A 57,671-nucleotide genomic window follows, 5' to 3' on the forward strand; every position below is an offset into this window, starting at 1 on the left:
GATGCGCACCTCGATTTTATCCCAAGATAAATTCCGCGGCATTCGCATGAACATCTCCCATTGCCTCATCAAATTGGTGGCACACAATCCTGAGCAAGAAGTGGCCGAAGAGGAAGTGGAAGTCAATTATCAAGGCGCTGATTTCATGATCGCCTTTAATGCGGCTTACATCACTGACATCTTCAAAAACATTGAAGGGGATATGGTGCAAATGAGCTTTACAGAAAATAACTCAAGCTGCCTCATTAAAAACCCTGAAGATGACAATGTTGATCACGTTGTGATGCCAATGCGCCTATAACGTGATCATTCAATCCTTAGCCATTACAGGATTTAGAAACCTCACCGCGCAAACCCTCAATTTTCATCCGCGGTGTAATGTGTTTTATGGCGATAATGCCTCTGGTAAAACAAGTTTATTGGAGGCATTGTATTATTTGTCCCATTTGCGCTCGTTTCGCCAACGGGAATTTGCCAAAATCATCCAAGAGGATCAGCCTTTTTTTCGTTTAGTGGCCAAATGTGATGATCACAACTTGCCTCACACCATCGGCATTGAAACGCATCCCAATCAACACATCGTGCGCATTGATGCTGAACCTGTCAAACAGCGCTCAACGTTGGCCAAAATGTTGCCTTGCCTACAGCTTGATCCTGAAACCGGTCAACTCCTCACAGACAGCCCAAAGTTGCGCCGCCAATTTATGGATTGGGGATTGTTCCACACACAAGCAAATTACAATCAGTTGTGGCAATACTATGAGCGCGTCCTTAAGCAGCGCAATACTTTGATCAAGCAGCGCGGCAATCTAAAACTGCTCGACAGTTATGATGAATTGCTGGCCAACTCAGGCGAAGCGATGACCAAAGCACGTACCGAATGGATCGATGTACTGTTTAACGTGGCCGAACCTTTACTCTCTCGCCTTGTGAGCCAACCCTTTACATGGTCCATGGAGTATAAAAAAGGGTTTTCCGGCACTTCTCTACTCACCGACTTACAAACACAGCGCGAGAAAGACCTTATCATGGGGCACACGCGATCAGGCCCGCATCGTGGCGATTTCATCCTCAAAGCCAATGGCCATAATGTGGGCGAATATCTTTCGCGCGGGCAGATCAAATTAGCGAGCATTGCGCTGACCTTAGCGCAAGCTGAACTCTTTCAAACCCACAATGAAACGCAAAACATCATTCTGTTGATGGATGATTTAAGTGCTGAATTAGACAAGACACATCGCGAGATTTTGCTTGAGGCATTTTTGAGCCTCAATGTGCAATTATTCATCACCTGTTTAGAGCCATCGGAGTTTCCTGAGCTTAGAGAAAATCAGAAACTCACGGATTTTGCTAAGTTCAAGATATCTACAGGTTTTGTTCAAAAAATGGTATAATCTCCCGATTGTTTAATGCAACTAATTGCATGTTTCATCTAGAATTAAAAAAGGATATTTGCATGACCTCAACACAAGATAGTCCAAGCATTAAAGTACTGAAAGGATTAGATGCCGTTCGTAAACGCCCAGGCATGTACATTGGTGATACGGATGACGGTACAGGCTTACATCACATGGTGTTTGAGGTTGTTGACAACGCAATCGATGAAGCCTTAGCCGGCTATTGTGATGACATCACTGTCACCATTCACAAAGATGATTCCATCACCGTGACCGATAATGGCCGCGGGATTCCAACAAAAATGCACCCTGAAGAAGGCATTTCTTCTGCTGAAGTTGTCATGACCGTTTTACATGCTGGTGGTAAGTTTGATGACAATGCCATCTCCGGCGGTTTACATGGCGTGGGCGTATCAGTTGTCAACGCCTTATCATCTCACTTACATTTGACCATCAAACAAGATGGCAAACTGTTCGAACAAGAATATGAATTGGGTAATCCAAAATATCCACTGCGTGAAATTGGCACAGTTGACCCTGAAGAAACAGGCACCACCGTTTACTTTAAGCCAAGCAGCGAAATCTTCACCATCACGGTGTTTGATTATCAAATTCTTAAAAAGCGTTTACGCGAACTCTCCTTCCTAAACTCTGGCATTCGCATTCATTTGAAAGATGAGCGCTATGATTTAGAAGACATTTTTGAATTCGAAGGTGGCATTCGTGCATTCGTTGAACACATCAACCGCAAAAAAACGCCCATCAATCCCTCTGTGTTCTACTGCGACAATAAACAAGACAATGTGATCGTGGAAGTGGCATTGCAATGGACGACCGACTACCAAGAAAATGTGTATTGCTTTACCAACAACATCCCACAAAAAGATGGTGGTACGCATTTATTGGGCTTTAGAGCAGCAATCACGCGCACGTTAAACCAATACATGGAACAAAATGATCTTTTGAAAAAATCAAAAGTAAACACTTCCGGTGAAGATGCGCGCGAAGGCTTAACCGCCGTGGTTTCTGTGAAATTGCCTGGGCCAAAATTCTCCTCACAAACCAAAGATAAATTGGTTTCCAGTGAAGTGCGCAGCGCCGTTGAAAGCGTTGTGAGTGCTAAAATTTCTGATTTCTTACAAGAAAACCCAACCGATGCCAAACTCATCACCGGCAAAATCATTGAAGCGGCACGCGCCCGTGAAGCGGCACGCAATGCCCGTGAATTAACGCGCCGTAAAAGCGCCTTAGACATCGCCGGTCTACCCGGTAAACTCACAGATTGCCAAGAAAAAGATCCCGCATTGTCAGAACTTTTCATCGTGGAAGGTGACTCTGCGGGCGGATCTGCAAAGCAAGGTCGTAACCGTAAATTCCAAGCGATTTTGCCCTTAAAAGGTAAGATCCTTAACGTTGAACGCGTGCGCTTTGACCGCATTTTACAATCTGCGGAAATTGGCACACTCATCACAGCGCTTGGCTGCGGCATTGGTCGAGATGAATTTGATCTTGAGAAATTGCGTTATCATCGCATCATCATCATGACGGATGCGGACGTCGATGGCGCGCACATTCGTACATTATTGCTCACCTTCTTCTATCGTCAAATGCGTGAATTGGTGGAAAATGGCCACATCTACATTGCCCAACCGCCACTTTATAAAGTGCAAAAAGGCAAGCAAGAGATCTACATCAAAAATGAAGTCGAACTGGTGCGTTTCTTCTTAAGCAATGCGTTGGACAATAGCCAAGTGTTTGCCAGTAAAGATGCGCCAGCGATGGCAACGTCACAGGTTGAAGAGTTAGCCCGCGCTGTCACAAATGTTGAGCAGCTCATTGATCGCATGAAATATGCGTATCCTGAGAAATTATTGACAGCCTTGACGGAAATTGCACCACTGTCCATTGAAGCATTGAGCTCAAACGACATTCAATCATGGGTGGACGCACTCAATGCGCAATTGGCTAAAGATCCTGAAGTGGGCATCTCTTATCAAGCACAGTTAACGCATGATGCCGAAGACAATGCGCCTTACGTCGCTGTAAAAATGAAGCATTATGACCATGTGATCACATATGATTTAGATGCACGCTTTATTCGCACGGTTGAGTATCAACGCATTGCAGAAGTGGCGAAAAAATTGCATGGCTTGATTGAAGCGGGCGCATATGTCACTTATAAAGAGAAAGCATACGCGATTAAGAGCTTTAAAGAAGGCATCGATTGGTTATTGAATGAAGCGAAAAAAGGCCAAGCGATCTCTCGTTATAAAGGTCTTGGTGAAATGAACGCAGAGCAACTTTGGGAAACCACGATGGATCCTGATGTGCGCAGCTTATTACAAGTGCGCGTGGAAGATGCTCAAAAAGCGGATGAAACCTTCACCATGTTAATGGGCGATGAAGTGGAACCTCGCCGCGAATTCATCGAAGCGAATGCACAGTTGGTGGGGAATTTGGATATTTAGTCCAGTCCTGCTGAATCAAAAAGCCCCAAATGCATCACAGCATTTGGGGCTTTTTATGTTCCATGTTTCACGTGAAACATTTATGATTTTCTACGCCACATCAATAGCAATAGAATCAAAACACATACAACAATAATACCGCCGGCGATCACCCACCAGCCGCTTGCCACAAAAGGTTCTGCTTTGAGGGTTTTAATGTCGCGCTCAGCCAAAGGCACGCCATCATTGTTCCATGCTTCATTGTCCACAATCACATTGGTGATTTGTGTGATCTCTTCATCCGTCAAACGATTGGCATAGGCTGGCATTTCATACGGTAAGCGATCTGCGCGGTGTGCTGTTTGTGCCCCTTCAATCATCACCAATGCCACATTCATGGCATCGCCTTTTGTGCCATAGCCACGGTCACGCAATTCAGGCACCACATTCTTTTCCCCCTGCCCTTGATCACCGTGACACGTTGAGCACAAATCTTGATAAAGGCGCATGCCTTCATCACTTGGTTTCACATGATCAGCACCGCGAAGACGAGTTGGCATCGGCAATTGAATCTCTTTGAGATAAATGATCATGCTCATCAAATCATCATCCGTTAAATGGCGTAAGCTAAACGAGGTCACTTCATTCATTGGACCTGCAAATGCATGTTGCTCATTGCGACCATCTTTTAATAACTTGAGTAATTCACTGGCATCCACCTCACCTAAATGGCGTAAACTTGGTGCATACCAATGCCCCACTTGCCCACCGGCTAAAAATTTTGGGGAAGCTTCCGTCAAGCCTTCCTCCACCAAAGCAATCGAGCGCGGCGTATGACAAGTACCACAATGCCCTAAGCCTTGCACCAAGTAAGCACCACGATTGTACTCGGCACTTTTCGTCTCATCATATTGATACAACTCTGGCGATGTGAATAGCTGATTCCAAAGCGCCATCGGGAAACGTAAATTCAGTGGCCATTCAATGTCATTAGTACGATTGGGGACAGCCACTGGCGCCACTTCATGCATGAAGTAATCATACAGCGCATGCATATCTTCATCATTGATTTTCGCATAGGACACAAATGGCATGGCAGGATACAGCGCCTCACCATTTGGGCGCACGCCATCACGCATCGCTTTGGCAAAATCCTCATATGTATAGTGACCAATGCCATATGTGGTGTCCGGCGAAATGTTCGTCGCATAAATGGTGCCAATCGGGGAAGCTAAACCATGACCACCCCCATAAGGTTGATCAGGATTTTGCGTGTGGCACGCCATGCAGTCACCGGCATGTGCCAAATATTCACCGCGGCTCATGGGACTTGCGTGCGCCATTATGACACTGCTCCACATCAATGTAACACCTAAAACTGTCAGTAATTTTTTCATATTATGCGCGTCCTTGTTTGATTTCATCGACTGTGCGATACGCTGCATCAATGGCAGCATGAGCATATGCACCCCATTCAGAATCAGAATTGGCAATAAAGATATTGCCAAACGGTGCTTTTGATGCCGCCATTAATGCTTCAAATTCTGCTTCATCATCAAATAATGAGTTCGGATAATACGCATAACCATGGGACCAACGATTGACCGTGATGCCCAAAATGTCTGATTGCTCAAAACCATATGGCGAGAACATATTGCCAAGTTGTTCACGGATGATGGCTTCATGATCAGCAAACGTCATGCCCAATAAATGTGCGCGCCCCATCGCCGCTTGGCGCGTGGCTGGCAATCCGCTGCTTGGCATGGTGGGCACATAAATCATGTGCAGCACCACAGGATCAGAAGGTGATTGTGCATGTTTATAGCCACCCATCGATACGGGATAATCCAATTTTACAGTGCTGTATGGCGAGCTTGGGCAATACAGATTGCTTACGCCTGCTTTAACAAAGCAAGACCAATCACGCAATGCCACTTTTGTGTACACCAAAGGCGCCTTCACATTGCGGCGCATGGCCGCCTTCTGGGCTTCCGGCAATGAAGGCACGATGAAAGGAATCATCATGTTATAACATGCCATAATGGTGGCATTCGCTTTCACTTTATGTGCCTTACCATCACGATAATAGACCACTTCTGTGGCTTGTTCATCATTATGTTCCACGTGGATCACTGTCGAATTTAAACGGATGCGCACATTGTGTTCCGGACGATCTAAGGCATCATAATCAAAGCGCGCATTGACCACATCGTGCATGGTTTTGCCTTTGGCCACTGCCGGAATCAAGCGGCGCACAGCCAAACGTGCCAATGATGCATTGCCATCCGGAAAATGGTGAATGTATAAATCATCAATGGCGGCTTGTGCCTCTTCATCTAGCGGCTCTAAATTCATGCCGCCAAAGCCCGGCAACGTACAGGCGCGTGCATCGCTACAGCTGATGGCATCAATGCCCACCGCCATAAAATCATGTGGCACCTGCTGAAAAACCATGATGGCTTGATCAGACAGTTTCACGCGATCACGCAGAAAGTCACGATAACTTGTGTGATCTAAATAGGCATTTTTCTCTTCAAGACTCATCTCAGGCAAATAGTCCGTTTGATCCTCATACAAGGCCAACAGCTGCGCTTGATCACTGCTGCTCATCGGAAAATCCGCCACAAACTCAGCATATGGACGACCATTTTCGCGGCCACGCGGCACATCATCGGCCACATTGTGACTTGGATCCCCAGCCACAATCGCATGGCGACCAAAATGTTTTTGGTCAAAATAGATGCCGCGGCTGAGACCTAAATCAGGATAAAAGTTCACATCAAACTGCGCTTCAAGCTCGGTTAAATCCACGCCAATTTTTTGGATAAAATCGGTGGCCTCAGCACTGTAAACAGAGCGTGGTGATTGCAATGATTCACTGCCGCCATAGGTCAATAACGTACCTTTGTCTGTCACAAACTCATTGCGCTTTGCGTGGCCACCAAAATCATCATGATTGTCTAGAATGAGGATCTTTTGATCCGCCCCAAACACTTCTAAATAACGATGCGCTGCCGCTAATCCGCTGATGCCTGCCCCCACGATGATGAGATCATACGTCTCTTCTACATCGCCTGATAAGTCAAATGTATCAGCCGCGCGCCCTAAACGGTGCGCCACTTCAAAAGAGCCATCGTGGCTGCCGCGCAGTCCGGTGAGTTTTGGAGGATAGTAATCTTCCCCGTTTGCCATTGCAGCAATGTATTCAGAGGCATTCGCTAACTGTTGTAAGGGCGTCAAACCGGTTGCAATGGTGAGTGCAACGCCGTTTAAAAAGTCTCGACGAGTGATGGGCATAAAATTTCATCCTATTGATATAACAACAATCTTTTTAGGGCTTGGCCGAAAAAAGGAGGGCTACTTTATGGCTTTATGCCCATAACATCAAGTTTTTTTGACCAAAAAAATCCCAAGCATGGCTTGGGACATTCATAATCAATGTGTTATCTAAAATTAAAGCGCTCCTGATGAAACGATGCATTCGGTAAATGCTTGGGCAAATCTTTACGTAGACTTTTGGCAAAGGGCTTTGGCCCACAAAACCAGATCGCCTTCGCTTGTGGCGATTGTGCTGCAATCTTCGCCATCGTTAAAAACCCAGCTTCATCACTGATGTGTCGATGAAAGCGCACATTGGGTAAAGTGCGAATCAAAGCTTCTAAATGTGCTGCATAAATGGCATCTTGCGGTGCTTTGACACAATAATACAAATCCACTTCAGGGCGCATGTTCAAATTGTTCACCATGGCTTCTAACCATGCCAAAAATGGCGTAATACCAATGCCACCGGCCACCCAAATTTGAGGTGACTCATCATTGTATTGAAAACAGCCATATGGCCCTTCCACGGTGACAGCATCACCCACGCATAAATTTTGCATCAGTAAATGGGTATAATCCCCCAAATCCTTAATGGAAAAGCGCACTTGCCCATTGCCTTGATCTGCACATGACAACGTAAAGGGATGCGCACCCTCAATGGCACTTGTGCGTAAAAAAGCAAATTGTCCGGCTTGATGATGGAGGCTTTTTGGCAATTGGCACGTCACTTCAATCAACCCATGATGATGTTGAATGCCAATAACTTTACCCTGTTGTGTAACGGCAGCCCCAATTTTGCCAAACATGGCCCATAAAGCGGCAATCGAACCGATGATGGACACCAACACAATCACAATACCAGCCGGCGTTGCCCAATAAGCAAAAGGCATCAACACCAATGAATGAAATGCCAATACAATGAATACTGGCGCCATCAAACGGTGCAAATGTCGCCAAATTTTATAGGAGAATTTTTGCCATAACGTGATCACCAACATCACCATTAAAAAGTACACCAAATATTCCCCAAGATCTTTGGCAATCCCAGAAAAACCTTTGAGCCATCCTTCAAAACCAAACAACTCAGGTTTCGGGCCTTTTGCAGGTCCTGGCCCAAACAGATAGGCAAAAACAGGCTTGCCAAGCTTAATCAGATAATGCAAAGTTGCAAATCCAATGGCAAAAATGCCTGCCCATTTATGTAGGCCATACATTTGATCTAAACCACCAAACCAACGCTCTAAGCGGCGCGGACGCACAGAGAGCACCATGATCAGTCCCATGAACAAAAAGGCAATGATTCCCGATAGATAAATCAATTGCTTACGCAAAACCATCCCCGACCATGTCACAGGATGCAAAAATAAATCAATGCCCCAAACAATCAGGGCAAGCATCAAGATCCCAAGGATCATCAACCGCTGTCTATTCATAGTGAACCTTTATTGTATTAAAGTAGAAATCATCATTATTCGATGCGAAAAAAAACCGCGAAATCTCGCGGCTTTTAGCATTCAAGAGTGAATTACTCTTCGTGCATGATTTGTAATACTAAAGTTTCGATGTCTTCAGCAGGTACGTGTGCGTTAGGTGTCATTGGTACTTCACCCCAAACGCCTGAACCACCTTGAGTCACTTTAGTGATCAAGTATTCAACTGCGCCATCGTCATCTTTATACTTCTCATAAACTTCATCATAAGAAGGACCGATCACTTTTTCGCTTTGTTTGTGGCAAGCTAAACAACCGCTTTGCATTGCTAAATCTTGATCGATTTGTGCAAATGCTTGAGAAGAAACAACACCAAAACCTAATAATGCCAATGTTAAAACATGTTTTTTCATTATGACAACCTCTTGATCAATATCAAAAACAAAAAAAATTTACTACTCGTAACGAAACATTTTACCATCGTTCCGTCAATTATTCCTCATAAATTTACTTCTTCGTGGGTCTGCGCCAATTTTGCACTTGGCGAAGCGTTGCACGTGTTAAGGCTAATGCCCCTTCAGTAATGGTTGAGGAAATAATGCTACCTGCACCAATGGTTGCCCCTTTTTTGATCTCAACCGGTGCCACCAGTGAGCTGTTTGAGCCCACAAAAACATTGTCTTCAATGATGGTTTGATGCTTATTTGCCCCATCGTAATTACACGTGATGGTGCCGGCGCCAATGTTCACATCGCGGCCAATCGTTGCATCACCTAAATAGGTCAAGTGACTCGCTTTTGAGCCTTCCCCTAACGTAACATTTTTAGTTTCCACAAAGTTACCAATTTTGCTGTCCGCCTTTAAAATGCTGTTCGTGCGTAATCTTGCAAATGGGCCAATGGTGACATTTTCATACAATAATGAATGTTCAATCATAGAATATGGCAACACTTTAACGTTGTCGCACAATTTTGCCCCTTGAATCACAGAGCCCTGCCCAATGTGTACATTATTGCCAAGCGATACGACGCCTTCTAACGTCACATTTGGCTCGATGATGATGTCTGTGCCTTTGAGTTTAATTTCCCCGCGAATGGTCACCGTTTCTGGGCTGATTAATGTTACGCCAGATAGCATCAATGCTTTGCGGCGCTCATTTTGATAAATGGCCTCAAGTTCAGAGAGTTGCACGCGATCATTGACACCACGAATCAACGTAAAATCCCCTGAAACGGTGCGAATGCCAATGCCATCTTCACGGGCAAGCGTCACCACATCTGTTAAATAGTATTCTTTTTGCTGATTATTATTCTGCAAACGTGGCAATGTCGCATGCAATACCTTGCTTGAAGCGGCAAACAGTCCGCTGTTGATTTCTGTGATCGCTTTTTGATCCGTGGATGCATCTTTTTCTTCCACAATTGCCATCATATTGCCTGCATCATCGCGCACAATGCGGCCGTAGCCAAACGGCTGATCCGCTTCTACCGTCAGCCAGCACACATGTTGATCATCCACATTCATGAGCATTTTTTCTAAAGTTGCTTGATCAATGAGCGGCGTATCTGCATACAACACCAAGACATTGCTATCTTCAAGGATGCTTGGCAATGCATATTTCATCGCATCGCCCGTGCCTAAGAAGGTTTTTTGTTCAACCCATGTAATGTCTTGTTCATCTTGATAATGGGCTTTGAGCTTTTCCCCTTCGTGACCATAAATCACAATGAGCTGAGTCGGATTCAATGCACGTGCAGTATTGAGCACATGCGTCAACATTGGCTGCCCGCCAATTTCGTGCAACGGTTTAGGTAAGTTTGATTTCATTCTCGTGCCTTTGCCGGCAGCGAGAATCACAACGGATAGAGCTTTCATAATGTCCCTCTTATTGTTTATGCATTGCGGCTGATTTTACACTATTTTAAGAGGGTAAATTAAAATGTGGCTAAAAAGGCTTGAAAATCTGAATTTGAGCAAGATATTATGAAAGAATTACCCATCATTATTTTAAGGAAACATTATGTCCACCCCACTTCATCAACGCCATTTGCTCACCCTCTTGAATCATACGCCAGAAGAGATCCGTTATTTACTCGATTTAGCTCGTGATTTAAAAGCAGCAAAGCGCCGCGGTGAAGAGACACAGCAGCTCAAAGGCAAAAACATTGCGTTGATCTTTGAAAAAACCTCCACGCGTACGCGTTGTGCATTTGAAGTTGCCGCCTACGATCAAGGGGCAAATGTGACCTATTTAGATCCTGTGAGCTCACAAGTAGGACACAAAGAGAGCATTGCAGATACCGCACGCGTACTTGGCCGCTTTTATGATGCCATTGAATTTCGTGGCGCAGCGCACACAATTGTAGAAGATTTAGCAAAATATGCTGGCGTGCCAATTTTCAATGGTTTAACAGATGAATTTCACCCCACGCAATCCTTAGCGGATGTATTAACGATTGAAGAGCACATCAACAAACCGTTGAGCGAGGTTAAAATTGCGTATGTGGGCGACTCTGACAACAACGTTGCCATCTCATTGATGATCATCGCGGCAAAATTGGGCATGACCATTCACTTTGGCGCGCCAAAGAGTTTGATGCCAAACGATGAGATCATGCAAACGTGTCAAGCCATTGCTAAAGAAACAGGTGCCACCATCGAATGCTTTACAGATGCCAAAACTGCCGTGGATGGCGTTGATTTCATCTATACGGATGTGTGGTTATCCATGGGAGAATCTAAAGATAAATGGGCAGAACGCATTACGGAACTCTTCCCGTATCAAGTCAATCAAGCCTTAATTGATGCCAGCCACAATCCGAATGTGAAATTCCTTCACTGCTTGCCTGCCTTCCATGATGATCAAACCGCAGAAGGTAAAAAACTCATGAAGGATTTTCCTGAATTATCTCAAGGGGTTGAAGTGACGCACGAGGTATTTGAAGGCGCCCACTCCATCGTATTTGACCAAGCTGAAAACCGTTTGCACACCATTAAAGCAGTAATGGTCGCATCCTTAGCGTAAAATTGCGATAATCAATACCATTATAGATTCATCCATTGAGAGGATATGTTGTGTTAAAACGTTTATTGACCTTAGCTGGCGCATCTGTGCTCGCTTTCCAAGTGGCTGCGGCCGATGATGCTCAGCCCATTTTTGTGGAAATGATCACCAATAAAGGCAACATCACATTGGCGCTTGAACCTGAAAAAGCACCGAATACTGTCGGCAACTTCATTCAATATGTGGTCGATGGCCATTATGATGATTTAATTTTCCATCGTGTGATTCCAGGTTTTATGATTCAAGGTGGCGGTTGGGACAGCAATTTAGTGCCCAAAGAGACGCGCGCACCGGTGAACATTGAATCCAATAATGGCTTATCAAATGATAAAGGCACCATTGCGATGGCCAGAACCAGTGATCCGAACTCTGCCACCAGCCAATTTTTCATCAATACGGTGGACAATGCCTATTTAAACTATCAAAGTGACAATAATCCAGGTTATACAGTTTTTGGACGCGTTGTTGATGGCATGGATGTGGTGGATGCCATTGAACAAGTGCCCACAAGCAACCGCGGCTTTGGGCGCAGTGATGTTCCCGTTGAGCCTGTGATCATTGAAAAAATGACTTTAATTGAAGCGCCAAAGACAGAAGCTTCGCCTGAAACAATCACCCCAGCGCCTGAGTCTGCACCTGCAGCTTAAGCCTCATCGAATCATTAGGAGACAACATGATCAAATTTCATACCAATCAAGGTTCTTTCACTGTTGAATTAGACCATGAAAATGCGCCAGTGACGGCAGAAAATTTTTTACAATATGCCAAAGATGGCTTTTTTGAAGGCACATTGTTTCACCGTGTGATCCCAGGTTTCATGGTGCAAGGCGGCGGTTTAGAGCCTGGCATGATCGACAAGCGCGATGGCCAACGTGCGCCGATTCAAAACGAAGCGAACAATGGTCTTAAAAATGTGCGCGGTTCTTTAGCCATGGCAAGAACCATGGATCCTCATTCTGCCACCAACCAATTTTTCATCAACACTGTGGACAACGGCTTTTTGAACTTCAAAAGCGAAACGCCACAAGGTTGGGGTTATGCTGTGTTTGGTAAAGTGGTCGATGGTATGGATGTGATTGATGCCATTGAGAAAGTGGAAACCACTTCTCGCCGCGGTCACGGTGATGTGCCTGTTGAAGACATCATCATTGAGCGTGTTGAAATCATTGACTAATCTATTAAAACCGAACGATGATCGCGTGGTGTATTTCATCAGCGATCTTCATTTAAGCGAGCGCCGCACAGATCTATGTGCGGCCTTCTTTGATTTCATCTCGAAAATTGAGGAAGATGCCACAGATCTCTTCATCTTGGGCGACTTTTTCAATTTTTGGGTGGGCGATGACATTGCAACGGATCTAACAGATGCGATTGCCCGCACGTTTAAAACATTGTCAGACAAAGGCATTGCCATTCATTTTCAGCATGGCAATCGTGATTTTGCCGTGGGGGAGCAGTATGCCAATGCTTGTGGCATGTCCATCATCCCTGAGATTTATGCCCTGCCCTTTGCCCCTGACATTGTGGTGCTGCACGGTGATCAATTGTGCCTTGCCGACACGCAATATCAACGTTATCGCAACATCATTCGTCATCCTTGGGTGATGAAACTTTTAAGGGCATTGCCGCGCCGTTGTCGCCTTAAAATTGGCAATAAACTGCGTGAAACCAGCCAAGAATATCAACAACATGTGTGCTGTGAGGAGGGTCCTTGCCGCTGCGATGTGGATGAAGCGGCGATTGAATCCATTTTAGTGCAATATGGTGCATCGATCATGATTCATGGTCACACTCATAAACCGGCTGTACACACACAAATCCATGGCACACGTTGGGTGCTGAGCGATTGGGACACCCGCGGCGATTATCTGCGCTTAGATCAGTCGGGGCTCACGCGCCATACTTTTTCCATTGATCCACTGCATAAATAGGAGTTTTGTATGAATATTTTGGATGTTGTTCAATCCCGTAAAACTTGTAAAGCCTTTGATGCCAGCAAACCATTATCAAAAGCGCAAATTGAAGGCATTAAAACATTATTGCGCTATGCGCCCTCTTCCGTCAACTCTCAACCTTGGCACTTCTTTTTGATCGAAAGTGAGGCTGCAAAAGCACGCATCAAGCCTGCGATGATGGAAGCAAACCAAGCCAAAGTGATGGATGCACCATTAACGGTTGTATTTGCTGTTTCCAACCATTTAGATGATGCTGCTTTGTTGCACATTGCCGATCAAGAGGATCAAGATCAGCGTTATCCAACCCCAGAAAACCGCGCGGTGAATGAACAGGGACGCAAATTTTTTGTGGATTTAAACTCTAAAACCCGCGAAATGCAAAATCATTGGTGCGAGCGCCAAGCCTATATTGCCCTTGGGACATTATTGTTAGGCGCCGAAGCACTTGGCATTAACGCCACGCCAATTGAAGGCTATTTCCCTGAAAAAATGGATGAAGTGTTAAATCTTCAAGAGAAAAATCTACACAGCATTGTTGTGGTGACGCTCGGTTTTTCAAGCAGCGATGACTACAATGCAACACTGCCAAAATCCCGCTTACCGGAAGATGAGATTTTTACAGCGCTCTAATTGAATATTACCCATAAAAAAATCCCTGCTGCGGCAGGGATTTTTTGATCAATGATTCAGTAACAATCGATGAATGTCCGCTTTACGATCTTTAGATTGCGTAATGGCCGAGATCACTGCAATGCCTTCCACTTTTGTGGATAACACAGAAGGTGCATTGTCAACCGTAATGCCGCCAATGGCCACTTTGGGCATCTTTGGATAGGCTTTAATGCGCGCACTTAAACCTTGTATGCCAATTGCGGGCTCGGCATCTAATTTAGATGTCGTTGGAAAAATGGGGCCAACGCCCACATAATCTAAACCCTCAATCTCAGTGGCTGCAGCCAATTGCTCAAGTGTATTGACAGACAATCCCACATCAATGCCATAGGGTTTAACCATCGCGATGGTTTCTGTAATGGCACGATCCGATTGCCCAACATGCACCGCATCGGCTTTGACTTCAATGGCGAGCGCCACATCATCATTGACGATAAAAGGAATGTCTGCACTTTTACACAAGGCTTGCAGCGCTTTTGCCAATTGCACGCGCTCGCTGTGTGCCGTCAATGATCCTTTGCCTTTTTCACGAAATTGATAACATGTGATGCCGCTGATGATGGCAGTTTGTAAAACAGCAGTTAAATTTTCATCGTTGACCATGTCTTGTGTGCCGGCCACAAAATAGAGGCGCAGCGCTTTGTGCCAATTGATCATTTCACTGCTCCTAATTGACGATAGGCGGCATGATTGGTGGGGCCATGACCATGTCCCACATCAATGCCATGGACAATGGCTGCGGTGATGAATGCTTTGGCAATGCCAATGGCATCTTTTAATGAGTGACCTTTGCCCACTTCTGCGGCAATACAAGCAGAGAAAGTGCAGCCTGTGCCATGTGTATCTTTTGTGGCATGACGGCGACTGTCAAACCAAGTGCCTTCGCCCTTTTCTGTCCAAAGAAAATCACGTGCGGATTCTACATTCAAAGAATGACCACCTTTGATGAGCACATTTTTTGCCCCAAGGGCTTGAATATCTTTCGCCGCTTGTGCCATCTCTGTCTCTGTTGTAATGGCACGATTTAAGATGGTTTCGGCCTCCGGAATGTTTGGCGTGATCAAAGTCGCAATCGGCAACATGTGTTCAATCATCGCTTGCGTGGCTTCTGTGGCCATTAAAGATGCACCGCCTTTGGCAATCATGACAGGATCGACAATCAACGGCGCGGTTGAATGTGCTTTGAGATAATCACTGATGGCGATGATGTAATCGCTGTTGAGCAACATGCCCGTTTTGATGGCGCTTAACGAAAAGTCGCTGAACAATGCATCGAGCTGCGCAATGACGCCTTCAATCGGCACAGGATAAACGCCATGCACACCAAGGGTATTTTGTGCCGTAATGGCAATGATCACAGAGGTGCCAAACACATCACGCTCTTGGAAAGTTTTTAAGTCGGCTTGAATGCCCGCGCCACCGCCTGAGTCAGAACCTGCAATGGTACACACCTGAGGAATCATATTGTTCTCCTATTGAGTCATTTTGATGCGTGCTTGATCCATGCCTGATAAAGCATACAACTGATCTAAAAAATGTATTTGAAAGGAACCTGGCAATGGACTGTGTTCAAAAGCTTTATCACCGGCAATACCATACAATGCATGCGCCATGGCAACACTTTCCAATGAATTATCCACACTTAAAAAGGCGGCGCACACAGCTGTCAATAAGCAGCCCATACCGGTGACTTGCGTCATTAAGGCTTGTCCATTATTCACGCCAATGACCGTTTGGCCATCGCTGATCCAATCTGTTTGCCCGCTGATGGCAATCAAGCAGTTAAAACGCTGAGCAGCCTCCATCGCCAACTGTTTTAAATCATAATGACCATCACCGCTGTCCACACCTTTAGCAGACCATTGAATGCCGCACAATGTGGCGATTTCACCGGCATTGCCACGAATCAATGTCATGTGCGTGGTGGACAATAAGCGTAAAATGCTTTTCTGACGATATTCACTCGCGCCAACGCCCACAGGATCTAACACCAACGGATGCCCGTGCTCATTAGCAGAGCGGCCGGCCAATAACATTGAATGGAAAACGGGGGATGTGAGTGTGCCAATGTTTAACACCGTGGCATGACAAATGGCAGTGATTTCAGCGGCTTCTTCTTCCGCATATGCCATGATGGGCGAAGCACCAAGGGCTAATAACCCATTGGCCACAAAGTTTGCCACCACTTGATTGGTCATATTGTGCACCAAAGGTGCGGCGGCTCTTAATGAACGTAAATACGCATCAGCATCCATAATGGACTCCTCATAGCGCCAACGTTGGGATGCGATCCCACATTCCCTACGCTGGCATTAACCAGATCAGGTACAAGGGTTAGGCGTTAGCCTTCTCAGCAAAATGCACCCCTAGTGGACAATAAAGATGACGGGCTATTTGACCATAGCGCGCAGTTTTTCCATCTCCAATAATTTGATTTCACGATGATTCACTTGAATCAAGCCTTGCTCTTGTAAGCGTTTTAACAAACGGCTGACGGTTTCCACCGCTAAGCCTAAAAAGCTACCAATGTCCGAACGGGACATGCTGAGCACAAACTCAGTGGCCGAATAACCACGGCGTGCAAAACGAGAAGAGAGGCTTAAAAAGAGGGCCACTAAACGCGCTTCTGCCGACTGTGAACCCACCATCATCAACAATTGTTCTTCAGAATGGAGCTCTTGACTCATGATGCGTAGCAATTGCTTAGACACACCTGGAATCACCGCCGATAAATCTTCTAATCGATCATAAGGCAATTCACACAAGCTCGTGGTTTCAAGCGTACGCGCGCCACAAGGATGCACACCCGTTGCCACAGCATCTAATCCGATGATTTCACCGGGCAGATAAAAACCTGTGACATACTCTGTGCCATCTGAGGCCACATTATACGTTTTCACAGAACCGGAACGAATTGCATACAACGATGTGAATCGATCCTCGGGAAGATATATATGCTTGCCACGTGGTAATGGTCGGCTATGACCTACAATTGACTCCAACTTAGTGAAATCATCCCCTTCTAACCCAACGGGAATACACAGCTGTTGCAAGCTACAATTGTTACATGCAATTTTTAGATTTCTCAATACAGACATATATTAACTTCACTTATTTATTAAATATTCAGACCTATAACCATTATTCTGATATTACCACAGAAATCATTCATTCCATGTTTCCCATCAGACTTAACTCAAATAACTGAGCCCACTCACGCCTAAAATGATCAAAAAGAGCCCCAAAGCCTTCTTGCCGGTGAGCGGTTCTCTAAAAATCAAAACGCCAGACAATGAGACCATCAAGGTCGACAATCCCGACCAAACGGCATAACCGATGCTCACATCTAAACGTTTAAATATTATATTAATTAATACAAAAAAAATACTGTACCCGATGATGACGCCAATGATTGGCTTTTTCTTCTCAAAGCCATCGGATAACTTCAAACAGATGGTGCCTACAGTACTAAACAAAATCGCAATTACCAGCATCAACCAAGGATTAAAACTTTCGATGAATTGAATAAAACCAGTAATGTATTGTGCCATATTTATTTAGAACCCAATATTAAGACGCCAAGAACAATCAGCGCTAGACAAATTGCAATGGGGATGGTGATCACTTCTTTATAGAAAAATAGACCGATCAAGAAGATCAATACCGCACCCGATGCTGACCAAATCGCATAGGTGACTGCAACCTCCATTTTACGCAAACAAAATGTAAAGCATAAAAATGAGACACCAAAAAACACCAACATCAAAACCACAGCCCACCATACGGTTAACCCATGGGCTTCTTTCATCATGACAATCCCAAGCGCTTCAAAAATAATGGCACCAGCTAAGAGTAGTTTTGCAGGCATGTTCTTCTTTATATGTATTCAAAAGATTGTCATTCTAGCATTAAATCATTCAATGTGTGACTTAATCGCATTTTCAAAAATAGATAAATTTTATGCGTTGCCCATTTAATTTTATGGCTAAAGAATCTACAAATGTAGCCGAAAATCATCTACACTTGTAGCCCAAACCCCTGATTTTTACTTGCGTCAAGCCTTGTTGCTTTATTAAGACAAAAGCAAAATTTATGCTTATAATCACCCCATTTATGAACGATTAAATAATGGGAGCAATCTATGGAATTAATCATCACAGCCTTTTTATTGGGGCTTTATGGCTCAGGCCATTGTATTTCGATGTGTGGCCCTGTTGTGGGGATCATTGGCATCAATACACAAAAAAATCATGTGTCCTCAGCATTTTTAACCAACCTTGGGCGCATCACAACCTATTCAATTTTAGGCGTCATCGCAGCCATTTTAAGCATTGCCATCAATGATTTAAAACCCTTACAAATGGTGATGCGTTATTTAGCTGCTGTTTTGATGATCTTTGTGGCACTGCAATTTTTTGGTTTTCCTAAATTTTTGGGCTTTATTGAAAAACCCCTCAAAAGCTTAGCCGCGCCGATCACTCGGTTATCCCAAAAATTCTTCCCCATCACAACGCCATTGCGCGCTTATCTCTCTGGCATGGTGTGGGGATTATTCCCATGCGGCATGGTGTATGCAGCGTTTGCCATCAGCTTAAACGCATCAACCTTCATTGAAGCGCCACTCATCATGTTCAGCTTTGGGCTTGGCACATTCGCAGTGATGGTCTCTCTCTCCATTTTTGGTAACTATGCTGGCAAATGGCTCACATCTCCAAAATTGCGCGCTGCGGCCGGCGTTTTGATTTTAGTGATGACGCTCTTTTACATCGTGCCGATGTTGATGGCAGATTTAGGCCTCAAAGAAGATGCTCATGCCCATCACGGTGGTCATGGTGACCACGGCATGATGATGGATCATGGTGCAATGGACCATAGCAACATGGATCACAACCAAATGAACCACGACACAATGGACCATAGCAATATGGATCACAGCCAAATGCATCATTAATGCTGAAACTTAGCCATCACTCATCAAATGGTGCAATAATGGAAATCATCTGTTATTGCACTTTTTTTTGAAACTTTAATGAGGAAAATACGATGTCTTATCGCATTGATACAGAACTGTTTGGACCTTACGAAAACTTTAGCCACATCCTCATTGATGAGGCCACACAAAAAGCCGTGGTGATTGATCCGGCATGGGATGCAGACTACATCATCAAACGCCTTGAGCGCTTAGGCGTCACATTAGATGCCATTTGGCTCACGCATGGCCATCATGATCACACCAATGCCGTCGATGCCCTACGCGCAAAATTACCTGTGCCCATTTATGCATCCCAAATTGAGATTGATTTCATCAAAAATGAGCCCGCTGCCCTCGCTAGCAAAGTCTTTTTACCGCTGCCTGAGGATGTGCAAGGCTTTCATGATGGAGATCAATTATCTGTCGGAGAAACCCATGTTAAAATCATCCACACACCCGGCCACAGCAGTGGTTCGGTCTGCTTTGAATTGACAGATGACTTAATCACAGGCGATACTATTTTCATCAATGGATGCGGGCGCGCAGACTTACCGGGCTCAAATCCTGGTGACTTATATGAGTCCTTAAGAAAGATTGTTAAAACCGTGCCCCATCATGTGACACTTCACACAGGACACGCTTATGGACCGAGTGATACTGCAACATTAGCTTCACAAATTGAACACAATCCCTATTTAAAACGAGCGAATCGTCAAGAATTTTTGGCCTATCGTATGAATCATTAGGTGGATCAACATTAAGGAGCCTATTATGAACAGTGTATTCATCACCCTCAGCAATCTGGCCGTCTTTGCGGCACTGTTGTATCTTCTCTTTTGGATGCAAAAGAAATATTTTTCATTCGCTAAACGCGTTTTTACCGCCCTTGGCTTAGGTGTTCTCTATGGCCTTGCGATGCACTTTTTGTACACCAAAGGTGCACCGAGCTTAACCAACACCGTCGCCTACATCGACATTGTGGGCACAGGCTACGTCAAGCTCTTACAAATGATCATCATGCCGCTCATTATGGTGTCATTGATCTCAGCCATCATCCGTTTAAAAGAGGGCTCATCTCTTGGTAAGATCAGTGCACTTTCCATCGGTATGCTCGTCATCACCACGATGATTGCAGCCTTTGTGGGCATTGTGGTGGCGCATCTCTTTGGCTTAACAGCTGAAGGCATGGTGGCAGGATCGGCTGAAGCGGCGCGCGGCTCTTATTTAGAAGCCACACAAAGCAATTTAGGCAATCTCTCTTTTGCCCAAATGATCATTGACTTCATTCCGGCCAACCCATTTTTAGACATGACCGGCGCACGCAAAACCTCCACCATCGCAGTTGTGATCTTCTCTGTATTCATCGGGATTGCAGCGATGGGTGTTGCTAAGAAAAAACCCGATCTTTTCAAATCCTTTGAACATTTTATGCAAGTGGCGCATGCCATTGTGATGCGTTTGGTGACCATCATTTTACGTTTAACCCCATATGGCGTTTTAGCGTTGATGGCAAAAATGGTGACCATCTCTGAATTTGCAGAAATTGTTAAACTCATCAGCTTTGTGGCGGCATCTTACGTTGCGTTAATTGCGATGTTCATCATTCATTTGATCATCATCACCGCAACCGGTTTAAACCCCATTCAATATGTGAAAAAAATCATCCCTGTATTGATTTTTGCCTTCACATCACGCAGCAGCGCAGCGTCCATTCCTTTTAACATTCGCACACAAACCCAAGGTTTAGGGATCTCTGAGGGCGTGGCTAACTTCTCAGCCTCCTTTGGCGCCACCATTGGTCAAAATGGTTGCGGCGGTATCTATCCTGCCATGCTTGCCTTTATGATTGCCCCCACAATGGGTGTTGATCCTTGGACACTCAGCTTCATCTTGCCGTTATTGGTGATCATTGCCATCAGCTCTTTTGGTGTCGCTGGCGTTGGTGGCGGCGCAACATTTGCCGCCCTCATTGTGCTTTCTGCCATTGATTTCCCTGTGGCGCTTGCAGGTTTACTCATCTCCATTGAGCCTTTGATTGACATGGGTCGCACCGCATTAAACGTTTCTGGCTCCATCACCGCAGGCACCGTCACTGCACGTGTTTTGGGTGAAATTGACACGGAAACTTTCAACAGCAATGAGCAAGTGCAATTAGACTCAGATGCCAGCACAAATGAGTTGAACTAAGGAGGCGCGTATGAAAATCGTCATCATTGGGGCACAAGCGGCGGGCATGAGCGTTGCCGCAAAGGCCAAACGCATGGATAAAACAGCGGACATTGTGGTGTATGAAGCAAGTGACATCACCTCCTTTGGCGCCTGTGGATTGCCCTATTATGTGGGCGGTGAGTTTGATGATCCACAATATATGTCTGAATTGACGCCTGAGGATTTTGCCAAAAAAGGCATCACGGTTAAAACACTGCACACAGTTGAGTCCATTGATCCTGCTGCAAAAACCCTCAAGGTCAACCATAACGGTGACACATTTGAGGATCAGTATGATCGATTGATGATCGCAACGGGCGGCAGTGCCATTTTGCCACCGATTGAAAACATCACGCTGAACAATGTCTTTACCCTTAAAACCATGGCCGATGGTTTGGCGCTGCGTGAAATTGTGCGCACCGATGCCATCAAAACCGTGACCGTGATCGGTGCAGGCTTCATCGGGCTTGAACTTGTGGAAGCATTGGTTCACCTTGGGAAAACCGTGCATCTTTTTGAGCGTGAAAATCGCCTCATGCCAGAAGCCTTTGAGCCTGAATTTTCAGATCTATTGCTAAAAACATTGCATGCACAAAATAATGTGCATGTACATCTGAACGAGTCAGTCACCAAAATTGAGGGCAATGATACGGTCACTGGCGTCATCAGCGCACAAGGTCATTATCCTTCTGATTTAGTGGTGGTTTGCACCGGCGTTCGTCCAAATACCGCATTTTTAAAAGAGAGTGGTTTAGCCATGTTGCCAAATGGTGCCATCCGCACCAATCAATATGGCCAAACGAATGTGGAGCACATTTATGCTGCAGGTGATTGCGCCACCGTTTGGCATGCACAGCTGCAAACAGATGTGTATTCGCCGCTGGCAACGGGGGCCAATAAACTTGGACGCATCATTGGGGAAAACATTGTGGGCGGCCAAAAAGCCTTTAAAGGGCTCCTCAATGCCGCTGCTGTTCAACTGTTGTCTGTGGAAGCAGGCCGCGTTGGGTTATCGAGCAAAGAGCTCGCAGCCCATAACATTCCTCATCAAAAAGTCATGTTGACGGATAAAAACCATGCCAACTATTGCAAAGGGCAAGCGATGCTCGCCATTTTGCTCTTTTATCATCCTGAGACCAAAGTCATTTTAGGCGCGCAAGTCTTTGGTGAAAATGGTGGCGCCGTCCATCGCATGCATGCATTAAGCGTCGCGATCATGACAAAGCTCACCACTGATGATTTGGCCTTTTTAGACTTTGCTTATGCACCGCCCTTTGCGCGCGTGTGGGATGCTTTGAACATCGCTGGTAGCATTGCTAAATAATCGATGCCATAAAAAACCGCAGCTTGCTGCGGTTTTTTTTATCTATGGTTTTGCTTCAATGCGATAACGCCCTTTGGTCACCATAATGTTTCGAAGCTCAGGGATGTACATGTCCTCTAGCAATGTGATGGGCACCTGATAATTGCCAGGCACTTGTGCCTCTAACACATACGCAAAGCGATATGTTTCCCCTGCTTTAAGGTCAAACGCCGCCACATAACGATCAAAACGATACTCTTCATGGGTGAGCACATTGCGCGTTAAATTCGTCGCATTGTACTGCTCATAAAATTCATCGACATTGTCCGTCACCAAATTTGGATTGACGAGTACAAAACCTGTGGGCACAAAATCAGCGAGCAATGCATTCGGTAGATTCTTTTCAGATTTGAGCGTGACATACACCACAAAGCGCTCACCGACTGACAATGCTTGAGCATCGCCTGTCACATAATCTTTTGCAAAATCCACATTAAAATTGCGTGCATCTAAAGCCTTTGAAGGATAGCCTGAGATTTCATACTCTAAAAAGAGTGGCTCTTGTGCCGTTAATTTGGCAATGTGATTGGCATTGATGGGCTCATCAGGCGTCACTTCATCGGCTTGCCCATTGATCAATACAGATAACGGCACTGTATCCTCAATCGTATCAATGCCCACTTTAATGAGCGCATAGCGCTCTTGCGTACTGAAATATTGTTTTTGATTCAATGCATTATTGAGATCAACATTCAGCTGCTGAGTTTTGGCTACATCTGTAAACAAACCTTTCACCGTCAATTCATTGAGCACATTGATCGCATTTGCTAAAGCCGAAACACGCGTTTGATAAGCCCCAAAATCACGCTGCCAACCCATAAAATCTAAATGATTGAGATAATGGCGGGCAGCCGTTGGGTGACTTAGCATTAAGTTTGCCCCCGCTAAATAAACGCGACTCAAAGGACTCAATGTGGCTGTATAAGACTCTAAAAATGCAATATCCGCACTGAAGATTTTACCTTCACGTGCCAATAACCATACGCCATAACTTAAATGATTGAGCTCCGCTTCACCTAATAGATAAGCACCTTCATTGTTCGATGCTTGATACGTTTCAGTTAAGCGCTGCTTCACATAACGCAATCCTTGATCCACCACCGTTGGGGAGACCAAACTTGGATCCTGCTTCGCCAATTGCGTTAAAAAGTCTAACGCATACACAGAGGTTGGGAAATAACTCTCCCCTACTGTCCAAAATGAGAAACCACCATCCTCACGCTGACGATCAACCAACTGTTTCACCACATCGCGCAGCATCTCTTTTTCCCATGCGGCATACTCTAAGCGCGGACCATTCGCAGCTTGATGGCTCGCTTCATAATTGCGATACACCTGCTCTTTTTGCCCATCTAACAAAGGATTGCTTTTAAACAACCACGGGAAAGCTGCACTGGTTGTTTGCTCAGTACAACCATATGGATAACTGAATAAACCATCCGTATAAGAGAGCACATTCACTTGTGGGTGGCGCGATAATGTCAAACGCTCCTGATAGTTGCGATCAAATGGATCTGTGAGCGCCGCATTTCTCACCCATGTTTGACCTTTAGGCAACAATTCACGTTGATATTGTGTGGTGCGCTCTGTGATGGGATCCGTCCCTAAGCGATAATTGCGCTCTGCTTGATAACTTTTTGCATCAATTGACAATGCAATGTCCGCACCTTGTGTATATTCATGCAATGAAATCGGAATCAAATGCTGACGACTTTCGCCATCTTTTAACGTGACCCTTTCAGTAAAATCCAATGCCAATTCAGGGCTTGTGACATGAATATTCACATCATCTTTTTCACCGCTTAAATTATGCAAAGACAAAGATACATTGCTCTCATCGCCCACGCGAATGAAGCGCGGCGTTACGATGTCCGCCACAATGGGCGCGCGAATGATCATTTTTTCTTGTTGCTCACCCATGCGATTGTTTGAAAAGACTTTCACCTCAACTTGCGCTTCGCCATTAAAATCAGGCAACAATAATGTCACTTCACCTTGTCCATTGTCATCTAAGGCAATGAGCTCACTCATCAGGGAAACGGTTTTCATCTCGGTCATATTGTCAATGCTTAAACCATCTTCAGCAGATGCTTGACCATCTCCCCCGAATTTTGGCACCAATAATGCATAGGCACCACGTTTAAAGAGGCGATTGTAATAGTCGATGATGTCCACGCCATATTTTTGATGGGCAAAAAAGGCATCAAAAATGCTCATGGCGCGTTCAGGAATCATGTTTAAAATGCCTTGATCCGTAATGCTTACAGTGGCATACAGTGACTCTTGATCTGCATTTGGGACAGAAATCTTAATGGTGGTTGGGCGATCCGGCAATGCCACTGTGGTTGCACTGACTTTTGGCGACAATAAACGATCCGCACGATTCAAATGAATGGGAATTAAGCCAAGTGAACGCACCACTTCTTTCTGCTTGGTGGTGGAGAGCAATAAACCCGATAAATAAAGATCATGACGATTCCAATCTGCATTTAATGGCACTTTAACTGTGGTTTTACCCTTTTTCACATTGAGATTTTGGGTATACAACAGTTGCCCGCCCTCTAATATCAACGTGAGATTACCATCTAAAGGCGCATCAATCGTCAGGGTAATGGTTTCACCCGTTTGATATGCCGCTTTATCGGTGGAAAGCGCCAAAGCATTGGGCTTCACCGCTGGCAATTGCCCAGATGATGTGCTTGACCATTCAGCACTGAATGGATATTGCGTCACCATGCGGGAAGATAAATCCTCCACCTCTAAAATATAATTGCCCCAACTGTTGGGATTGACTTGATAAGTGATGGGTTTGCCGGCTGCTGTCACCACTTTTTGTTCACGAATTTGATAATTGTAATTCTCATGGCAATCCCAGCCGCTGTTTGGGTTATAAACCCATGTGCAGGCGCTGTCCTTATACTTTAAGGTGAGCTTTAGATCACCTGTGCCATATTGCTGATTTTGCTTGGCAATGAAAATCTCAAATGTCGCTTCTGCTCCATAGCCGAGCTCATTTTTTCCAAAGAGCGGACGAATCACGGGCACCACATTCGTCGGCCAAAAGTCTGTTTTAAAGCTACGTGTGATGCCACTGGTTTGACCATCTAACACCGTCACATTTGCCGCTAAACCCAAAACAGCAGAAACCGCAGGCAAACCTGATTCCATACCTAAAGATAGGCGCTGCTCGCCTTTACCTTCAGCATTTAATGTACTGTCATAAGCGATTTGATCGGTCACAGCACTGAATGGAAAATCGAGCGTGCCCACATACCAATCGGAATGTCCTTTAAACGGTGTACGATTGACGTGTAAATCCCCTTGAATCTTCACGCCATTGTGACTGGCAGGCGCACCAAAAAGATAGTGGCTATCCATGCCAAGCATCACATCATCACGCAGATCATATTGATCTTTCACGCCAGACAATGTCAGTGCCATGCGCTCTGGCATGAATTCTTCAATGAATAAATTTAACGCACCATTGGGTTTTTCACTGGCGGCATCTGTGCGCACTTCCACGCGATAACGCCCTGTTTTATCCGCAGCACTTGTGGATAAATGGGTTTGATAAAAACCTGCTTCAATGGATTCAACCGTATTGTCATACACCACTTTATGTTCAGGATTAATCAAACGGATGTTGATGGGCTGCTTTGGCAACATTTGCCCATCTTGATTGCGCAGTAAAATGTTCATGGGCATCACCTCACCGGGGCGATAAAGCTCACGGTTACTGTAAACATACGCCACCTGATCACTGTATGGCGCACCATCTACGGCATAATCATTGAGATCAAGGGCAATTTCTTTCAATGGCAAAATGGAAACATCCGAGCCCTTTTTAGCCACCACAATGTCATCACGCGTTAATTTTTGTGGAATGCGACACACGCCTTCCTTAAACCAACAAAGATCTTCAGTAATGGCAACTTTGCCTTGATCATTGCGCCACACTTCAACCGTTGCACCATCAATCGGTGCTCCTGTGGAAAATTGATTGCCCACAATCACTGTTTCATTCGGATACAAACGAGCATGCAACCCCATATCCGTAATGAATAAAATGCGCGTATCTAAATTGCGGCTGATTTCACCAGCAGCATTGACCGTAACAATGTATGCACCGGATGTAATGTTTTGATCCACCGGAATGTTATGCAGTGTTTTTTTCGTAGTATCAATGTGACTTGGGGCACGATAGCGGAAAATGCCCGCAGGTGTCATGTCTTTCACATAGCGGCTCAAATCCCATTGACTGATGTTAGAGCCAATGTAAAAGCGCTCTAAAAATTGTGGTAAATGATCCAGCTTAAAAAACTCAATGTCCACCTCTTCCGTGCCCATCATCTCAATACTGAGCGCACCTTGGGCGATCGGCATCACAGGACCTCTGCCCATGATTTTGACGGAGGAAGACGCTTCACCCACATATACATATTCACGATATTCATTGCCGCCGTGATCCTTAAATGATCCCGACTTCACTAAGTAATCGCCCGCGCCAATTGGATAATATGACAAGCGATAACCATCTTTACTCAAATGCCATTGGCCCTTGGTGTCGGGTTTTCGCGTCCAATCTTCATAATCATATTTTTCAACCACAAAGAGCTTTTGCAATTGATCTTGTTTAAAAACTTGTGGATCATCAAAAAAAACCGTGACGGTTTCTTGATCATCGAATTTGGCTAAATTGATGGAAGCCACTTGAGCTTGTGCAAAAATGGGCACAGCGGCTAAAGCTGTCATAAGGAGCGAGCGTTTCAGGGGGATCATAAAGTATCCTTGATATGGTTAAGTGCTCAAAATTATCTCAAATATTTTCGGCAAATACTATGTTATCCACAGGGAATATTTACTGGATGATATAACGGAAAAATCTTGTTTATCAGCATCATAAAGATTATTAATATAGAGATATCTGCCCCAGATCACACTTTTTACACAAAAAGTTACCCACATTTCCATATCACATAAATATTTGATATGGTTATTAATATATAAAAATTGCTGTATTTATGCACAAAGTTATCCACAGGCTGTGCAGACTCATAAATTTCCCTTATGAGACTGCAAGATTCTCTTAATTAGCCTTTATGTTGTGTGATCGTTAGGATGACTCTATAGATCAATCATCTGAATAACCAATAGAGGAGCTTCATATGTCAGAAAAATATTTAACCAGTGCCAACGGCGCCCCGATTGCCGATAACCAAAACTCCATCACCGCTGGCCGCCGTGGTCCTGTGAGTTTAGAAGATTACCATTTAGTTGAAAAATTGGCGCACTTTAACCGTGAAAACATCCCTGAGCGTCGCGTACATGCCAAAGGTGGCGGTGCACATGGTTTATTTACCGTAACCCATGACATCACGCAATACAGCCATGCAGATTTATTCTCACAAGTGGGCAAAGAAACACCTGTATTCATGCGCTTTTCGACCGTTGGCGGTGAACGCGGTTCAGCCGATACAGCGCGCGATCCACGTGGTTTTGCCGTGAAATTTTATACACAAGAAGGCAACCTTGACGTTGTTGGCAATAATACGCCTGTTTTCTTCATCCGTGATGCCATCAAATTCCCAGATTTCATCCACACCCAAAAACGTGATCCACGCACCAACTTAAAATCACCGCGCGCCATGTGGGATTTCTGGTCTTTATCACCTGAATCTTTGCACCAAGTGACCATTTTATTCTCTGATCGTGGGATTCCAGATGGTTTCCGCCACATGCACGGTTATGGTAGCCATACTTATAGCTTAGTCAATAAAGATGGCGTGCGCACATGGATCAAATGGCATTTTAGAACCAAACAAGGCATCAAAAACATTCATCCAAAAGATGCAGAAGTTTTAGGGGGCACCAACCCAGATTATGCGCAAGAAGATTTATATCATGCCATCGAGAGCGGCAATTACCCTAAATGGGGCGTATATATCCAAGTGATGAGCGAAGAGGAAGCAGCCAATCGTGAAGAGAATCCTTTTGACGTAACAAAAGTGTGGTCACACAAAGAACATCCTTTAATTGAAGTGGGTGAAATTGTGTTAAATCGCAATCCTGACAACTACTTTGCAGAAGTGGAACAAGTGGCCATGGCGCCAAGCAACGTGGTTCCGGGCACAGGTTTATCACCCGATAGAATGCTACAAGGTCGTATTTTTGCATATGCAGATGCGCAGCGTTATCGCATTGGCACCAATTATCAACAGTTGCCTGTGAATGCACCAAAATGCCCATACCACAATTATCAACGTGATGGCGCCATGCGTTTTGATGGCAACCAAGGCAGTGCACCTAACTATGAACCCAACAGCTTCAGCGATGCGCCAAAGCAAACGGATCATAAAAATCCAGCCTACAATGTTGGGCAAGATGGTGCCGTTTACCAATATGATCATCGTGAAGATACGGATTATTACAGCCAAGCGGGTAACTTATTCCGTTTAATGAACGATGAGCAAAAGCAATTGTTGATCGATAACTTAGTGGATTCTATGCGCACCGTTGATGAATACATTCAACGCCGTCAGATCGCGCATTTCCTAAAAGCGGATCAAGCTTACGGTGAAGGCGTCGCTAAAGGCCTTAACATCAAATTGTAATTGTCAGTACTCCCCCACTGACATTGAGTTTTGCCACATGCTTGCATGTGGCTTTTTTGATGGGAAATCCGCTACAATTAACTTCCTCTTCTCATTGATGCCTTTTATGCGTGCATTTATCCTTCGGCTCATCACCCTTCTTTGCGCCTCATTTGTGGGCTTAGTGCTGCTCTTAATTACGGCATTCATGCTCTTTAATCACTTTTATCCCTTGTCGATTCCGAAAATTAAACCTTCGGTTGTTGTGGTGGATCAAAAAGGTGAAGTGCTCAGGCAATTTGCCGATTCAGAAGGCATTTTCCGCCATTGGGTGACACTGGATGATGTGAATCCGAATTATCTCAATGCATTGATTCACTATGAAGATCGCTATTTTTATCACCATTTTGGCATCAACCCATTAGCCACATTGCGCGCCTTTGGGCAATGGGTGGGACAGCGTAAAATCATCTCAGGCAGCTCAACCTTAACCATGCAAGTGGCGCGTCTACTCTATCCGCATGAACGCACTTTTATGGGTAAGATCGAACAGATGTTTCGAGCCATTCAGCTTGAACAACAGCTGACGAAAGCGGAAATTTTAACCCTGTACATCAACATTGCACCGATGGGCGGCAACATCGAAGGGGTGCAGGCTGCCAGTTGGCGTTACTTTGGTAAAGATGCTGCGAGCCTTAACATCGCAGAAAGTGCATTATTGGTGGCATTACCGCAGCGCCCGAGCGTGTATCGTCCGGATCATTCATTGACCAAAGCCCTGTACGCACGCAATAAAGTCTTGGCACGCTTGGCAGATTTTGGCGAAATTTCTCCCACAGATGCCCTTCGCTATCAACAAGAACCCATCAATTATACGCCCTCAAGCACGCAATTTTCCGCACCTTTATTGGCGGAAAATTTAAAGCAACAATCCGATCAACATGTGATCCACACAACGCTGGATGGTCAATTACAACGCAAAATTGAATCCCTCCTTCACTCACAGAGTAAAACATGGCCTGCAAAAGCCTCAGGTGCTGTGTTGGTGGTGAATAATCACACTCATTCAATTGCTGCTTATGTGGGATCGGCTGACCTTTTTAATGCAGAGCGCTTTGGTTATGTGGACATGGTGACGGCGATTCGCTCGCCAGGCTCAACATTAAAGCCCTTTGCTTATGGCATGGCGATGGATTATGGCATCATCCATGAGGCGAGCCTCCTCACGGATGTGCGCCGCGGCTTTGATGGCTATTATCCCAAAAACTTTGACAATGAATTTAGGGGCGCTGTGCCAATGTTTCGTGCACTTCAGCTCTCTTTAAATGTGCCAGTTGTGCAAGTGTTTCAACATTTAACGCCCCATTATTTCACCCAAAAATTGCGCCAAAGTGGCATTGAGCTCTCTATTGATTACCCAACCCTCAGCATGATTTTAGGCGGCGTTGGCATTTCGCTGTGGGAGCAAGTGCGCTTATTTTCAAGTTTATCCACAGACGGACAAATTTATCCGATGACAGTTACGCCAAAAACTGTCACCAGTACAGGGCAAATTTTATCGCCAGAAGCCGCTTGGATCACCCATAAAATCCTCAGCCAAACACGACCTGCCAACCGTTTTAATCCCCGTAAAATTGCATGGAAAACGGGCACAAGTTATGGTTATCGTGATGGCTGGGCACTGGGGACAACTGCTGATTGGACAGTAGGCGTGTGGGTTGGGCGCCCAGATGGCGTACCGAATGTGGGTGCACTCGCCAATCGCTATGCAACGCCGCTCCTGTTTGATGTCTTTAATCTATTACCTAAAGATCAAACAACCCTCACAAAGCCGCGCGGCATTACGACAGAAACCATTTGTTGGCCAAGTGGCCGTAACATTACAGATGTACCGATTGAAGCCTGTGAACAGCAATACACCATCGATGCCATCAATGGACAAACGCCGCCTACGCTCTATGATTCCCCGGGAGAAATGCCCCATTTTGGTTGGCCGCAATTGCTCACGGATGCGCCTTTACTGCTGCAATCGGCAGAGATTTTAACGCTACAAAATCAGAGCATCATTTATAAAAGCCCCTATTCGATTGCCCTAACGGCACGCGGTAATCCGCCGTTTCGTTGGTACTTAGATGGTCAATTGCTTGAGCACAATGAGCTGGATGTTCCAAACTTAGCGCTTGGGCAACACACTTTAAGCGTACAGGATCACGCACAAAAAGTGCATCGCATTGTGTTTGAAGTGCGCGAGTGATAAATGCCGTATAATGATTCTTTAATGACGCATGAGGGCCACTATGAAAGATAAACTCTCGGCGATGATTCGCGAAGCCATCGCCGTCAATGAACGTTCATTCCCATGGGAGCGCGCCATCGGCGCAGGCATTGCCATGACGCTGCCCATTTTTCTAGGCTTATGGCTGAACCAATTGCCTTACGGATTAATGGCAGGGCTTGGCGGTTTTACCTACCTCTATGCATTTAGGCTGCCATATGCCCATCTCTCTAAGCGCCTATTATTTGTGGGCATTGCCATGGTCATGGCCTCTTTATTAGGCTCAATCACAGCCCCTTATCCCATTGCCGTTGCTGTCGTGATGGGTTTAATTGCTGCCGTTACGCTCTTTATTTTCAATGCGCTTAAATTCATTGGGCCTTCAGCCATCTTTTTTGTCCTAATTTTTGCCCTCACGGCGGACATGCCACATGTGGATTTAACCGGTGCCTTGATGCGCGCCGGTTTAGTGAGTTTAGGCGCCGCGCTCTCTTGGCTCATTGCCATGAGCGGCTTTTTGATTCATCCTCATCGCCCAGAGATTCAATCCCTACAAAAAGCGTATCAGCAACTCATTCAATTAACAGAAAAAGCCGGCACCGATGCATTTCATGGTGAAAAGTATAAAGCAATGGCAGCGTTTAAAGAGGCTCATGAAACCTTAATGGCAGGACGTTTGCCGTGGTCACCTTCTGAAACCTATCGCCGATTGTTACATTTAGCGGTTGCGGGCAATGAATACTTAATTGAGCTCTCTAACCGTGAAGAGCAGACACCCTGCCCCATGCCAACAGAAGCAAGCGCCTATTTAACGGAAATTTTACGCAACCTCACATCTTTTAAACAGACATCTACATTGCCTAAACCACCGGCGGATGTCCCACTTGTGGATAACTTTATCGCCATGCATGCTGCCTTAACGGCGCCGATGACATCGCTCCCTGCCCTAACGGCTGATGATCAAGTGAGCATTCGCATGATTTTAGCCCAAGCCCTCGATCGTAACTCCTTGGTCTTTTTAACTGCGGTGCGCTTTGGCATCATCACCACCATTGCTTCCCTCATTGCGCATGGCTTTGATTTTACCCGCTCTTATTGGATTCCCTTATCGTGTGTGGCTGTCATGTCCGGTGCATCGATGGTGGCGACACTTCACCGCGCCCTGCAACGCGCCCTTGGCACGATGATCGGGATCATCATCGCAAGTTTAATCCTCTATTTTGAACCCACTGGCTACCCAATTGCCCTCTGTATTTTGCTTTTGACCATCATGACGGAGCTTTGCATCGTCAAAAATTATGGCTTAGCGGTGATCTTCATCACGCCCAATGCATTGCTATTGGCAGAAACCATTTCTGCAGGCGACTTCTCATTTTTCCACTTTGCAGGCGCACGCATGTTAGATGTGGCCATTGGCAGCATCATCGGGATCATTGGCGTAATGATCATGGGTAAACGCTCAGCCTCAATGCGCATGCCGCGAATTTTAATGCGCACCCTTCGCAGTCAATCACAAATGTTATTGCTATTGTTTGGCCCACACAATAAAGAGAGCGAAGCTCAACTTAAAATCCGCAGCCTAAAAATGCAAACCAATCTTGCCAATCTCACCGCGCTCTATACAGCAGCCATTGGGGAGATCCCAAAAAACAAAGCATTAATTGAATATTATTGGCCCATCATCTATTCCCTTGATAAGCTCTCGGTACTCCTTGAGCGAGCGGCACACATGCAAAATCGCCCCACATTGAGCCCGGAAGCGCTGGCCCATTTACTCTATTTATTTGAAACATTGGCCAATCATACCCAATCTTCCATTTCATATGAGCCTTTGTCGATTCCGGCGCTTCCGGGCTTTTCGAGCATCGCAAAGGAAATTGATGTGTTACAATCCGCCTTTAAGTCAGAGACAACCGCAATATGATCGAACAACCGCATTTTGAAATACGCTTAACCCGCAATGATGATTGCGAACATTTGCCAGAAGTGGAGCGCTCAGCTGCTGCGCGTTTTGCGAGCATTCCAGAATTGGCATGGATTGCCACGGCAGATGTCCACTCTGTGGAAGATCATCAACGCTTTGTCACTCAAAAAAACAGTTGGGTGGCCATCCATGATGATCAACCGATTGGTTTTATCAGTGGCGTGCAAATGCAAGATGCCTTTCATATTTGTGAGTTTTCCGTGCGCGAAGAGTGGCAAAGTCAAGGCGTTGGCAAAGCGCTGATGCAAGCTTTAGAGGCGGACATGCAAGATAAAAATGTCACCAACATTACACTCACCACCTTTAGAAAAGTGGAGTGGAATGGCCCGATGTATGAGCATTTAGGCTTTGTGGAAATTCCAGACACCGAGCTCTCCCTCTTTTTATTAGATGTGCTTGGCGAAGAGACTGAGGCGGGTTTTTTACCAGATCAGCGCTGCGCAATGCGCAAAAACCTCACTTAAGGTTGTGTGTCTTTTAAGCCATGTTTGCCATGTGATGAGATGATGTATTCACCATTTGAGGCTTCATAACGATACAATCGCCCCCAAGGATCGACAATCAAACGCTCAGCAATATAAGGCCCATGCCAATTGACCACTTGAGGATTCATGATCAAGCTTTGTAAGCCCTGCTCTGTCGTCGGATAATGGCCCACATCTTTATAATAAAGATTGAGCGCCCCTTCAATGGAGCGAATGTTTTGCTTCACTGACACCCATTTACTGTCATCATCAAAGCCCAAAAACTTTTGCCCCAAGATGGTGACCACAATGGCGATGATCACCGAAATGATCATCAACTCCACTAAAGACAATGAGCGCTTATAAAACGCCCCAAGTGCATGATTGACCATGAATCAACGCACCAATGCTTTAAATTCAGTAAAGTATGTGGGGAAGGTTTTATTGACGCACGCTGGATCCTCGATGATCACAGGCACTAAAAAGCTGCACAATGAAAAACACATCGCCATGCGGTGATCATCATAAGTGCCAATGGAGACATTTTCATTGAGCTGATCAACGGGTGTAATCACTAAATAATCTTCGCCTTCTTCAACAATCGCCCCCAATTTTGTGAGCTCTGTGGCCATGGCATGAATGCGATCGGTCTCTTTAACGCGCCAACTGCCAATATTGCGAAGGGTTGTGGTGCCCTTTGCAAAGAGTGCAAGCACAGCCAATGTCATGGCTGCATCGGGAATGTGATTGCAATCTAAATCAATGGCGCGCAATCCTGATGCAGGCCTTGTCACCACGACATGATTGCGATGCCACTCAACTTCTGCCCCCATCATTTCAAGGGCGCGCAAAAACTCCACATCGCCTTGGATGGTCTGTGTGCTGATGCCTTGCAACGTAATCTCACCGCCAATGGCGCCAAGGGCTGCAAAATAAGAAGCACTTGATGCATCACCCTCAACATCATAATGCGCCACCGCTTGATAAGTTTGCCCTGCCGGAATGTAAAACGATTGCCAATTGCGATTTTCCACCACAATGCCAAAGTCTTTGAGCATCGCTAAAGTGATGGTGATGTAAGGTTTTGAGATCAATTCGCCATCAATGTGAATGGTCATCGCCTTTTGTGTCATCGGAATGGTCAAAAGGAGCGCCGTTAAAAATTGGCTAGACACCGAGCCTTTGACTGACACTTCTGCATGCATCACCTCTGCATCAAAAATCTCAAGGGGCGGATAACCTTCGTTGTCTAAATAGTGGATCATTAACCCCATCGATTGCAAGGCTTCCACCAAATCTTTGATCGGACGTTCATGCATGCGCGGGATGCCACGCAATACATAATGACCTTGGTTGAGAGCAAGCGCTGCTGTTAATGAGCGAAATGCCGTGCCTGCATTGCCTAAAAAGAGTTCTGCCTCTTTAGTCGGTAGATGACCTTGATTGCCTTCAATGATGCATTCTGTCGGGCTGATGCGTTCAATTTGAATGCCAAGCGTGAGTAAAGCTTCAGTCATATAGCGCACATCATCACTGTCTAATAAACCCTTCAAATGGGTTTTACCATCGGCCAATGCGGCTAATAATAGCGCACGATTTGAAATACTTTTTGAGCCGGGTACGGTCATTGTCCCTGCTGCGTGTGTCACTTTAGAAAGCGCTAATGTTTCCATACATCACCCATTTGATCATCATTGAATTAGAAATATACAACATATCATACAAAAAGTGCCCTAAAGTTTAACACTGAAGGGCACTTGTGACTATGGTCTGATGTGTGGATCAACACGCATCGATCATTGGGCTCTCTGCAGGCGTTAAGTTCAAACGCTCAAAGAGTGCATTGTCCACATCTTCATCTGCATTGGGGCTGGTTAATAATTTAGCGCCATAGAAAATGGAGTTAGCACCTGCCATAAAGCATAACGCTTGCAATTCAGAACTCATGCTTTCACGGCCAGCCGATAAACGCACCATGGATTTTGGCATCATGATGCGCGCCACAGCAATCGTGCGTACAAAGTCAAAATCATCCACAGGATCATTGCCACCTAATGGCGTGCCTTGAATCGGGATCAAGCGGTTAATTGGCACACTTTCTGGCGGTGTGAGCATGTTCGCTAATTGCACCAAAAGGGATGCGCGATCCTTTTGTGATTCGCCTAAACCGATGATGCCGCCTGAACAAATCTTCATGCCAGAGTTACGCACATGATCTAATGTATCTAAGCGGTTTTGATAATTATGCGTGGTGACAATTTCACCATAGAATTCAGGGGAAGTGTCTAAGTTATGGTTGTAGTAATCTAAACCCGTATTTGCCAACTCATTTGCTTGCTCTGCTGTGAGTTGGCCAAGCGTCATACAAGTTTCCATGCCAAGGCCTTTGACCTCTTCAATCATTTTTTTGATGTAAGGCATGTCACGCGGTTTCGGGTTACGCCAAGCCGCGCCCATACAAAAACGGCTCGCGCCATCTTCTTTCGCTTTTTTTGCAGCCTCGATGACTTTTTGCACTTCCATCAATTTTTCTGCTTCTAAACCTGTGTCATGATGCACACTTTGCGAGCAATATTTACAGTCTTCAGAGCAGCGACCTGTTTTAATGGATAACAAACGGCTCACTTGAATTTTGGTTGGGTCAAAATGCTGACGATGCACCTGCTGGGCTTCGAACAATAATTCAAACAGTGGTTTTTTAAAGAGCGCATCGGCTTCTTCAATGGTCCAAACTTTTTTACTCATACGATTCTCAGATTAATAATAATGGTAACGCCCCATATCATAGAGGAAAGTTGGGCTGAATGTAAACCAGAATTAAATTCATATGATTTACATAACTCAGCCTCATCAAAATACCAATTGTGTTAAATTGTGATCATAAAAACCCATGAACAACAATCAAAATGAGGATGCTATGAATTATCTAAAAGTATTAGAAAAACAATTTAAAGAAAAAAATGACAGCTTGCCGGCAGAAGTTCAACACCGCATTTATCGCACATTGAGTTGGCTCAACAGTGCCGAGCGTTTACGTACGCCCGTGCCGCATCCAAGCAAACCGAATAAACATAAATTACCCGACACATTAGACATGCAATTTATGAATCTATGGGTGGCATTTAATGCCATTTATGCCTGCCAAGGGTTTCAGGATGACAAAGAGCGCTTTAAAGACTTCATCCACATCATGGTGCAAAAAGAGGGCGATAAATTAGAGAAGATTTTATGGGATCTATTCTCTTCTCAAATTCATATGTTCTTGAAAAATCACTACGCATTTCGCCCGTTTTGGGATTATCACAATCAAGAAACCGATCAACCTGAAAGTTATTGGCGCGCTCGCTTTGAAGATGAAAACATCAAAGCAAATCAATCTCTTAAAAATCATGACACCAAAACATTGCTCCTCATTTTGTTTGAGCGCATTTATACCCTTCGCAATCAAATTTTTCATGGGGGTTCTAGCTTTGGCAGCCGTTTAAACCGCAAACAATTACAACAAGCCTGCGGTTTACTCAGCCATTTAGTGCCAGTGTTTGCCATTGTGGTGCTCAATAATCCTGAAGATCCCATTTGGGGTCGCCCATTTTATCCGGTGATTCATGATTAATAATGCGAAAATGGGCATAAAAAAACCTCGGCAGTGCCGAGGTTTTTTGTATCACTTATTCGTGATGTTTCACGTGAAACGATAAATCATCGCCAATGAGCACATGATCTTTTGGCTTAAATTCACCATTTAAGAAGGATTTCGCCAATGGATTTTCTAGATGAATCTGAATCGCACGTTTCAATGGACGCGCACCAAAGACAGGATCATAACCCACTTCGCCCAACTCATCTAATGCACCATCTGTGATGGCCAACTCAATCTCTTGATCCGCTAAACGTTTGATCACGCGATCCACTTGTAATTTTGCGATCGAACGAATGTTCTCTTTATTGAGCGGATGGAAGACCACAATGTCATCAATACGGTTGATGAATTCAGGTCTAAAATGTTGCCCAACCACATCCATCACAGAGGCTTTAATCGCTTCGTACTGATCTTTCTCATCCATGTTCGAAAGCGCATGGGTTTGCTCTTGAATGATGCCGGAACCTAAGTTGGATGTCATCACAATCACCGTATTTTTAAAGTCCACGGTGCGGCCTTGGCCATCGGTTAAGCGACCATCATCAAGCACTTGCAAGAGAATGTTAAACACATCCGGATGCGCTTTTTCCACTTCATCCAACAAAATCACAGAATATGGACGGCGACGCACTGCTTCAGTTAAATAACCACCTTCCTCATAACCCACATAGCCTGGAGGCGCACCAATTAAACGTGCCACGGAATGTTTCTCCATGAACTCGGACATATCAATGCGGATCATTGCGGCTTCTGAGTCAAACAAGAAGTTTGCCAATGCTTTGGTCAATTCTGTTTTACCAACACCCGTTGGCCCTAAAAATAGGAAGGAACCAATCGGACGATTAGGATCAGATAAGCCCGCACGGGAACGGCGCACGGCATCAGACACCGCAGAGATCGCCTCTTTTTGCCCAATCACTTGGTTCGCTAAGAAGCTTTCCATGTGCAAGAGTTTTTCGCGTTCACCTTCTAGCATGCGCGTGACCGGAATGCCTGTCCATTTAGAGACAATTTCTGCAATCTCTTCGGACGTCACATTCGTGCGCACGAGCTGATTTTTACGTTCAACATCCCCTTCATTTGCCTGCGCTTCTTTAAGCTGTGCTTCTAATTCAGGAATGCGACCATATTGCAACTCACTCATTTTCGCTAAATCCCCAGAGCGACGAGCCGCCTCCATTTCATTGCGCGCTTTTTCTAAGTCTTCCTTAATGGAAGTTGCGCCTTGCATCACGCTTTTCTCTTTTTTCCAAACCTCTTCAAGGTCTGAATACTCTTTTGATAAGTCTTCAATCTCTTGCTCTAAGATTTCTAAGCGTTTTTTAGAGGCATCATCTTTCTCTTTTTTGATGGCTTCGCGCTCGATTTTCAATTGAATCAAACGGCGATCTAATTTATCCATCTCTTCAGGTTTAGAGTCGATTTCCATGCGCACCAAACTTGCCGCTTCATCGATAAGATCAATCGCTTTATCGGGCAATTGGCGATCCGTGATGTAACGGTTTGATAAAGTTGCCGCAGCAACAATCGCAGGATCCGTAATTTCCACACCATGGTGGATCTCATAGCGCTCTTTTAAACCACGCAAAATGGCAATGGTGTCTTCAACGGTCGGTTCATCCACCAATACACGTTGGAAGCGGCGCTCAAGTGCTGGATCTTTCTCAATGTATTGACGATATTCATCAAGCGTTGTCGCACCAATACAGTGCAATTCACCACGTGACAATGCAGGTTTTAACATGTTACCTGCATCCATTGCACCATCGCCTTTACCGGCACCCACCATCGTATGAATTTCATCAATGAATAAAATGATGCGGCCATCTTGTTTGCCAAGCTCATTGAGCACAGCTTTTAAACGTTCTTCAAACTCACCGCGGAATTTTGCCCCTGCGATCAATGCGCCCATGTCTAAGGATAAAACGGATTTGTTCTTTAAGCCTTCTGGCACTTCGCCATTGACAATACGCTGCGCTAAACCTTCAATGATGGCGGTTTTACCCACACCCGGTTCACCAATCAACACAGGGTTATTTTTTGTGCGGCGCGACAAGACCTGAATGCAGCGACGAATCTCATCATCACGGCCAATCACAGGATCGAGTTTGCCCTCTTCAGCACGCTTTGTTAAATCCACCGTATATTTAGAGAGCGCCTGACGGTTCTCTTCAGAATTTGCATCATTCACCGATTCACCTCCGCGTAAATTGTCAATCACGGTTGATAATGTCTCTTTTTTCAAACCAGCATCTTTTAAAAGGTCAGTAAGCGCCCCTTTCTCTTCTAAAATGCCAAGCAAAAAGATCTCTGAGGAGATGTATTGATCCCCACGCGCATTCGCTGCTTTTTCCGCGGCAATCAATGTACGCTGAAATGCTTTACTCACTTGAAAATCATTGGTGCCCTCAACTTGTGGCATTTTTTTAACCAATGCTTCGACATCATCTGTCAAACGATTCACATTAACGCGACATTGACGCAAAATTGGCAACACTGAGCCATCTTTTTGCTTGAGCATGGCAAGCAATACATGGGCAGGTTCTAAAAATTGGTTGTGATGCTCAATGGCAATGCTTTGAGCCTCTGATAATGCTGATGTTAAGGTTGTTGTAAATTTTTCTGAACTCATCGTTGGTTCTCCTTATCAGTAATTTTTATTAATCTTTGCTGATTAACATAATGGGACTGAAATTAAAAAAAACAAGAGCGATTCACAAAGTTATCCACAGCTTTTTTGAGGTGCAAAAAAACCCCGATCAGAACCGGGGTTTAATTCAATAGAAAGATACGTTTTAATACTTATATTCACTCTCAGTTGAGAACAATATCTTAAAACACATTTTCTTATTATATATCAGTGTAATAGAGTCTATTAAAGACCACGACAAACAGTAGTTTGTAAACCTTTGTCGCCTTCTTTAGCTTCGAATTCTACCTTCTGACCTTCCGCTAAAGTACGGAAGCCATCACCTTGAATCGTTGAAAAGTGAACGAATACATCTGGTGAACCATCTTCAGGAGTGATGAAACCAAAACCTTTAGACTCATTGAACCATTTTACAGTTCCGATACGCATATTTAACCTCAAACAAAGAGTGACTATATTCATAGTCGTTTTCAAACCACTTACCCAAATGGATAAGCCTCACCACAAATCTAATAGTGATGGACATTACATTACGTGTTATTTGTATGCTTTGCAACAAAAATGATCAAATAAATGAAATATTAATCAAAATACCCAAAACTTGCCTAAGCTACGATGTATCATAAAATATATAACCCATTGATATTATAAGCAGGAGTTGCATGCAATAAAAAAGCGTATATGATGAGCTTTTGATCACTTTCCCCTGCCCTTTATTATGCATGCATTATCAAACACCTACATTGCCTTAGGCTCAAACTTAGACCAACCGCTTGAACACTTAAAAACAGCGCTCACTGAGATCGAAGCGCTGCCTGAAACAACATTAACGGCGTGCTCACAATTTTATCGCACAAAACCCATTGGCCCAGCGCAACCTGACATCATCAATGCCGTCATTGCACTGCAAACTGGTTTAGCGCCTTATGATCTTTTGCATGCCCTACAAGCGATTGAGCTCAAGCATGGCCGCACGCGCACCGTACGATTTGGCGCGCGCACATTGGATTTAGACATCTTGCTGTATGATGATTGGGTCAATGATGATCCTAAACTGATTGTGCCCCATCCGCGGATGCATGAGCGCAATTTTGTCTTGATTCCACTGAGTGACATCGCCCCTGATTTAAGCTTGCCACAAGGAACCATTGCAGAGCTGATTGCCCGCAATGATCCTGACGATTATGTGATTCCCTTAGCGCATTAAAGGCTAAAGCGCTTGGCCATCCATCCTAAGGCAACGCCAAGCACACATAGGAAAATCAGATAATGGGTCACAAAATTTTGATTCCATTGTTGGGCAATCACCGGCACTAAAAATGTGGTGAGCCCACCAAACAGCGCATTACCGATGTTATAGGAAAATCCCATGCCTGATAAACGCACGCGCGGCTCATACAAGCGCACAATGAAGATCGGTACACATGCAACCAAACCCAAAAAGAGTGAGCTGCCCATATACAACCATGCAATCATGGTGTGATCGCCGCCGTGCCCAAGCACATTGAAGAAAATACTGCTGCTGATGCCAAGCATCGCTGCAAATAGAATCATGGTGCGTGGCAAACCGATGCGATCCACCAATAAACCGGCCACCACGCTGCCAATGATGTTCATCGCGGTTGCCAATAACGCAATTTTATTGACAAATTCAGCAGGCAATCCGTAGAGTTCTGACTTCATTAAATTCGGAATGAGCAACACCATAATGACGCCCGTCATCAATAACCATGTGCTCATCACGCCCCAAAAACTCTCTTTTAAATATTTGTGCAAGACCGTTTTCATGGGGAATTCGCTGCTTTTTTGGCGTTCTGCTTTAAATTGTAAAAAAACGGGCGTTTCTTGTAATGAACGGCGCAAATAGAGTGCCAACAATCCCAAACCACCGCCAATAATGAAAGGAAAACGCCATGCATACGCTTGGATTTGCGCTTCAGTGAAAAGCACATTCAATGATGTTGAAATGGCATAACCAATGAAGACACCAAAGGTGAGCCCTGCGGCAATCAAACTATTGGCAAGCCCCATGTGATGGGCTTTGACATGCTCTGTGACAAACACATGTGCACTTGGCACTTCGCCCCCTAACGCGATCCCTTGTAATAAGCGCATACACAACAATAAAATCGGTGCCCATACGCCAATGTCATCATACGTTGGCAATAAACCAATGGCTAACGTTGGCACAGCCATTAAAAAGAGCGAGATCATAAACATGCGTTTACGCCCCACAACATCACCAAAGGGGGCCAAAATCATGCCACTGAGCGGACGCACAAAATAAGCCACCGCATAAATGCCATAAATCATCATTAAAGAATCAAGTCCCGATTGCTCAGGGAAAAAATGCTGTTTTAAAATGGGAATAAAGGTCAAAAAGACAATGAAATCATAAAACTCCAACGCGCCGCCTAATGAGGAGAGCGAAAGCGTTTTAATGTCTGACCGAGTCAATGCTTGTTTCATATCCATCCTAGAGTTGATCGCAAAATTCGCATCTTACTCCAAATGGATCGATTTTGCCCTGTGAGGGGACAGAAAAAAACCTCGTGATTACACGAGGCTTATCTCAGGATCAATTAAAAAGAATCTACAGGATCGTTTCATCAGTGTGCCAACATCTCTTCAACCACTTCTGCATTGGTCAATGCATCGGGATAATACGTCGGCCAGTTGCTTAACTCATCAAACAATGCTTCTTGGGAATCATTGCCCATGTATAAATGGAAATGATCTGCCGGGCGAGGTTCAATGATGTGATCGCTAAACTGGATGAATAACGGCGCGCCGGAATCCTTTTGTTGGCACTCAAACAGATAACGCACACCGCGATTGCCTTTTGGATACGTTAAAATTTTGTGGCCGGCCGGTGCATATTCACAAAATGTGGATTGATCTTTCGCATGAAAAGCGATCACGTTGCCATCGATCACAATGTTTTCCACATCAGTGGCATAACCTTTTGTGTAATATGTTTTGTACTCATCAGCGGTTTTATCACCTTTATCCGCTGCTTTTTTTGCCATCACTTCATCGAGCTCACCACTTAAAATGAGCGGATAAACTGAACGCCACGCGCCTTGCCAATCACTCAATTGACGCGCTTTAACATCCTGATCCTCAAAATAGCCTTTGCTGGCTTGACGCTGCTTTTCGGTCATCGGTGCATGATGATGCTCATGATGGTGATGACTGTGATCGTGATCATGATCATGTGAACCATGTGCCCATGCGCCAGAGATTGATAAACCCATCGCCATCGATAGGGCCAATAACAACTGCTTGTGTTGCATGTTACTCTCCTAAAAGTTAAAGGGATCAATGTTATAGCACAGGATTTTCTGTATTGACTGAACATTTTTCATGCAAACAAGAATCATTCTCATAATTGTTTCGATCCTGCAGGAATTTGCATCATTTTGCAGAATTTTTCTGTATAATTTGCGCCATTCAAAACGTTTCACGTGAAACATTAACAACAATAATGAGGATCATATGCACACATCACGTTGGCTCATTGCATCGGCTGCCCTGTTGACTTTAACGGCTTGTAAAGGTTTGTCTCTAGAAGATACGCTCTCTCTAGGCATGCAAAGCGCGCAGATCATGTCATTATCTGACAATGACATCAAACAATTGACACAAAAGTCCTGCCAAGAAATGGATGCTAAAAATAAGGTGGCACCTGCAAACAGCGCCTATGCTCAGCGCCTCAATCGCATTGCCAATGCCCTTGGCCACAATGTCAACGGCACGCCTGTCAATTATAAAGTTTACATGACCAATGATGTGAATGCATGGGCGATGGCCAACGGCTGCGTGCGTGTGTACAGCGGTTTGATGGACAAAATGACAGACAATGAAATCCAAGGCGTACTGGGCCATGAACTTGGCCATGTGGCATTGGGTCACAGTAAAAAGAGCGTCCAAGTGGCTTATGCCACCGAACTTGCACGCAACACCATTGTGAAAACTGCCAACAGCTCCATTGCCGATCTAACCAGTTCACAGCTTGGCGACTTGGCACAAAAATTGGTGAATGCTCAATTCTCTCAATCCCAAGAATTGGCGGCGGACAACTTCTCGTATGATTATTTAAAAAAACGCAATCTTAATCCTGCAGGCATTGCCTCAGCCTTTGATAAATTAGGCGGCGGCAGTTCTCTACTCAGCACACATCCTGCCTCAACAAAACGATCAAACAACATTCGTCAACGCATGCTTGCAGATCAAAAATAATCTTCATGAAAAAAGCCATCCTATTTGATGGATGGCTTTGATTGAAAATCATGCAATCAAAATTATGGCATCAAAATCATCGCATCCCCATAACTGAAGAAACGATATTGATCATTCACCGCATGTTGATAAATCTTTTGAATGCGATCATAGCCCATAAATGTGGACACAAGCACCATCAAAGTGGATTTTGGCAAGTGAAAATTGGTGATCAAGGCATCAATCACATGAAATTCAAAGCCCGGCTTGATGAAGATATTCGTATCCCCTTCAAAGGCTTTGAGTGTGCCATCTAGTGCCGCCGTTTCTAATGAGCGACACACCGTTGTGCCCACTGCAATCACACGTTTACCGGCAGCTTTGGTGGCCAAAATGCGATCAACGGCCGATTGCGGCACAGAGATCCATTCTTTGTGCATCACATGTTGGTCAAGCGCCTCTTCACGCACAGGTTTAAATGTACCAGCGCCCACATGAAGGGTCACTTCCACAAAAGAAGCACCTTTCTCTTCAATGGCTTGCATCAATTCTTTTGTAAAATGCAAACCGGCTGTTGGCGCAGCGACCGCACCTTTTTCTTTACTGAAAACCGTTTGATAACGCTCTTTATCAAAATCACTGTCATCGCGCACAATGTAAGGCGGCAATGGCATGTGTCCCATTTTCTCTAAAATGGGGAACACAGCGCTGCCATCGACAGTTTCAAAAATAAAGAAGCTGTCATCTCTGGCCACCATTTTAAAAACAGGCTGATCCTCAACATAAATGATCTGCCCTTCTTTAGGCGATTTACTGGCACGGGTTTGCGCTAAAAATGAGGTGTCACTCAATAAGCGCTCCACTAAAATCTCAACTGCACCGCCTGTTTCTTTATGGGCAAACACACGCGCAGGCAATACGCGTGTATTGTTGATGACCAATAAATCCCCCGGTTCAATGTAATCGATGATGTCTTTGAAGATTTTATCTTCAATCTCATCACCTTTTGCCACCAATAAACGCGAGGACTCACGGTCCTCTTTTGGAAACTGCGCGATCAACGATTCAGGTAAATGGTAATCGTAATCGGAAATTTTATCTTTCATCAAAACTCACTACTTTTTCATTGGCAAATAGATCTTCTAAGCGCTCGCGCTCACGAATCAAGTAAGCCTGATCTTGATCAATGAGGATTTCGGCGGCGCGTCCTCGTGTATTATAGTTCGAACTCATCACAAAACCATATGCACCCGCTTGTTTGACCACTAAAATGTCACCTGCCGACAATGCCAAATCACGATTTTTACCCAAAAAGTCGCCCGTTTCGCACACAGGGCCCACAATGTCATAGTTATGCACAGGTGCATCACTTTCTTTTGCCGTTTCAATACGCATCCAAGATTCATAGAGCGCTGGGCGAATCAAATCATTCATGGCAGCATCCACCACTGCAAAGTGTTTGCCTTCATTCTCTTTTGTTAAAATCACTTCTGTTAATAAGTAACCTGAATCCCCCACAATCGAGCGCCCTGGCTCCATGGCCATGGTTAAATCACGATCACCCAATTTTTCATAAATCATGTCCACCAAGGTTTGTGGCGTGATCAAAGTTTCTCCTTGGTAATCAATACCAAGACCACCGCCCATGTCAAAATGTTCAAGCACAATGCCTTTCTCTGTCAATGCATCGATGAGTTTAAGCATGCGATCGACCGCATCACAATAAGGCGATAAATCTGTCAATTGTGAACCAATGTGGCAATCAATCCCTTTGATGGCAATGTTCGGCAACTGTTGCGCCGCTTCATATAAACGCACCGCCTGATCATATGGAATGCCAAATTTGTTTTCACGAAGGCCTGTGGAAATATAAGGATGCGTTTTTGCATCCACGTCAGGATTGACACGAAATGAGATCGGTGCTGTTAATCCTAAATGCCCAGCTTCTTCATTGAGCATGTAAAGCTCAGCTTCTGACTCCACATTAAAACAGTGAATGCCAGTTTCTAACGCAAAGCGTAAATCTGCACGCGTTTTACCAACGCCTGAGAAAATGACTTTTTTAGGATCACCGCCCGCCTTTAACACTCGCAAAAGTTCACCGCGTGACACAATGTCAAAACCTGCCCCTAAATCTGCAAGCAAACGAATGACGGATAAATTACTGTTCGCCTTGACCGCATAACAGATCAAATGCTTTCGCGCGCCAAAGGCATCTTGATAACGCTTAAAGGCTTCTGTGATGCTCGCTTTTGAATAGACATAAAGTGGGGTGCCGTAAGTTTTGACCAAATCTTCAATGGCCACTTGTTCAATGTGAGATGTCAATTGGGACATTTATCGCTCCGATGATGATTGTTGTTCTGTTGAATGATCCGGTAAGTACAACGGCCCTTTTTGACCACAAGCGTGCAAAAAGAAACTCAAACCCACCACACATAAAATTTTTTTCATAACTTAATCTCTTGATTCCAATCAGGGAAAAATTATAACGAATTGTCACAGCCTGCGCCATGCGCTAATAATTGCAAAATCAACCAAATGCGTGCTTTCGCAGGATGGCCATAAGGCGCGTGTAATAAACCATATTGATCATTGACCACTTTCCCTGCTCGCACGCGTGTTGTCAATACTACTGGACAAGATGCATTCATTAATGTTGGCAATAAATTTTTATGCACGGTGCCATTGCCTGTACCAACGACAATCAAACCATCAACATTGGCCTCTAAAAGTGATGTGAGCATGCGTGGATTGGCTGAAACATCACTATAGATGATTTCCACCCAAGGATAGTCATCATCTTGCGTTGGTAAAGCCTCAAGATTAAGTTTCATTTTATCATCCACTTTAACATTCCTATAAAACTCTACTTTGCCATTCAAAATGTGCCCCATTGCCCCGCCATTATCTGCACAAAATCCATCCACTTTTAACGTGTGAGATTTCACGATTTCATGCCCCACATAAATGGTGTTATTAACCACAGCCCATAAACCTGCATTGCCATAAGCGGCCACCTGTAAGCTGTCCAATAAATTCAGTGGCCCATCGGCACTGATCGCGGTCGAAGGACGCATTGCGGCTGTTAACACCACAGGTTTATTAAAATGAAGTGTCCATTCTAAAAAAACCGCGCTCTCTTCTAACGTATCTGTGCCATGCGTGATGACAACGCCATCCACATCATCACGTTGCAACTGTGCATCCACACATGCGGCCAGCGCTCTTAAAATGGAAAAAGACATGTCTTTACTATCAATCTGACAAAGCTCTATCGTTTCAATGCTCAATGATGCTGGCACTGGCAAACCACACAATAATTCAGCGGCTTTTTTTTCACCGGCCGCATAATTAACCAACTCTTGATCACTTTTTGCATTGCCCGCAATCGTGCCGCCAGTGCCAATGATGACTATTTTTTTAGCATCCATGTATTTTTTCCTCTTTTATATCAAAAAATTTCGCTCTAGTATGCCGCAATTTCCTAAAATTTTATACAAGATATCTTATTGATATATCAATTATTTTAAAATTTATACAGATTTTTTAATTTTTTTTGCAAAAAAAGTTTGACGTTTATGAATATTTGCCTATAATAGCAAACCTCTTCCGGGTCATTAGCTCAGTCGGTAGAGCAGTTGGCTTTTAACCAATTGGTCGAAGGTTCGAATCCTTCATGACCCACCAAATTCTAAAGCATCTAGTTTCTAGGTGCTTTTCTTTTTCCGTTAGAGACAATTAACGGGTCATTAGCTCAGTCGGTAGAGCAGTTGGCTTTTAACCAATTGGTCGAAGGTTCGAATCCTTCATGACCCACCAAATTCCAAAAGCTTCTAGTCATTGACTAGAGGCTTTTTTGTTATCTGGAGAGCGGTATGCGTAGATTGTGGGTGATTCAGGCACATCAAACCGAGCAATTGTCAAAGCTGATCTTTGCATGGCAATCACTGTGTGCGCAGCTTGTGGTGCTCTCAGATGATGCATTGCCTTATGCGCGCCCATTAAAACATGCCAAAGGCCTACTTGGCCAAACATTACCCGCCATCATCTTTGATGCCAGAGATGGTTTTGCCTTGGACTATTTTCTCTGCGCAGCACACACCATCGAAGATCAAGGTGCACTGGCCATCATCGCACCACATTTTGAAGGCAATGATCTACAAAGTATGCGTTTTCATCATACGCCAATCCCGACGCCACATTTTCAGCAGCATCTCAATGATTGCTTAATGCGCCATGCTCAACCGTTTGACATCCGTAATATTCAGTACAATCTCGCTGTCACCCAAAAAGTGATCCTAAATGATGAACAAAAATACATCATCGAGCAATTGAATCACTTTTCCACAGGCGTTCTGACACTTTTTGCACCGCGTGGCACGGGAAAATCAACGGTCATTGCCCATTTTTTACAATCTGTGGATAACTTTGTGCTCACCGCCCCAAATCAACAGGCACTCAAACGTTATGCACAGCATGTGGATAACTTTAAGGCACCGGATGATCTTTTTTTGCATCATGCGCCCAATAGTTTTGAGTGGCTCATCATCGAAGAGGCTGCACAAATGCCCATCGCACACTTGGAAAAATTGAGTGCTTTGGCGCATAAAGTTATCCTCATCTCCTCTGTGGATAACTATGAAGGTACAGGGCAAGGCCTTGCGCAAAAGTTGCACGCAATCCTCCCGATTGAGCAAGCCCTCACTTTAACAAAAAGCCAGCGCTTTGATGCAAAAGATCCTTTAGCGCGCTTTTGCCAAGCCATCGCGCTACAAGAATCCTGTACAGAAAGTTTGCCAGAAGGCTTAAATCTCTATGATCATGATGGATTGACCGCGCTGCAAAGCCAGAGCGAGTACATTCAGGCACTCTATCAATTTCTCAACGTGCACCATTATCAAACCAATGCCCAAGATGTGCGCCGCCTATTTGATGGGCACAATCAACTTTTTATCACAGATGTGCAGAATTCAACACTTCGCGGTGCCATTTGGGCGCTGAAAGAAGGCGAGTTATCCACAGATTTGGCTGTGGATATCTTTAATGGCCATCGTCGCCCAAAAGGTAATTTAGTGGTGCAAACATTGGGTGCCCACAGTTATTATCCTGAATTAATGACCAAAAAAAGCTTACGTGTATCACGCATTGCCGTTAATCATGCTCATCGCCACCAAGGCATTGCCAGTCAAATGCTGCGACACTTAATCGAGTATGCCAAAGCGCATCAATATGATTTTCTCTCAACCAGTTTTGGGCTCACAGAAGATTTACTCAACTTCTGGCAACAAGCGGGTTTTACATGGGTTCATATGGGCACTCATCGCGATAAATCCACTGGCCTACACGCCGCCATTTTGTTGTATCCTTTAACCGAAGAGATGCACCCCTTTGTGGAAAAAATGGCCAATAAATGGCGGGCTGATGCACATCATTTATTAACCGCACCTTTTGTGTATGAATCTGTTCATCAGTGCTTACAAGCCATTGGCCAACCCGCCCCATTTGATGAATTAGATGCCAAAATTTTAATGGCTCATCAGCAACATAAAAAACCCAAAGAAGCGGTATTTTCTGCATTGCAGCGCCAAATCCTGAAAGATGCGTAATAATTGTGCAATTTTTCCACATAAAGAGATTTGACAAACGAAAGCCTTCTCCCTATAATGCAAACCTCTTCAAGAGACAACGCCGGTATAGCTCAGCTGGTAGAGCAACTGACTTGTAATCAGTAGGTCCTCAGTTCGATTCCGAGTGCCGGCACCATATTTAAAAACCCTGCTTAACGCAGGGTTTTTTTATGCCTGTGTGCTAAGATAAAATCATGATAATTATTTTATGTGATGCCATGTTTAAATCCATACTCAATAAAATTCGCCACAAATACAGCCACTTTAAGGTCAATCACGTCAATATCTATGGCATTAAGAGTCCATACCATTTTGATCGCCAGCGCGAGCAATACTGCATTGATGAGCCGGATGACCACACGCTTAATCACACAGAAATTGTGCTTTACTCATGGAATATTTATAAACAGAAATTAAATGCCGCCATCGATGAGCTCTCTTACATGCTCAACAAAGCAGACATCGTCATGCTGCAAGAGGCCAGAGAGAGCGAAACATTGATGTCGCTCATCAGCAGTCACACATTTAAAGCCATTCACGTGGTGGCATTTAAAGATGGCCATTATGCCAATGGCGTGATGACCATCAGCAAAACAGCGCCCATTTGCTACAGTGCACAAAAATATTCAGAACCATGGATTCGCTTTCCAAAGTCAGGACTCATTGCCACATATCCATTATCAAATGGGCAAGAATTGATGGTGGCCAATTTTCATGCGGTGAATTTTTCTTTGGGTTTAAAGGATTTTATGCAGCAATTGCGCACCATTTTTGACATTTTACAGCAACATACAGGCCCAATTGTTTTAGGCGGTGATTTTAATACGTGGCGCAAATCCCGTTATTTATATGTCAAAAGACTCATTCGCGAGCTCAATTTAAAAGAGATTCAATATCCCATCGATCAACGCACAAAAGTGATGGGGAAAATTTTAGATCATATTTTTGTGCGCGGCTTACATGTTAAAGAGGCCAAAACGTATAACATTTCGGCCTCTGATCACAATCCTATTCGATTGAAGTTGTCGTGCGAAGAATGAATTTAAGCTGCTCTTTCATGTGCGCGAGTGCTTTTGCACGATGGGAGATTTGATTTTTTTCCGCCAATTCAAGTTCAGCCATGCTTTTACCTAACCCTTCAATGAAAAATAACGGATCATACCCAAAGCCGCCATTGCCCATGGGTTCATGCAAAATGCGCCCATAAATGCGCCCTTCTGCAATGAGTGGCGTTGGATCTTCTGCATAACGAACAAAGGCAAGCACTGAGATAAAAAATGCGGCACGATCTTTATCTTCAACACCCGTTAAATTCTTTAATAACAAACGATTATTCGCATCATCCTCTTTAATGGGACTGTAACGCGCCGAGTGAATGCCAGGTGCACCTTTTAAGTAAGGCACAACGATGCCAGAGTCATCTGCAATGGCAGGTAAGCCACTCTCTTTTGCGGCATGACGTGCCTTAATAATTGCATTTTCAATGAAACTTAGGCCACATTCATCGGCATCTTCGATGTTAAAATCACTTTGTGGTCGAACAACAATGTCCAATGAAGAGAACAATTCATTGAACTCCCGAATCTTGCCTACATTATTACTCGCTAAAACGATTTCCATTATTCTGCACCATAAACGTCAATTGAGAAGTATTGATCTGCCACTTTTTGATAGCTGCCATCTTTACGAGATTCAAGGATCGCTTCGTTGAATTTTTCCATCAATGCATCATCGCCTTTACGCAAACCAATGCCGATGCCATCGCCAAATACCTCAGGATCATTATAATCAGGACCCACAAATTCTAACGATTTATCGTAACCTTTACGCAAATATCCATCGTCTAATGGCACGCTGTCTGCAAAGACTAAATCAATGCGACCTGAATCTAAATCAAAAATGGCTTCATCTAAATTTCGGTAGCTGTGAACGTCTGCTAACTTGGCAAATTTCTCATTTGCGTAAATTTCATGAATGGTTCCACTTTGAACACCAATGGATTTACCCTTTAACACATCATCTGTGATTTCTTTGTATTCGCCAATGGGCGCCACAAATTTTGCAGGTGTTTGGTAGTACTTATTTGTGAAGTTAATGGCTTGTTTTCGTTGGTCTGTGATGGACATGGATGCCAAAATTGCATCGATTTTTTTCGTATTGAGTGATGGAATGAGAGCATCAAACTCCACTTGCACAATCTCACATTTCAAATTTGCCTTTTCACAGAATAAGTTAGCTAAATCTGGTTCAAAGCCACCAAGACTACGATCAGGATTCATATAACTAAATGGAGGATAAGATCCTTCGATGCCAATTTTGACAGGCTCATTTGCGAGCGCTAAAGAACTTGTGAGTGCTAAACCGAGCAATAGTTTTTTAATCATTGTGTATAACTCCTTTTATATTGATTAACCCTTTATATATATAGGATGATGATGAGTTTGACAAGTTATCCACAGCTTTTCATTTTATTCCAATAAATTCAAATGGATAAATAAGATTTTGATTGTTAATAACTTATGTATAACTCTATGGATAAATTGTTTATAAATTTCCTCTGATTTTATCCACAAATTATTCATAGGCTTATACACAGAGTTATCCACATCTTTATGCACAGATGTGATCAAAGCTGTGGATAACTGATCGACACTTGTGGATAAATCCTCAAAGTTATGCACAGCGTCATCACATCATTGTGGATAACATTTTTCTGTGTGTAATTTTTTAATTTGTAAAATAATTAATTGAAATTATTTAAAGAATCTCTGTTTAAGATTTAAACAATTGTCTATGAATTTCTGGGGTTAATTCTCTTTTATTCTTCTATTTTTTTATTAAGCTATATATATATTATAAATGATGATAAGGATTGCGAGTTATCCACAGGCTTGTTAATAAGTCAATGAAATTAAAAATAAAAAAACCAAAAAAGCATGTGGATAACTATGTGTAAAACCCTATGGATTACTTTGGGATAACTTTTGGAAAAACTTACCCACATTTCATTCACAGGCTTATCCGCAGAGTTATTCACAAAGTTATCCACAGGCTAAAAAACACAATGATTAAGAAATGTAAATGGTAAAGATAAGTAAGTCTTAGAGGGGTTTGATAAATCAAACACAACAATTGGCTAATTGATTGATCTTTCGAATGGATTCTTTTTGTCTTTCTCACAAAAACTGAGGTAAAATACCCGCTTTAAGTCAATTGAAAATTGAATTATGAGCTCAAAAATTCCGACCGAATTGCTTGAAAAGTATCGTCAATCCTTTGGTGAAAAGGCCGAACAGTTAACATCATTGCTCGAGACGTTCAGCCATCAAGCGGCCAATGAGGGTGAACAAAGGGGTGAAAGCATTAAAGAACTTCACCATTTTGTTTACCAGCTAAGCAGTTCAGCCACAACGTATGAGTGTAAGGCGCTTGCGGATAAAACTCGCGAGTTTTTGAAAGTGGTGGAACAAGGCGATCTGAATGTACAGGCCACATTAACCTGTGGACATGCGCTTGTTCATCTTCTTCAACATCCCTAATGATGAGGTAAATCATGGATCAACTCCAAATTTTGCAACCATTTTCCGACTGGGTTTCTGATGTTCTTGTGGACATTCCAGATGAAACCGTCGCTTATGTCTTTAATATTTATGAGGAAAATGACGCCTATTTGGTGGATATTACGGGCACCTCAACGTTTGATGCAAGTTCTGAAGATTGGACCGATGACATCAATTGGGATTCTGGCAATGAGATGTTCATCATTCCGAAAGAGAATTTTGAAGGCGAATGGGAAGAGATTCATGATGCGATTGCAGAAGCCTTAGAGGCATTGATCGATGCCGACGGTGAATTGGCCGATGCTTTGTGTGATTCTGACGCTGTGGCGGTGGGTTTTATCGACGGTGAATTAGAAATCATATGGCAGGAAGAATGATCAAACCCCGCACTTTATCGAAAACCATCAGTGCATGCATTGCACTGATGATGCCAGTGCAATTGGGTCACGCTTTGAGCATCAGTTATGATCAAGTCAATCATGCAGCGATGCCACAAACGGTGTTGTATCCTTTTGCGTATCAAGGATTGGTATCGATTCGAGAGAATCATTTTGCTGATCGATTGAGTCGCTTGCCAAATGAGATTCCGGAATATTGGGATGTGGTGGCCGTTGGCCGCGATATTTTAGAACAAGAGTGTGGTGATCAAGGCCGTTTGGCTGAGTTTGATTACAGTTATTTGCCGCATAAAGAGCTATTAACGCCAGGGGCCATTCAAAAATGTGGTGTGGGCTTTGGTGTGCAGGGCATGACCCTCAACTATGCTTTGATCCACAAATATGGCGTGCCGCCCACGTATTGGTCTGATTTATTTGATTTCAATCGTTACCCTGGCAAGCGTGCATTGCCAAAGCAAGCCCGTTATGTGTTTGAGATTGTGCTCTTAGCCGATGGTGTGAAGCCGAGTTATTTATATCCCCTATTGGCCACCAAAGAGGGACAGGATCGCGCTTTGGCGAAACTTGATCAGATTTATGATGAAGTGATTTGGTGGAACGATGTGAATCGTCTCAAAGAGTGGTTAGATCAAGGTTTGGTGGTGATGTCTGTGGCGCCAGATGGTGCAATGCTCAGCAATGATGTGGACAACATCGGTGTTTCTCGTCATCAAGTGCTCTATGAGATGCGTTATTATGCATTGTTAAAATCTTCAAAAGAGCCTGAGGTGAGTTATGCTTTCATCTCCTATGCAACGCAGCCTGATCAACAATTGAAATTGGCAGCCACGCAGTATTATGGCCCCACCATTCAGCAAGCTTGGCGTTTGTTGCCACAGGATGCCGTTGAATATGTCACCAATTATCCTCAGAACTTACAGGGTGGCATTTTACTCAACTATAAATTTTATGCTGAGCATGGCCAAGCGTTAGAAGAGCGTTTCAATGCATGGTTATCCACCAAAGAAGCGCCAGTGAAGCGTGTTTCATTGGCATCTGAGTTGGAAACAACGGCGAAAGATGCACAAAATTTGGCACAAGATTCAGAAGTGGATGCCATTATGTTAAATACAGAGATGGAATTTATTGGCCCTGAAGTGATTGATTTTGTTGGTCCAAAGCAAGAGGCTTAATAAAATTTGTGATAAAGATTTGCATTTTTAAGAAATTGCTGTATAGTTATGAACTTCACAGACGCGGGATGGAGCAGTCTGGTAGCTCGTCGGGCTCATAACCCGAAGGTCGTTGGTTCAAATCCGGCTCCCGCAACCAATTATAACGAAGCCCACTTGAAAAAAGTGGGCTTTTTCGTTGCTGAATCATTTTGGAGGTGTTGTTATGCGCAAGGATCCATTCGGACTCACAGAGTTACTCGAACCATCCATTACAGCGATGGGTTTCATTTTATGGGGCGTAGAATTTCATGCGAACTCCAAAAATGCACTATTACGCGTATATATTGACAAAGAAAATGGCGTGACTGTGGATGACTGCGCGCAAGTGAGTCATCAAATTGAAGGCCTATTAGACGTGAATGACCCAATCAGCACGCCCTATACGTTAGAAGTCTCTTCCCCTGGCTTAGATCGTGCATTTTTCTCTTTAGAGCAAATGGCCGATTATTTAGGTTCAGAAGTGGAAGTGCAACTGATCAGCGTTGTGGAGAATCGTCGTCGTTTCAAAGGCATCATTGAAAGCATTGATGGCGACAACATCACCTTTGCCATTCCAAAAACCACGGGTAAAAAAGGTAAAGCAAAGCGTGCAGAAAACATTGAGAGCGATACTTTGACAGTCAATTATAGCTTGCTAGACAAAGTAAACCTTTCACCAACTTTTATCAAAAATTGATTGATTTAAAGAGAACAGAGCTATGAATAATAAAGAAGTGATGACAGTTGCAGAAACAGTATCCAATGAAAAAGGCGTTTCTCGCACAATTATTTTTGAAGCATTGGAATTGGCATTGGCAGCTGCGGCAAAGCGTTCTTACCCTGTTGAAGTAGACTTACGAATTGAAATTGACCAACGCACCGGTCATTATAAAACTTTCCGTCAATGGAAAGTGGTGCCTGATGATTTGCCAGCTGAAGAACAAATGGCAACCAAACAAATTTCATTGGCAGCGGCACAATTGGATAATCCTGATGTGCAAGTTGGGGACATCGTTGAAGAGGAAGTGGATAACATTCCATTTGCGCGCATCGGTGCTCAAACGGCCAAACAGATCATTTATCAAAAAGTGCGCGAAGCAGAACGTCGCCAAATGGCTGAATTATATAGCCAAAAATTGGGTCAATTGGTGCGTGGTACCGTTAAAAAAGTTGAGCGCGGCAGTGTGTATGTTGATTTAGGTGACAACGTAGAGGCGTATTTGCCAAAAGAAAACATGATTCCACGCGAAATGCTCAAAATGGGTGATCAAGTGCGTGCGATTTTAGAAGACATCGTACAAGATGTGCGCGGTCCACAAATCGTATTGTCTCGCACGACACCAAAATTGATCAAAGCATTGTTTGAAATTGAAGTGCCAGAAATCAGCCAAGGCAGCATTGAAATCTTAAATGCTAGCCGTGATCCTGGTAGCCGTGCGAAAATTGCGGTTAAATCTTTTGACCAACGCATCGATCCTGTGGGTGCATGTGTTGGTATGCGCGGATCTCGTGTGCAAAACATCACTAAAGAGTTAAATGGTGAGCGTGTTGACATCATTTTATGGGATGATAATCCCATTCAATTTGTGATCAATGCCATGAGCCCTGCGGAAGTGGTTTCCATTGTGGTGGATGAAGATCGTCACATGATGGACATCGCAGTTGATCAAGACAAATTGTCCCAAGCAATTGGTCGCAATGGTCAAAACGTGCGTTTAGCATCTGAATTAACGGGCTGGGAACTGAATGTGATGAGCGCCGAAGAAGCAGAAAATAAACAGCAAAAAGAGACTTCACGCATCAGTCAATTGTTTGTAGATGAGCTTGAAGTGGATGAAGAAGTGGCAGAAATCTTGGTTCGTGAAGGTTTCTCGTCCTTAGAAGAAGTGGCGTATGTGCCAATTGCAGAAATGCTTGAAATTGAAGAGTTTGACGAAGAGATCGTTGAAGCCCTTCGTGAAGCTGCGAAAAATGCATTGGAATCTTACGCATCGTTGAAAAAAGAGTTAGGCGATAAAGCACCAAGTGCTGATTTGATTCAATTGTTGGAAGGTGATCATATTCTCGCCTATAAACTTGCTAAGAAAGGTGTCAGCACACCTGATGATCTAGCAGAATTGGCTTCAGATGAGTTGGCAGAAATGGCAGCGATTGATGAAGAAACTGCCAGTCAATATATCATGACAGCAAGACAGAGTTGGTTTGTATAGGGAGTGACATATGACAGAAAAAACAGA

The 57,671-nt window shown here is 44.2% G+C and carries 51 protein-coding genes, 4 tRNA genes, 1 pseudogene and 1 riboswitch (2 of these 57 cut by a window edge); of the genes and pseudogenes, 31 read left to right on the forward strand and 25 right to left on the reverse strand.

The features are described 5' to 3' along the window. The 3 genes from dnaN to gyrB form a co-directional block, all read left to right on the forward strand. Positions 1-301 carry the final stretch of a DNA polymerase III subunit beta gene (dnaN, locus tag B9T20_RS07525; protein ID WP_094490487.1) on the forward strand. Its footprint begins 800 nt before the window's first position, so only the last 301 of its 1,101 coding nucleotides appear in the window; its start codon lies off the left edge, out of view; its stop codon occupies positions 299-301. Position 302: 1 nt separating this feature from the next. Beyond that, complete coding sequence (gene recF, locus B9T20_RS07530) at positions 303-1,394, forward strand: DNA replication/repair protein RecF (RefSeq protein ID WP_094490488.1); 1,092 nt, start codon at positions 303-305, stop codon at positions 1,392-1,394. Between the two features lie 62 nt (positions 1,395-1,456). Further along, a complete protein-coding gene (gene gyrB, locus B9T20_RS07535; RefSeq protein ID WP_094490489.1) occupies positions 1,457-3,865 on the forward strand; it encodes a DNA topoisomerase (ATP-hydrolyzing) subunit B in 2,409 nt (802 codons plus the stop codon). An 80-nt stretch (positions 3,866-3,945) separates the two neighbouring features. Here the strand turns inward: gyrB and B9T20_RS07540 are convergent, their stop codons facing one another. The 5 genes from B9T20_RS07540 to glmU form a co-directional block, all read right to left on the reverse strand. Continuing rightward, the gene (locus B9T20_RS07540) at positions 3,946-5,187 is read right to left on the reverse strand and encodes a cytochrome c (RefSeq protein ID WP_233491637.1); all 1,242 of its coding nucleotides are present in this window, start codon (positions 5,185-5,187) and stop codon (positions 3,946-3,948) included. 55 nt (positions 5,188-5,242) lie between these two features. Next, entirely contained in the window at positions 5,243-7,141 is a 1,899-nt protein-coding gene (locus B9T20_RS07545) for an NAD(P)/FAD-dependent oxidoreductase (protein WP_094490491.1), read from the reverse strand. Between the two features lie 146 nt (positions 7,142-7,287). Continuing rightward, positions 7,288-8,598 carry a ferric reductase-like transmembrane domain-containing protein gene (locus B9T20_RS07550; protein ID WP_094490492.1) on the reverse strand — a complete coding sequence of 437 codons (1,311 nt, stop codon included), beginning with the start codon at positions 8,596-8,598 and terminating at the stop codon, positions 7,288-7,290. A 92-nt stretch (positions 8,599-8,690) separates the two neighbouring features. Further along, entirely contained in the window at positions 8,691-9,008 is a 318-nt protein-coding gene (locus B9T20_RS07555; protein WP_094490493.1) for a cytochrome C-551, read from the reverse strand. A 94-nt stretch (positions 9,009-9,102) separates the two neighbouring features. Continuing rightward, positions 9,103-10,470, reverse strand: coding sequence for a bifunctional UDP-N-acetylglucosamine diphosphorylase/glucosamine-1-phosphate N-acetyltransferase GlmU (glmU, locus tag B9T20_RS07560; RefSeq protein WP_094490494.1), 1,368 nt, complete (start codon positions 10,468-10,470; stop codon positions 9,103-9,105). Between the two features lie 145 nt (positions 10,471-10,615). Between glmU and argF the strand changes: the two genes are divergently transcribed. The 5 genes from argF to nfsB are packed head-to-tail and all read left to right on the forward strand — an operon-like array spanning position 10,616 to position 14,244. Continuing rightward, positions 10,616-11,620 (forward strand): ornithine carbamoyltransferase, encoded by a 1,005-nt coding sequence (argF, locus tag B9T20_RS07565; protein WP_094490495.1) that lies wholly within the window; start codon positions 10,616-10,618, stop codon positions 11,618-11,620. Between the two features lie 50 nt (positions 11,621-11,670). Then, the gene (locus tag B9T20_RS07570) at positions 11,671-12,306 is read left to right on the forward strand and encodes a peptidylprolyl isomerase (protein WP_094490496.1); all 636 of its coding nucleotides are present in this window, start codon (positions 11,671-11,673) and stop codon (positions 12,304-12,306) included. 26 nt (positions 12,307-12,332) lie between these two features. Further along, positions 12,333-12,833 carry a peptidylprolyl isomerase gene (locus B9T20_RS07575; RefSeq protein ID WP_008316042.1) on the forward strand — a complete coding sequence of 167 codons (501 nt, stop codon included), beginning with the start codon at positions 12,333-12,335 and terminating at the stop codon, positions 12,831-12,833. Continuing rightward, on the forward strand, positions 12,814-13,590 hold the full coding sequence (locus tag B9T20_RS07580) for a UDP-2,3-diacylglucosamine diphosphatase (RefSeq protein WP_233491642.1): 777 nt from the start codon (positions 12,814-12,816) through the stop codon (positions 13,588-13,590). Before B9T20_RS07575 ends, B9T20_RS07580 begins: the two co-directional genes overlap by 20 nt. Positions 13,591-13,599: 9 nt before the next feature. After that, entirely contained in the window at positions 13,600-14,244 is a 645-nt protein-coding gene (gene nfsB / locus B9T20_RS07585) for an oxygen-insensitive NAD(P)H nitroreductase (RefSeq protein WP_094490498.1), read from the forward strand. Between the two features lie 48 nt (positions 14,245-14,292). Here nfsB and thiE read toward each other — a convergent pair whose 3' ends face one another. The 6 genes from thiE to B9T20_RS07615 form a co-directional block, all read right to left on the reverse strand. Beyond that, positions 14,293-14,943, reverse strand: a complete 651-nt coding sequence (thiE, locus tag B9T20_RS07590; RefSeq protein ID WP_094490499.1) for a thiamine phosphate synthase — start codon at positions 14,941-14,943, stop codon at positions 14,293-14,295. After that, positions 14,940-15,749 (reverse strand): bifunctional hydroxymethylpyrimidine kinase/phosphomethylpyrimidine kinase, encoded by an 810-nt coding sequence (thiD, locus tag B9T20_RS07595; protein WP_094490500.1) that lies wholly within the window; start codon positions 15,747-15,749, stop codon positions 14,940-14,942. Before thiD ends, thiE begins: the two co-directional genes overlap by 4 nt. A gap of 9 nt (positions 15,750-15,758) precedes the next feature. After that, positions 15,759-16,541 (reverse strand): hydroxyethylthiazole kinase, encoded by a 783-nt coding sequence (gene thiM, locus B9T20_RS07600; RefSeq protein WP_094490501.1) that lies wholly within the window; start codon positions 16,539-16,541, stop codon positions 15,759-15,761. Between the two features lie 25 nt (positions 16,542-16,566). Beyond that, positions 16,567-16,664: riboswitch (TPP riboswitch) on the reverse strand. Between the two features lie 12 nt (positions 16,665-16,676). Continuing rightward, complete coding sequence (fnr, locus tag B9T20_RS07605; protein ID WP_051028017.1) at positions 16,677-17,384, reverse strand: fumarate/nitrate reduction transcriptional regulator Fnr; 708 nt, start codon at positions 17,382-17,384, stop codon at positions 16,677-16,679. Between the two features lie 93 nt (positions 17,385-17,477). Beyond that, a complete protein-coding gene (locus B9T20_RS07610; protein WP_094490502.1) occupies positions 17,478-17,837 on the reverse strand; it encodes a multidrug efflux SMR transporter in 360 nt (119 codons plus the stop codon). A gap of 2 nt (positions 17,838-17,839) precedes the next feature. Beyond that, the gene (locus tag B9T20_RS07615) at positions 17,840-18,154 is read right to left on the reverse strand and encodes a multidrug efflux SMR transporter (RefSeq protein ID WP_008316030.1); all 315 of its coding nucleotides are present in this window, start codon (positions 18,152-18,154) and stop codon (positions 17,840-17,842) included. 273 nt (positions 18,155-18,427) lie between these two features. Between B9T20_RS07615 and B9T20_RS07620 the strand changes: the two genes are divergently transcribed. The 4 genes from B9T20_RS07620 to B9T20_RS07635 all read left to right on the forward strand — a co-directional run bounded on the left by B9T20_RS07620 (position 18,428) and on the right by B9T20_RS07635 (position 22,790). Beyond that, positions 18,428-19,237: a sulfite exporter TauE/SafE family protein gene (locus tag B9T20_RS07620; protein ID WP_094490503.1), complete on the forward strand. Its 810-nt coding sequence runs from the start codon at positions 18,428-18,430 to the stop codon at positions 19,235-19,237. Positions 19,238-19,329: 92 nt separating this feature from the next. After that, complete coding sequence (locus B9T20_RS07625) at positions 19,330-20,004, forward strand: MBL fold metallo-hydrolase (protein ID WP_094490504.1); 675 nt, start codon at positions 19,330-19,332, stop codon at positions 20,002-20,004. Between the two features lie 25 nt (positions 20,005-20,029). Next, entirely contained in the window at positions 20,030-21,445 is a 1,416-nt protein-coding gene (locus B9T20_RS07630) for an L-cystine transporter (RefSeq protein ID WP_094490505.1), read from the forward strand. 10 nt (positions 21,446-21,455) lie between these two features. Next, positions 21,456-22,790: a CoA-disulfide reductase gene (locus B9T20_RS07635; protein WP_094490506.1), complete on the forward strand. Its 1,335-nt coding sequence runs from the start codon at positions 21,456-21,458 to the stop codon at positions 22,788-22,790. 42 nt (positions 22,791-22,832) lie between these two features. Here B9T20_RS07635 and B9T20_RS07640 read toward each other — a convergent pair whose 3' ends face one another. Further along, positions 22,833-27,608, reverse strand: coding sequence for an alpha-2-macroglobulin (locus B9T20_RS07640; RefSeq protein WP_094490507.1), 4,776 nt, complete (start codon positions 27,606-27,608; stop codon positions 22,833-22,835). Positions 27,609-27,994: 386 nt separating this feature from the next. On the opposite strand from B9T20_RS07640, the gene B9T20_RS07645 reads away from it, so the two are divergent. From B9T20_RS07645 to B9T20_RS07660, 4 genes are all read left to right on the forward strand, one after another. After that, positions 27,995-29,440: a catalase gene (locus B9T20_RS07645; RefSeq protein ID WP_008316024.1), complete on the forward strand. Its 1,446-nt coding sequence runs from the start codon at positions 27,995-27,997 to the stop codon at positions 29,438-29,440. Positions 29,441-29,546: 106 nt separating this feature from the next. Continuing rightward, entirely contained in the window at positions 29,547-31,673 is a 2,127-nt protein-coding gene (gene pbpC / locus B9T20_RS07650) for a penicillin-binding protein 1C (protein WP_233491638.1), read from the forward strand. Positions 31,674-31,716: 43 nt separating this feature from the next. Beyond that, positions 31,717-33,618: an FUSC family protein gene (locus tag B9T20_RS07655; protein ID WP_094490509.1), complete on the forward strand. Its 1,902-nt coding sequence runs from the start codon at positions 31,717-31,719 to the stop codon at positions 33,616-33,618. After that, entirely contained in the window at positions 33,615-34,142 is a 528-nt protein-coding gene (locus B9T20_RS07660; RefSeq protein ID WP_094490510.1) for a GNAT family N-acetyltransferase, read from the forward strand. The genes B9T20_RS07655 and B9T20_RS07660 overlap by 4 nt, the downstream gene beginning before the upstream one ends. On the opposite strand, the gene B9T20_RS07665 is transcribed toward B9T20_RS07660, so the two are convergent. From B9T20_RS07665 to bioB, 3 genes and pseudogenes are all read right to left on the reverse strand, one after another. After that, on the reverse strand, positions 34,139-34,534 hold the full coding sequence (locus B9T20_RS07665) for a type II secretion system protein GspG (RefSeq protein ID WP_094490511.1): 396 nt from the start codon (positions 34,532-34,534) through the stop codon (positions 34,139-34,141). The two genes, B9T20_RS07660 and B9T20_RS07665, sit on opposite strands and share 4 nt — an antisense overlap. A gap of 3 nt (positions 34,535-34,537) precedes the next feature. After that, positions 34,538-35,815 carry a 3-phosphoshikimate 1-carboxyvinyltransferase gene (gene aroA, locus B9T20_RS07670; RefSeq protein ID WP_094490512.1) on the reverse strand — a complete coding sequence of 426 codons (1,278 nt, stop codon included), beginning with the start codon at positions 35,813-35,815 and terminating at the stop codon, positions 34,538-34,540. A 139-nt stretch (positions 35,816-35,954) separates the two neighbouring features. Then, positions 35,955-36,887, reverse strand: a pseudogene (bioB, locus tag B9T20_RS07675) (biotin synthase BioB); the annotation flags it as partial. A gap of 172 nt (positions 36,888-37,059) precedes the next feature. On the opposite strand from bioB, the gene B9T20_RS07680 reads away from it, so the two are divergent. Further along, positions 37,060-37,755, forward strand: a complete 696-nt coding sequence (locus tag B9T20_RS07680; RefSeq protein ID WP_008316015.1) for a HEPN domain-containing protein — start codon at positions 37,060-37,062, stop codon at positions 37,753-37,755. Positions 37,756-37,810: 55 nt separating this feature from the next. On the opposite strand, the gene clpB is transcribed toward B9T20_RS07680, so the two are convergent. After that, positions 37,811-40,414, reverse strand: a complete 2,604-nt coding sequence (gene clpB, locus B9T20_RS07685; RefSeq protein WP_094490513.1) for an ATP-dependent chaperone ClpB — start codon at positions 40,412-40,414, stop codon at positions 37,811-37,813. Between the two features lie 243 nt (positions 40,415-40,657). Beyond that, complete coding sequence (locus B9T20_RS07690) at positions 40,658-40,861, reverse strand: cold-shock protein (RefSeq protein WP_008316013.1); 204 nt, start codon at positions 40,859-40,861, stop codon at positions 40,658-40,660. A gap of 289 nt (positions 40,862-41,150) precedes the next feature. On the opposite strand from B9T20_RS07690, the gene folK reads away from it, so the two are divergent. Then, a complete protein-coding gene (folK, locus tag B9T20_RS07695) occupies positions 41,151-41,639 on the forward strand; it encodes a 2-amino-4-hydroxy-6-hydroxymethyldihydropteridine diphosphokinase (protein ID WP_094490514.1) in 489 nt (162 codons plus the stop codon). Here folK and B9T20_RS07700 read toward each other — a convergent pair. Continuing rightward, on the reverse strand, positions 41,636-42,901 hold the full coding sequence (locus B9T20_RS07700) for an MFS transporter (protein WP_094490515.1): 1,266 nt from the start codon (positions 42,899-42,901) through the stop codon (positions 41,636-41,638). The two genes, folK and B9T20_RS07700, sit on opposite strands and share 4 nt — an antisense overlap. Positions 42,902-43,041: 140 nt before the next feature. Continuing rightward, positions 43,042-43,728: a metal-binding protein ZinT gene (locus tag B9T20_RS07705; RefSeq protein WP_094490516.1), complete on the reverse strand. Its 687-nt coding sequence runs from the start codon at positions 43,726-43,728 to the stop codon at positions 43,042-43,044. 202 nt (positions 43,729-43,930) lie between these two features. Between B9T20_RS07705 and B9T20_RS07710 the strand changes: the two genes are divergently transcribed. Next, the gene (locus B9T20_RS07710) at positions 43,931-44,674 is read left to right on the forward strand and encodes a M48 family metallopeptidase (RefSeq protein ID WP_094490517.1); all 744 of its coding nucleotides are present in this window, start codon (positions 43,931-43,933) and stop codon (positions 44,672-44,674) included. Positions 44,675-44,736: 62 nt separating this feature from the next. Here the strand turns inward: B9T20_RS07710 and queA are convergent, their stop codons facing one another. Genes queA through B9T20_RS07730 form a run of 4 tightly spaced genes read right to left on the reverse strand, consistent with a single transcriptional unit; the run spans position 44,737 to position 48,087 of the window. Further along, a complete protein-coding gene (gene queA, locus B9T20_RS07715) occupies positions 44,737-45,759 on the reverse strand; it encodes a tRNA preQ1(34) S-adenosylmethionine ribosyltransferase-isomerase QueA (RefSeq protein ID WP_094490518.1) in 1,023 nt (340 codons plus the stop codon). Beyond that, positions 45,749-46,990 (reverse strand): diaminopimelate decarboxylase, encoded by a 1,242-nt coding sequence (lysA, locus tag B9T20_RS07720; protein WP_094490519.1) that lies wholly within the window; start codon positions 46,988-46,990, stop codon positions 45,749-45,751. Before lysA ends, queA begins: the two co-directional genes overlap by 11 nt. Continuing rightward, on the reverse strand, positions 46,991-47,107 hold the full coding sequence (locus B9T20_RS07725; protein ID WP_094490520.1) for a lipoprotein: 117 nt from the start codon (positions 47,105-47,107) through the stop codon (positions 46,991-46,993). Between the two features lie 32 nt (positions 47,108-47,139). Continuing rightward, entirely contained in the window at positions 47,140-48,087 is a 948-nt protein-coding gene (locus B9T20_RS07730; protein ID WP_094490521.1) for an asparaginase, read from the reverse strand. Between the two features lie 180 nt (positions 48,088-48,267). On the opposite strand from B9T20_RS07730, the gene B9T20_RS07735 reads away from it, so the two are divergent. The 5 genes from B9T20_RS07735 (at position 48,268) to B9T20_RS07755 (ending at position 51,323) form a co-directional block, all read left to right on the forward strand. Further along, a tRNA-Lys gene (locus B9T20_RS07735) sits at positions 48,268-48,343 on the forward strand. A gap of 56 nt (positions 48,344-48,399) precedes the next feature. Further along, positions 48,400-48,475 (forward strand) — tRNA-Lys (locus B9T20_RS07740). 56 nt (positions 48,476-48,531) lie between these two features. Further along, entirely contained in the window at positions 48,532-50,262 is a 1,731-nt protein-coding gene (locus tag B9T20_RS07745; protein ID WP_094490522.1) for a GNAT family N-acetyltransferase, read from the forward strand. A gap of 81 nt (positions 50,263-50,343) precedes the next feature. Continuing rightward, a tRNA-Thr gene (locus B9T20_RS07750) sits at positions 50,344-50,419 on the forward strand. 82 nt (positions 50,420-50,501) lie between these two features. Continuing rightward, positions 50,502-51,323 (forward strand): endonuclease/exonuclease/phosphatase family protein, encoded by an 822-nt coding sequence (locus B9T20_RS07755; protein ID WP_094490570.1) that lies wholly within the window; start codon positions 50,502-50,504, stop codon positions 51,321-51,323. On the opposite strand, the gene rdgB is transcribed toward B9T20_RS07755, so the two are convergent. Further along, complete coding sequence (gene rdgB, locus B9T20_RS07760) at positions 51,292-51,903, reverse strand: RdgB/HAM1 family non-canonical purine NTP pyrophosphatase (RefSeq protein ID WP_094490523.1); 612 nt, start codon at positions 51,901-51,903, stop codon at positions 51,292-51,294. The two genes, B9T20_RS07755 and rdgB, sit on opposite strands and share 32 nt — an antisense overlap. Beyond that, positions 51,903-52,667, reverse strand: coding sequence for a transporter substrate-binding domain-containing protein (locus tag B9T20_RS07765; protein WP_094490524.1), 765 nt, complete (start codon positions 52,665-52,667; stop codon positions 51,903-51,905). Before B9T20_RS07765 ends, rdgB begins: the two co-directional genes overlap by 1 nt. An 843-nt stretch (positions 52,668-53,510) precedes the next feature. Between B9T20_RS07765 and B9T20_RS07770 the strand changes: the two genes are divergently transcribed. The 7 genes from B9T20_RS07770 to infB form a co-directional block, all read left to right on the forward strand. Continuing rightward, positions 53,511-53,822 carry a hypothetical protein gene (locus B9T20_RS07770; protein WP_094490525.1) on the forward strand — a complete coding sequence of 104 codons (312 nt, stop codon included), beginning with the start codon at positions 53,511-53,513 and terminating at the stop codon, positions 53,820-53,822. 14 nt (positions 53,823-53,836) lie between these two features. Continuing rightward, positions 53,837-54,220 carry a hypothetical protein gene (locus tag B9T20_RS07775; protein ID WP_094490526.1) on the forward strand — a complete coding sequence of 128 codons (384 nt, stop codon included), beginning with the start codon at positions 53,837-53,839 and terminating at the stop codon, positions 54,218-54,220. Further along, positions 54,217-55,413, forward strand: coding sequence for an extracellular solute-binding protein (locus tag B9T20_RS07780; protein WP_094490527.1), 1,197 nt, complete (start codon positions 54,217-54,219; stop codon positions 55,411-55,413). The genes B9T20_RS07775 and B9T20_RS07780 overlap by 4 nt, the downstream gene beginning before the upstream one ends. 62 nt (positions 55,414-55,475) lie before the next feature. After that, positions 55,476-55,552: transfer RNA gene (locus B9T20_RS07785), tRNA-Met, on the forward strand. Between the two features lie 66 nt (positions 55,553-55,618). Beyond that, positions 55,619-56,131, forward strand: a complete 513-nt coding sequence (rimP, locus tag B9T20_RS07790; RefSeq protein WP_094490528.1) for a ribosome maturation factor RimP — start codon at positions 55,619-55,621, stop codon at positions 56,129-56,131. A gap of 22 nt (positions 56,132-56,153) precedes the next feature. Beyond that, positions 56,154-57,644, forward strand: a complete 1,491-nt coding sequence (gene nusA, locus B9T20_RS07795) for a transcription termination factor NusA (RefSeq protein ID WP_094490529.1) — start codon at positions 56,154-56,156, stop codon at positions 57,642-57,644. Positions 57,645-57,654: 10 nt separating this feature from the next. Next, positions 57,655-57,671, forward strand: the beginning of a protein-coding gene (infB, locus tag B9T20_RS07800) for a translation initiation factor IF-2 (RefSeq protein ID WP_094490530.1). It continues 2,677 nt past the right edge of the window; only the first 17 of its 2,694 coding nucleotides appear in the window; the start codon lies at positions 57,655-57,657; its stop codon lies off the right edge, out of view.

Source organism: Wohlfahrtiimonas sp. G9077, from assembly GCF_002252155.1.
Taxonomy (GTDB): domain Bacteria; phylum Pseudomonadota; class Gammaproteobacteria; order Cardiobacteriales; family Wohlfahrtiimonadaceae; genus Wohlfahrtiimonas.

Bases quoted from the DNA above. Each gene is read 5' to 3' on its own strand.
- gyrB (WP_094490489.1), top strand. From the start codon at position 1,457: ATGACCTCAACACAAGATAGTCCAAGCATTAAAGTACTGAAAGGATTA.
- B9T20_RS07540 (WP_233491637.1), bottom strand. From the start codon at position 5,187: ATGGCGCACGCAAGTCCCATGAGCCGCGGTGAATATTTGGCACATGCC.
- B9T20_RS07545 (WP_094490491.1), bottom strand. From the start codon at position 7,141: ATGCCCATCACTCGTCGAGACTTTTTAAACGGCGTTGCACTCACCATT.
- B9T20_RS07550 (WP_094490492.1), bottom strand. From the start codon at position 8,598: ATGAATAGACAGCGGTTGATGATCCTTGGGATCTTGATGCTTGCCCTG.
- B9T20_RS07555 (WP_094490493.1), bottom strand. From the start codon at position 9,008: ATGAAAAAACATGTTTTAACATTGGCATTATTAGGTTTTGGTGTTGTT.
- glmU (WP_094490494.1), bottom strand. From the start codon at position 10,470: ATGAAAGCTCTATCCGTTGTGATTCTCGCTGCCGGCAAAGGCACGAGA.
- argF (WP_094490495.1), top strand. From the start codon at position 10,616: ATGTCCACCCCACTTCATCAACGCCATTTGCTCACCCTCTTGAATCAT.
- B9T20_RS07575 (WP_008316042.1), top strand. From the start codon at position 12,333: ATGATCAAATTTCATACCAATCAAGGTTCTTTCACTGTTGAATTAGAC.
- nfsB (WP_094490498.1), top strand. From the start codon at position 13,600: ATGAATATTTTGGATGTTGTTCAATCCCGTAAAACTTGTAAAGCCTTT.
- thiE (WP_094490499.1), bottom strand. From the start codon at position 14,943: ATGATCAATTGGCACAAAGCGCTGCGCCTCTATTTTGTGGCCGGCACA.
- thiD (WP_094490500.1), bottom strand. From the start codon at position 15,749: ATGATTCCTCAGGTGTGTACCATTGCAGGTTCTGACTCAGGCGGTGGC.
- thiM (WP_094490501.1), bottom strand. From the start codon at position 16,541: ATGGATGCTGATGCGTATTTACGTTCATTAAGAGCCGCCGCACCTTTG.
- fnr (WP_051028017.1), bottom strand. From the start codon at position 17,384: ATGTCTGTATTGAGAAATCTAAAAATTGCATGTAACAATTGTAGCTTG.
- B9T20_RS07610 (WP_094490502.1), bottom strand. From the start codon at position 17,837: ATGGCACAATACATTACTGGTTTTATTCAATTCATCGAAAGTTTTAAT.
- B9T20_RS07615 (WP_008316030.1), bottom strand. From the start codon at position 18,154: ATGCCTGCAAAACTACTCTTAGCTGGTGCCATTATTTTTGAAGCGCTT.
- B9T20_RS07620 (WP_094490503.1), top strand. From the start codon at position 18,428: ATGGAATTAATCATCACAGCCTTTTTATTGGGGCTTTATGGCTCAGGC.
- B9T20_RS07625 (WP_094490504.1), top strand. From the start codon at position 19,330: ATGTCTTATCGCATTGATACAGAACTGTTTGGACCTTACGAAAACTTT.
- B9T20_RS07630 (WP_094490505.1), top strand. From the start codon at position 20,030: ATGAACAGTGTATTCATCACCCTCAGCAATCTGGCCGTCTTTGCGGCA.
- B9T20_RS07635 (WP_094490506.1), top strand. From the start codon at position 21,456: ATGAAAATCGTCATCATTGGGGCACAAGCGGCGGGCATGAGCGTTGCC.
- B9T20_RS07640 (WP_094490507.1), bottom strand. From the start codon at position 27,608: ATGATCCCCCTGAAACGCTCGCTCCTTATGACAGCTTTAGCCGCTGTG.
- B9T20_RS07645 (WP_008316024.1), top strand. From the start codon at position 27,995: ATGTCAGAAAAATATTTAACCAGTGCCAACGGCGCCCCGATTGCCGAT.
- pbpC (WP_233491638.1), top strand. From the start codon at position 29,547: ATGCGTGCATTTATCCTTCGGCTCATCACCCTTCTTTGCGCCTCATTT.
- B9T20_RS07655 (WP_094490509.1), top strand. From the start codon at position 31,717: ATGAAAGATAAACTCTCGGCGATGATTCGCGAAGCCATCGCCGTCAAT.
- B9T20_RS07660 (WP_094490510.1), top strand. From the start codon at position 33,615: ATGATCGAACAACCGCATTTTGAAATACGCTTAACCCGCAATGATGAT.
- B9T20_RS07665 (WP_094490511.1), bottom strand. From the start codon at position 34,534: ATGGTCAATCATGCACTTGGGGCGTTTTATAAGCGCTCATTGTCTTTA.
- aroA (WP_094490512.1), bottom strand. From the start codon at position 35,815: ATGGAAACATTAGCGCTTTCTAAAGTGACACACGCAGCAGGGACAATG.
- B9T20_RS07680 (WP_008316015.1), top strand. From the start codon at position 37,060: ATGAATTATCTAAAAGTATTAGAAAAACAATTTAAAGAAAAAAATGAC.
- clpB (WP_094490513.1), bottom strand. From the start codon at position 40,414: ATGAGTTCAGAAAAATTTACAACAACCTTAACATCAGCATTATCAGAG.
- B9T20_RS07690 (WP_008316013.1), bottom strand. From the start codon at position 40,861: ATGCGTATCGGAACTGTAAAATGGTTCAATGAGTCTAAAGGTTTTGGT.
- folK (WP_094490514.1), top strand. From the start codon at position 41,151: ATGCATGCATTATCAAACACCTACATTGCCTTAGGCTCAAACTTAGAC.
- B9T20_RS07700 (WP_094490515.1), bottom strand. From the start codon at position 42,901: ATGAAACAAGCATTGACTCGGTCAGACATTAAAACGCTTTCGCTCTCC.
- B9T20_RS07705 (WP_094490516.1), bottom strand. From the start codon at position 43,728: ATGCAACACAAGCAGTTGTTATTGGCCCTATCGATGGCGATGGGTTTA.
- B9T20_RS07710 (WP_094490517.1), top strand. From the start codon at position 43,931: ATGCACACATCACGTTGGCTCATTGCATCGGCTGCCCTGTTGACTTTA.
- queA (WP_094490518.1), bottom strand. From the start codon at position 45,759: ATGAAAGATAAAATTTCCGATTACGATTACCATTTACCTGAATCGTTG.
- lysA (WP_094490519.1), bottom strand. From the start codon at position 46,990: ATGTCCCAATTGACATCTCACATTGAACAAGTGGCCATTGAAGATTTG.
- B9T20_RS07725 (WP_094490520.1), bottom strand. From the start codon at position 47,107: ATGAAAAAAATTTTATGTGTGGTGGGTTTGAGTTTCTTTTTGCACGCT.
- B9T20_RS07730 (WP_094490521.1), bottom strand. From the start codon at position 48,087: ATGGATGCTAAAAAAATAGTCATCATTGGCACTGGCGGCACGATTGCG.
- B9T20_RS07745 (WP_094490522.1), top strand. From the start codon at position 48,532: ATGCGTAGATTGTGGGTGATTCAGGCACATCAAACCGAGCAATTGTCA.
- B9T20_RS07755 (WP_094490570.1), top strand. From the start codon at position 50,502: ATGTTTAAATCCATACTCAATAAAATTCGCCACAAATACAGCCACTTT.
- rdgB (WP_094490523.1), bottom strand. From the start codon at position 51,903: ATGGAAATCGTTTTAGCGAGTAATAATGTAGGCAAGATTCGGGAGTTC.
- B9T20_RS07765 (WP_094490524.1), bottom strand. From the start codon at position 52,667: ATGATTAAAAAACTATTGCTCGGTTTAGCACTCACAAGTTCTTTAGCG.
- B9T20_RS07770 (WP_094490525.1), top strand. From the start codon at position 53,511: ATGAGCTCAAAAATTCCGACCGAATTGCTTGAAAAGTATCGTCAATCC.
- B9T20_RS07775 (WP_094490526.1), top strand. From the start codon at position 53,837: ATGGATCAACTCCAAATTTTGCAACCATTTTCCGACTGGGTTTCTGAT.
- B9T20_RS07780 (WP_094490527.1), top strand. From the start codon at position 54,217: ATGATCAAACCCCGCACTTTATCGAAAACCATCAGTGCATGCATTGCA.
- rimP (WP_094490528.1), top strand. From the start codon at position 55,619: ATGCGCAAGGATCCATTCGGACTCACAGAGTTACTCGAACCATCCATT.
- nusA (WP_094490529.1), top strand. From the start codon at position 56,154: ATGAATAATAAAGAAGTGATGACAGTTGCAGAAACAGTATCCAATGAA.